This window comes from Pedococcus sp. (genome assembly GCF_036000045.1).
Lineage (GTDB): Bacteria > Actinomycetota > Actinomycetes > Actinomycetales > Dermatophilaceae > Pedococcus.
In genome coordinates this window covers 1-43,202 of sequence record NZ_DASYGF010000073.1, presented here as the reverse complement: position 1 = coordinate 43,202, position 43,202 = coordinate 1, and the positions used below count along the sequence as shown (strand labels likewise).

At 71.1% G+C, this 43,202-nt stretch carries 44 protein-coding genes and 1 tRNA gene; 38 read left to right on the top strand and 7 right to left on the bottom strand.

Annotation, left to right across the window (positions count from 1 at the left end; genetic code table 11):
- Positions 1-81: 81 nt before the first annotated feature.
- Positions 82-633: an AAA family ATPase gene (locus tag VGN50_RS11625; RefSeq protein ID WP_327444944.1), complete on the bottom strand. Its 552-nt coding sequence runs from the start codon at positions 631-633 to the stop codon at positions 82-84.
- Between the two features lie 92 nt (positions 634-725).
- On the opposite strand from VGN50_RS11625, the gene VGN50_RS11620 reads away from it, so the two are divergent.
- From VGN50_RS11620 to VGN50_RS11595, 6 genes are all read left to right on the top strand, one after another.
- Positions 726-802, top strand: a tRNA-Val gene (locus tag VGN50_RS11620).
- A gap of 18 nt (positions 803-820) precedes the next feature.
- A complete protein-coding gene (locus tag VGN50_RS11615; RefSeq protein WP_327444943.1) occupies positions 821-1,576 on the top strand; it encodes a dienelactone hydrolase family protein in 756 nt (251 codons plus the stop codon).
- 1 nt (position 1,577) lies between these two features.
- Positions 1,578-1,838: a DUF6295 family protein gene (locus VGN50_RS11610; protein WP_327444942.1), complete on the top strand. Its 261-nt coding sequence runs from the start codon at positions 1,578-1,580 to the stop codon at positions 1,836-1,838.
- Positions 1,839-1,840: 2 nt separating this feature from the next.
- The gene (locus VGN50_RS11605) at positions 1,841-2,191 is read left to right on the top strand and encodes a hypothetical protein (RefSeq protein WP_327444941.1); all 351 of its coding nucleotides are present in this window, start codon (positions 1,841-1,843) and stop codon (positions 2,189-2,191) included.
- A 9-nt stretch (positions 2,192-2,200) separates the two neighbouring features.
- Complete coding sequence (locus tag VGN50_RS11600) at positions 2,201-3,580, top strand: FAD-binding oxidoreductase (RefSeq protein WP_327444940.1); 1,380 nt, start codon at positions 2,201-2,203, stop codon at positions 3,578-3,580.
- Complete coding sequence (locus VGN50_RS11595; RefSeq protein ID WP_327444939.1) at positions 3,577-4,881, top strand: cyclopropane-fatty-acyl-phospholipid synthase family protein; 1,305 nt, start codon at positions 3,577-3,579, stop codon at positions 4,879-4,881. The genes VGN50_RS11600 and VGN50_RS11595 overlap by 4 nt, the downstream gene beginning before the upstream one ends.
- A gap of 3 nt (positions 4,882-4,884) precedes the next feature.
- Here VGN50_RS11595 and VGN50_RS11590 read toward each other — a convergent pair whose 3' ends face one another.
- Both VGN50_RS11590 and VGN50_RS11585 read right to left on the bottom strand, forming a co-directional pair.
- Positions 4,885-6,801, bottom strand: coding sequence for an acyl-CoA dehydrogenase (locus tag VGN50_RS11590; protein ID WP_327444938.1), 1,917 nt, complete (start codon positions 6,799-6,801; stop codon positions 4,885-4,887).
- On the bottom strand, positions 6,798-7,493 hold the full coding sequence (locus tag VGN50_RS11585) for a TetR/AcrR family transcriptional regulator (protein WP_327444937.1): 696 nt from the start codon (positions 7,491-7,493) through the stop codon (positions 6,798-6,800). The genes VGN50_RS11590 and VGN50_RS11585 overlap by 4 nt, the downstream gene beginning before the upstream one ends.
- A 77-nt stretch (positions 7,494-7,570) precedes the next feature.
- Between VGN50_RS11585 and VGN50_RS11580 the strand changes: the two genes are divergently transcribed.
- The 5 genes from VGN50_RS11580 to thrS all read left to right on the top strand — a co-directional run bounded on the left by VGN50_RS11580 (position 7,571) and on the right by thrS (position 14,446).
- Positions 7,571-8,884: an acetyl-CoA C-acetyltransferase gene (locus VGN50_RS11580; RefSeq protein ID WP_327444936.1), complete on the top strand. Its 1,314-nt coding sequence runs from the start codon at positions 7,571-7,573 to the stop codon at positions 8,882-8,884.
- A gap of 1 nt (position 8,885) precedes the next feature.
- Positions 8,886-10,229 (top strand): 3-oxoacyl-ACP reductase, encoded by a 1,344-nt coding sequence (locus tag VGN50_RS11575; protein ID WP_327444935.1) that lies wholly within the window; start codon positions 8,886-8,888, stop codon positions 10,227-10,229.
- A gap of 1 nt (position 10,230) precedes the next feature.
- Entirely contained in the window at positions 10,231-11,106 is an 876-nt protein-coding gene (locus VGN50_RS11570; RefSeq protein WP_327444934.1) for a MaoC family dehydratase, read from the top strand.
- Positions 11,107-11,137: 31 nt separating this feature from the next.
- A complete protein-coding gene (locus VGN50_RS11565; protein ID WP_327444932.1) occupies positions 11,138-12,379 on the top strand; it encodes an FUSC family protein in 1,242 nt (413 codons plus the stop codon).
- An 84-nt stretch (positions 12,380-12,463) separates the two neighbouring features.
- Positions 12,464-14,446, top strand: a complete 1,983-nt coding sequence (thrS, locus tag VGN50_RS11560; protein WP_327444931.1) for a threonine--tRNA ligase — start codon at positions 12,464-12,466, stop codon at positions 14,444-14,446.
- Here the strand turns inward: thrS and VGN50_RS11555 are convergent.
- Positions 14,443-14,886 (bottom strand): GNAT family N-acetyltransferase, encoded by a 444-nt coding sequence (locus tag VGN50_RS11555; RefSeq protein ID WP_327444930.1) that lies wholly within the window; start codon positions 14,884-14,886, stop codon positions 14,443-14,445. The two genes, thrS and VGN50_RS11555, sit on opposite strands and share 4 nt — an antisense overlap.
- Positions 14,887-15,015: 129 nt before the next feature.
- Here VGN50_RS11555 and VGN50_RS11550 point away from each other — a divergent pair, with 129 nt between their 5' ends.
- From VGN50_RS11550 to VGN50_RS11475, 16 genes are all read left to right on the top strand, one after another.
- Positions 15,016-15,561: an HIT domain-containing protein gene (locus VGN50_RS11550; protein WP_327444929.1), complete on the top strand. Its 546-nt coding sequence runs from the start codon at positions 15,016-15,018 to the stop codon at positions 15,559-15,561.
- Between the two features lie 33 nt (positions 15,562-15,594).
- Positions 15,595-16,206, top strand: coding sequence for a phosphatidylinositol phosphate synthase (gene pgsA / locus VGN50_RS11545; protein ID WP_327444928.1), 612 nt, complete (start codon positions 15,595-15,597; stop codon positions 16,204-16,206).
- A gap of 7 nt (positions 16,207-16,213) precedes the next feature.
- Entirely contained in the window at positions 16,214-17,113 is a 900-nt protein-coding gene (locus VGN50_RS11540; RefSeq protein WP_327444927.1) for a phosphatidylinositol mannoside acyltransferase, read from the top strand.
- Positions 17,110-18,309 carry a glycosyltransferase family 4 protein gene (locus VGN50_RS11535; RefSeq protein ID WP_327444926.1) on the top strand — a complete coding sequence of 400 codons (1,200 nt, stop codon included), beginning with the start codon at positions 17,110-17,112 and terminating at the stop codon, positions 18,307-18,309. The genes VGN50_RS11540 and VGN50_RS11535 overlap by 4 nt, the downstream gene beginning before the upstream one ends.
- Positions 18,309-18,890 carry a hypothetical protein gene (locus VGN50_RS11530; RefSeq protein WP_327444925.1) on the top strand — a complete coding sequence of 194 codons (582 nt, stop codon included), beginning with the start codon at positions 18,309-18,311 and terminating at the stop codon, positions 18,888-18,890. Before VGN50_RS11535 ends, VGN50_RS11530 begins: the two co-directional genes overlap by 1 nt.
- 80 nt (positions 18,891-18,970) lie before the next feature.
- On the top strand, positions 18,971-19,918 hold the full coding sequence (gene pdxS, locus VGN50_RS11525; RefSeq protein ID WP_327444924.1) for a pyridoxal 5'-phosphate synthase lyase subunit PdxS: 948 nt from the start codon (positions 18,971-18,973) through the stop codon (positions 19,916-19,918).
- Positions 19,915-20,538 carry a pyridoxal 5'-phosphate synthase glutaminase subunit PdxT gene (pdxT, locus tag VGN50_RS11520; protein ID WP_327444923.1) on the top strand — a complete coding sequence of 208 codons (624 nt, stop codon included), beginning with the start codon at positions 19,915-19,917 and terminating at the stop codon, positions 20,536-20,538. Before pdxS ends, pdxT begins: the two co-directional genes overlap by 4 nt.
- Positions 20,535-21,293 (top strand): YebC/PmpR family DNA-binding transcriptional regulator, encoded by a 759-nt coding sequence (locus VGN50_RS11515; protein ID WP_327444922.1) that lies wholly within the window; start codon positions 20,535-20,537, stop codon positions 21,291-21,293. The genes pdxT and VGN50_RS11515 overlap by 4 nt, the downstream gene beginning before the upstream one ends.
- Before the next feature lie 81 nt (positions 21,294-21,374).
- Positions 21,375-21,914: a crossover junction endodeoxyribonuclease RuvC gene (gene ruvC, locus VGN50_RS11510; RefSeq protein WP_327444921.1), complete on the top strand. Its 540-nt coding sequence runs from the start codon at positions 21,375-21,377 to the stop codon at positions 21,912-21,914.
- Positions 21,911-22,516: a Holliday junction branch migration protein RuvA gene (gene ruvA / locus VGN50_RS11505; RefSeq protein ID WP_327444920.1), complete on the top strand. Its 606-nt coding sequence runs from the start codon at positions 21,911-21,913 to the stop codon at positions 22,514-22,516. Before ruvC ends, ruvA begins: the two co-directional genes overlap by 4 nt.
- Positions 22,517-22,531: 15 nt before the next feature.
- Complete coding sequence (gene ruvB / locus VGN50_RS11500; protein WP_327444919.1) at positions 22,532-23,635, top strand: Holliday junction branch migration DNA helicase RuvB; 1,104 nt, start codon at positions 22,532-22,534, stop codon at positions 23,633-23,635.
- A gap of 114 nt (positions 23,636-23,749) precedes the next feature.
- Positions 23,750-24,061, top strand: coding sequence for a preprotein translocase subunit YajC (yajC, locus tag VGN50_RS11495; RefSeq protein WP_327444918.1), 312 nt, complete (start codon positions 23,750-23,752; stop codon positions 24,059-24,061).
- 12 nt (positions 24,062-24,073) lie between these two features.
- On the top strand, positions 24,074-25,909 hold the full coding sequence (gene secD, locus VGN50_RS11490) for a protein translocase subunit SecD (RefSeq protein WP_327444917.1): 1,836 nt from the start codon (positions 24,074-24,076) through the stop codon (positions 25,907-25,909).
- Positions 25,906-27,096, top strand: a complete 1,191-nt coding sequence (gene secF, locus VGN50_RS11485; protein ID WP_327444916.1) for a protein translocase subunit SecF — start codon at positions 25,906-25,908, stop codon at positions 27,094-27,096. Before secD ends, secF begins: the two co-directional genes overlap by 4 nt.
- An 11-nt stretch (positions 27,097-27,107) precedes the next feature.
- Complete coding sequence (locus VGN50_RS11480) at positions 27,108-27,638, top strand: adenine phosphoribosyltransferase (protein ID WP_327444915.1); 531 nt, start codon at positions 27,108-27,110, stop codon at positions 27,636-27,638.
- Positions 27,639-27,647: 9 nt separating this feature from the next.
- Positions 27,648-29,960, top strand: a complete 2,313-nt coding sequence (locus tag VGN50_RS11475) for a bifunctional (p)ppGpp synthetase/guanosine-3',5'-bis(diphosphate) 3'-pyrophosphohydrolase (RefSeq protein WP_327444914.1) — start codon at positions 27,648-27,650, stop codon at positions 29,958-29,960.
- A gap of 18 nt (positions 29,961-29,978) precedes the next feature.
- On the opposite strand, the gene VGN50_RS11470 is transcribed toward VGN50_RS11475, so the two are convergent.
- Positions 29,979-31,346 carry a DUF349 domain-containing protein gene (locus VGN50_RS11470; RefSeq protein ID WP_327444912.1) on the bottom strand — a complete coding sequence of 456 codons (1,368 nt, stop codon included), beginning with the start codon at positions 31,344-31,346 and terminating at the stop codon, positions 29,979-29,981.
- A gap of 3 nt (positions 31,347-31,349) precedes the next feature.
- The gene (locus VGN50_RS11465; RefSeq protein WP_327444911.1) at positions 31,350-32,183 is read right to left on the bottom strand and encodes a peptidylprolyl isomerase; all 834 of its coding nucleotides are present in this window, start codon (positions 32,181-32,183) and stop codon (positions 31,350-31,352) included.
- Positions 32,184-32,227: 44 nt separating this feature from the next.
- Between VGN50_RS11465 and VGN50_RS11460 the strand changes: the two genes are divergently transcribed.
- Genes VGN50_RS11460 through VGN50_RS11450 form a run of 3 tightly spaced genes read left to right on the top strand, consistent with a single transcriptional unit; the run spans position 32,228 to position 35,598 of the window.
- Positions 32,228-32,926 carry an MBL fold metallo-hydrolase gene (locus VGN50_RS11460; RefSeq protein WP_327444947.1) on the top strand — a complete coding sequence of 233 codons (699 nt, stop codon included), beginning with the start codon at positions 32,228-32,230 and terminating at the stop codon, positions 32,924-32,926.
- Complete coding sequence (hisS, locus tag VGN50_RS11455) at positions 32,914-34,248, top strand: histidine--tRNA ligase (RefSeq protein ID WP_327444946.1); 1,335 nt, start codon at positions 32,914-32,916, stop codon at positions 34,246-34,248. The genes VGN50_RS11460 and hisS overlap by 13 nt, the downstream gene beginning before the upstream one ends.
- Before the next feature lie 51 nt (positions 34,249-34,299).
- A complete protein-coding gene (locus tag VGN50_RS11450) occupies positions 34,300-35,598 on the top strand; it encodes a 4-alpha-glucanotransferase (protein ID WP_327444910.1) in 1,299 nt (432 codons plus the stop codon).
- On the opposite strand, the gene VGN50_RS11445 is transcribed toward VGN50_RS11450, so the two are convergent.
- A complete protein-coding gene (locus tag VGN50_RS11445; RefSeq protein WP_327444909.1) occupies positions 35,525-36,148 on the bottom strand; it encodes a hypothetical protein in 624 nt (207 codons plus the stop codon). The genes VGN50_RS11450 and VGN50_RS11445 overlap by 74 nt on opposite strands.
- Between VGN50_RS11445 and xerD the strand changes: the two genes are divergently transcribed.
- The 8 genes from xerD (at position 36,147) to VGN50_RS11405 (ending at position 43,090) form a co-directional block, all read left to right on the top strand.
- The gene (xerD, locus tag VGN50_RS11440; protein ID WP_327444908.1) at positions 36,147-37,097 is read left to right on the top strand and encodes a site-specific tyrosine recombinase XerD; all 951 of its coding nucleotides are present in this window, start codon (positions 36,147-36,149) and stop codon (positions 37,095-37,097) included. The two genes, VGN50_RS11445 and xerD, sit on opposite strands and share 2 nt — an antisense overlap.
- A 217-nt stretch (positions 37,098-37,314) precedes the next feature.
- Positions 37,315-38,130 (top strand): AAA family ATPase, encoded by an 816-nt coding sequence (locus VGN50_RS11435; RefSeq protein ID WP_327444945.1) that lies wholly within the window; start codon positions 37,315-37,317, stop codon positions 38,128-38,130.
- Positions 38,131-38,135: 5 nt separating this feature from the next.
- A complete protein-coding gene (locus VGN50_RS11430) occupies positions 38,136-39,032 on the top strand; it encodes a ScpA family protein (RefSeq protein WP_327444907.1) in 897 nt (298 codons plus the stop codon).
- Positions 39,025-39,633: an SMC-Scp complex subunit ScpB gene (gene scpB / locus VGN50_RS11425; protein WP_327444906.1), complete on the top strand. Its 609-nt coding sequence runs from the start codon at positions 39,025-39,027 to the stop codon at positions 39,631-39,633. The genes VGN50_RS11430 and scpB overlap by 8 nt, the downstream gene beginning before the upstream one ends.
- The gene (locus VGN50_RS11420; protein ID WP_327444905.1) at positions 39,630-40,490 is read left to right on the top strand and encodes a pseudouridine synthase; all 861 of its coding nucleotides are present in this window, start codon (positions 39,630-39,632) and stop codon (positions 40,488-40,490) included. The genes scpB and VGN50_RS11420 overlap by 4 nt, the downstream gene beginning before the upstream one ends.
- 37 nt (positions 40,491-40,527) lie before the next feature.
- Positions 40,528-41,610: a prephenate dehydrogenase gene (locus tag VGN50_RS11415; protein WP_327444904.1), complete on the top strand. Its 1,083-nt coding sequence runs from the start codon at positions 40,528-40,530 to the stop codon at positions 41,608-41,610.
- Between the two features lie 60 nt (positions 41,611-41,670).
- Positions 41,671-42,375 (top strand): (d)CMP kinase, encoded by a 705-nt coding sequence (gene cmk / locus VGN50_RS11410; RefSeq protein WP_327444903.1) that lies wholly within the window; start codon positions 41,671-41,673, stop codon positions 42,373-42,375.
- 16 nt (positions 42,376-42,391) lie between these two features.
- Positions 42,392-43,090, top strand: a complete 699-nt coding sequence (locus VGN50_RS11405) for a lysophospholipid acyltransferase family protein (RefSeq protein ID WP_327444902.1) — start codon at positions 42,392-42,394, stop codon at positions 43,088-43,090.
- Positions 43,091-43,202: the final 112 nt, after the last annotated feature.

Below are 43,202 nucleotides of genomic sequence, written 5' to 3'. Positions count from 1 at the left end.
GTCTGGGCCTCGGAGTTCGCCTGGGCCGCCCGGCTGCGCGACTGGGCGAGGCAGCGGCTGGTGGTCTGGAACCAGTGGTGGTCAGCGAAGCGTGGTGAGCAGGGCGCGGTAGGTCTGGTCGACCTCGCCCTCGACGCTGGTCACCATCACGGCATCCGGCCGAGCGGCCAGGACCCGTTCCAGGGCCGCGTGGTTGCCGGCCAGGAGGGCGTCGCCTCCCTCGGCGGCGACGATCGTGCGCACGTGCTCGTGCCAGGGGTCCTCGGGCTCGGACTGGCCGCGTCGGTGGAACCGCGCCACCGATGCGGCCGGGGTGTCCATCAGGACGCGCTCGACGAACAGCGCACCGGCGTCCGTCGCACACTGCTCGAACCGGACCAGCTCGTCGAGGTCGCCCAGCAGCTGTGGGAAGACGACGTCATGGCCGTTCCGCAGGTAGGCCTCGATCATCGCCAAGGCGGCGGGCCGGATCAGAGCGCCCGCACGAGCGAAGTCACGCTGCCATCCACCGATGAGCGTCCTGAGCACGTCGACATCGCAGTTGAGCACGCCTGGGTGGGCGTCGGCATACCGTCGCGCCAGAGTCGACTTGCCGATGCCCGGCGGTCCGTTGAGGTGGATGAGCCGGCTCATGACCCCCGACCCTAGGGCCGGGTCTGGTGGTGACGCCCGATTTCACGTCGCCCACCACCTCCCGCTATTCTTCGGGAGCCGTTTTCGGCACTGGACGTGTAGCTCAGTTGGTTAGAGCGTTCGCTTCACACGCGAGAGGCCAGGGGTTCGAGTCCCTTCACGTCCACCAGCACATAGCATCGCGAGTGTGACTGCCTCTGCGACCGACTCCCTGACTGCGACCACGATCCACCTGACCGGCCACGACGGCGCTGACGTCGAGGCCTATCTCGCCCGCCCACATGGCGACCAGGCCCGGGGTGGCGTGGTCGTGATCCACCATCTTCCTGGCTACGACCGGGCCACCAAGGAGATCGTCCGCCGGTTCGCCGAGCTGGGCTACGACGCGATCTGCCCCAACCTCTACTCCCGTGAGGCCCCCGGTGCCGACCCCTCGGACGCGGCCGCCACCGCGCGGGCTCAGGGCGGCATCCCGGACGAGCGGCTCGTCGCGGACGTCGCGACGGCCGCGGCATACCTGCGTGGTCTGTCCACGAGCAACGGTCGGGTCGGGGTGATCGGCTACTGCTCGGGTGGGCGCCAGTCCGTCCTGGCCGCGTGCCATCTCGACCTGGACGCGGCGGTCGACTGCTACGGCGCGTTCGTCACCGGCGAGCCGCCGGAGGGCTTCCCGCTCAAGGTGACCAACCTCGTCGACCAGCTCCCCGACCTGCGGGCCCCGCTGCTGGGCCTGTTCGGCGCCGAGGACAAGGCCCCGAGCCCGGAGCACGTCCGCGAGCTCGAGGAGATCCTGACCAGACTGGGCAAGCCCCACGAGCTCCACTCCTACGACGACGCGGGTCACGCCTTCTTCGCCGTCGACCGCCCGGCCTACCGCGTGGCGGCCGCCAACGACGGCTGGGAGCGGATCGCCGCCTTCTTCGAGCGCCACCTGGGAGCCTGACATGTGCACGTACGCCACGGTCTGCGAGCGCGTCGACGGCAGTGCCAAGGGTCCCGGAGGGGCGTGGTTCCACGTCACCGACGCGACGGTCTACTACGACCACCCTGTCCACGCGATGGCAGAGCACAGCCTCAACATCGACCTCGCCGACCCCTCTCGCGGCCCTGGCGCCAGGGTCGCGGTCGAGCTCACCCGCGAGTCGGCCGAGCGCCTGGTCGGCGCGATCACGGCGGCCCTCGCCTCGGCGCCCGACGGCGTGTGATGGTGGGCGCCCTGCGGGAGATCCACATCTACCCGGTCCACGGCGAGCCGGGCCAGCACCTCGACACCAGCGTCGTCGAGGCGGACGGGCTCGAGGGCGACCGCCGCAAGAAGGCCGCGGTCCACGTGATCGCGGCCGACGAGGCTCCCGGCACCCGAGCCAACCTCGTGGTCACCCTCACCGCGGACGAGCTCGCCGCCGGCATCGGTGGCACGCTGCGTGTGGGCGAGGTCGAGCTCACCCTCACCGGCGCGCCCAGCAGCTGCTCCGGCGTGTATGCCGCGGTGGCCCGTCCAGGGGTGCTTCGCGTGGGCGACGGGGTCGGGGTGACGCCACGTCAAGCGGGAGCATAGGGTCCAGCTGTGGTGCTGCTGCAAGAGCCGGGGAGACACGAGCGGGCTGTCGGCCGACTGGCCGAGAGCTACCGCGCCATTCCCGCTGACGCGCCGGTCCGGCTTGCCAAGAGGACGTCGAACCTGTTCCGGGCCCGGGCCGCGTCGAGCGCACCCGGTCTCGACGTCTCCGAGCTCGACGGCGTCATCTCGATCGACCTCCAGGCCCGCACCGCTGACGTCCAGGGTATGTGCACCTACGAGGACCTCGTGGCCGCCACGCTGGCGCACGGCCTCGCGCCCCTGGTCGTGCCACAGCTCAAGACCATCACCCTGGGTGGTGCCGTCACGGGTCTGGGCATCGAGTCCACGTCGTTCCGTCACGGCCTGCCGCACGAGTCCGTCCTCGAGATGGATGTGCTGACCGGCTCGGGGGAGATCGTCACCGCCACTCCGGACGGCCCCCACGCCGACCTCTTCCACGGCTTCCCCAACTCCTACGGCACCCTCGGCTACGCCACCCGGCTACGCATCGCCCTCGAGCCGGTCGAGCCTTATGTGGCGTTGCGGCACCTGCGTTTCCGCGACCTGGGCCAGCTCGTGGCCACGCTGGGCCGGGTGGTCGACGAGCGCACGCATGACGGCATCGCGGTCGACTACGTCGACGGGGTCGTGTTCTCGGGCACCGAGGCCTATCTCACGCTCGGCACCCAGACCGCCGAGCCAGGCCCGACCAGCGACTACACGGGCCAGGGCATCTTCTACCGGTCGATCCAGCACGACGGCCCCGAGCCGAGACGGGACCGGCTCACCATCAGCGACTATCTGTGGCGCTGGGACACCGACTGGTTCTGGTGCAGCCGGGCGTTCGGTGCGCAGCATCCGGTGGTCCGGCGGCTGTGGCCGGCCCGCTACCGGCGCAGCTCGTTCTACTGGAAGCTCATCGCCCTCGACCACCGCTTCGGTGTGGCGGACCGGCTCGAGGCCCGGCACGGACGCCCACCGCGCGAGCGCGTCGTCCAGGACATCGAGGTGCCGTTGGAGCGCACCGAGGAGTTCGTCAGCTGGTTCCTGCGCGAGATCCCCATCGAGCCGCTCTGGCTCTGTCCGGTCCGCAGCCGCGACCGCTGGCCGCTGTACCCGCTGCGCCCGGGCCAGACCTACGTCAACGTGGGCTTCTGGTCGAGCGTGCCGCAGGACCCCAGCGGTGACACCGGTGCCGCCAACCGTCTCGTCGAGCAGCAGGTGACGGCGCTCGACGGCCACAAGTCGCTGTACTCCGACTCGTTCTACGACCAGGACCAGTTCTGGCAGCTCTACGGCGGTGAGGACTACGCCGACCTCAAGAAGCGCTACGACCCCGATGATCGACTGCTCGATCTCTACTCCAAGGCGGTGCTACGCAAGTGACCACTCTCCGTACCAGCCGAGCCGAGGCTCCCAGCGAACGCCTGTCGATGGCACAGATCATGGACACCGTGACCGACGGCGTGCTGCCTCTGCGGTTCGTCGCCTACGACGGGTCGGCCACCGGGCCGCAGGACGCCGCATACGGGCTGAAGCTGCTCTCGCCCCGCGGGGCGAGCTATCTCGCCACCGCGCCTGGAGACCTCGGGATGGCCCGCGCGTATGTGGCCGGTGACCTCGACGTGATCGGCGTGCACCCCGGCGACCCCTACGAGCTGCTCAACGCCCTGGGCGACCTGCGGTTCAAGCTGCCGCCACCGAAGACGGCTGCTGCCGTGGCCCGTTCGCTGGGCTTCGAGCTGCTCAAGCCCCCGCCGCCGCCGCCTCAGGAGGCACGGCCGCGCTGGCGCCGGGTGGCCGAGGGCCTGCGGCACAGCAAGACGCGCGACGCGGAGGCCATCCACCACCACTACGACGTCTCCAACGCGTTCTACGAGAAGGTCCTCGGCCCCTCGATGACCTACACCTGTGCCTGCTACCCGCACGAGGGCGCCACGCTGGAGGAGGCCCAGGAGAACAAGTACCGCCTGGTGTTCGACAAGCTACGCCTCAAGGAGGGCGACCGGCTGCTCGACATCGGCTGCGGCTGGGGCGGCATGGTCCGGTATGCCGCGCGGCAGGGCGTGCGCGTCATCGGCGCCACGCTGTCGCGCGAGCAGGCTGCCTGGGCCCAGGAGGCGATCCGGCGCGAGGGACTCGAGGACCTCGCCGAGGTCCGGCACAGCGACTACCGCGACGTCGCGGAGACCGGCTTCGACGCCGTGTCCTCCATCGGGCTGACCGAGCACATCGGCGTGAAGAACTACCCGGCGTACTTCGGTTTCATCAACGACCGGCTGCGCCCTGGCGGCCTCCTGCTCAACCACTGCATCACCCGGCCGGACAACCGGCGGACCTCCACCGGCGCCTTCATCGACCGCTATGTGTTCCCCGATGGTGAGCTGACGGGGTCGGGCTCGATCATCAGCGCCATCCAGGACATCGGCCTCGAGGTCCGCCATGAGGAGAACCTCCGCGAGCACTACGCCAAGACCCTCGCCGGGTGGTGCCAGAACCTCAAGGACAACTGGGACGACTGCGTCGCCGAGGTGGGTGAGGCGACCGCCAAGGTCTGGGGCCTCTACATGGCGGGCTCACGGGTCGGCTTCGAGCGCAACGTCGTCCAGCTCCATCAGGTGCTGGCGGTGAAGCTGGACGACCGTGGTGAGGCGGGCCTGCCGCTGCGCCCCTGGTGGGAGGCCTGAGGGCTACGCCGGCTCCTCGAGCAGCTCGGTGCCCAGCCAGGCGTGCGGGATGCCGAAGGCGTCGACGAGCACCTGGGCCTGCGGGCGCAGCGTGGCACAGAGCTCGTTGACCGAGGCCGTGACCTGCTTGCTCCGCGCGGGTGTGATGCGACCGTGCTCGAGGAACCAGCCCCGGTCCTGCTCGATGCTGCTCAGCGCATAAAGGTCGCAGACGCGCTCCAGCAGCTGGGCGGCTGACGGGTCTGCACACGCCTCGATCCCGGCCACGAAAGACTCGAGGACCACCCGGTCGACATGGGCTCGGGCGGCCTCGACGACGTGGTCCTGGGCGTCGTTGAACACCTCGAAGAGGTCGGCGCCCGGCTTGCCTGCCTTGCGCAGCCGCATGGCGACGGTCTCCAGCAGGTGGCGTTCGCGGTCCTCGAACAGCTCGAGCTGCCAGCCCCGGTCGAGGGGCCCCTTCTCGCTGTCGCGGCCTGGCGCGCTGTCGATGAGCCGCTGGACGAGCCCGCGCGCCGCCGTGCGCTCGATGACCACTCCCGCGAACTGTTTGGCGCCGAACCGCACCATGCCCAGCGTGTCGAGGTCGCCGAAGCTGTCCCGGTAGTCCGTCAGGAGGCCCTTGGCGACCAGCTGGAGCAGGACCGTGTTGTCGCCCTCGAACGTGGTGAAGACGTCGGTGTCGGCCTTCAGCGCGGGTAGCCGGTTGACCGACAGGTAGCCGGCGCCGCCACAGGCCTCCCGGCAGGTCTGGATGGTCGCGGTGGCATGGGCGGTGGCGACCGCCTTGATCCCTGCGGCCCGGGCCTCGAGGAGGCGCTGCTGGTGCTCCTCGGCCTTGTCGCCGGCGAGCTGCACCTCGTGCATGAGCTCGACCAGCTCGTTCTGCGCGAGCTGCAGCGCGTAGGACTTGGCCAGCGCGGGCAGCAGCTTGCGCTGGTGCGTGCGGTAGTCGAGCAGGAGCACCTCGTCGGGTGCGCCGGGAGGGGCGAACTGGCGGCGGTGACCGGCATACGTGATGGCCAGGGTGAGGGCCGTGCGGGTGGCGGCGCCGGCACCGCCGGCCACGCTGATCCGGCCACGGACGAGGGTGCCGAGCATGGTGAAGAACCGCCGGGTCTGGTTCTCGATCGGGGAGGTGTAGGTGCCGTGCTCGTCGATGTCGCCGTACCGGTTGAGCAGGTTGGTCCTGGGGACTCGCACCTGGTCGAAGGTGAGCCGCCCGTTGTCCACGCCCGCCAGTCCGGCCTTCTGCCCGCAGTCACCGATGGTCACGCCGGGCATGGGGTTGCCGTCCTCGTCGCGGATGGGCACCAGCACGCAGTGCACACCGTGGCTCTCACCGTTCGTCACCAGCTGGGCGAAGACGGCCGCCAGGCGGCCGTCGCGCGCCGCCCCACCGATGTAGTCCTTGCGCGAGCGCACGTCGGGGGTGTTCACGACGAGCTCGTCGGTCGCCGGGTCGTACGTCGCCGTGGTGCCGAGCGACTGCACGTCGGAGCCATGACCCGTCTCGGTCATCGCGAAGCAGCCCGGCAGGCTGGCGTCGATGATGGACGGCAGGTATGCCGCGTGGTGGCGCTCGGTGCCGAGGTTGGCGACCGCGCCGCCGAACAGCCCCCAGTGCACCCCGGCCTTGACCATCAGGGACAGGTCGGCGTGCCCGAGCATCTCGAAGGCCGTCACCGACCCGCCGAGGTCGCCGTTGCCGCCGCTCTCGACGGGGAAGCCGCGGGCCGGGTGCCCCGTCTCGGCGAGGCCCTGGACCTGGTCGGCGATCCGGGCGCGGTAGTCCTCGAGGCTGAGCCACTGGCCCGGCGGTGCGAAGCGCTCCGCGTCGAGCTCGGTGCGGGTCTCGTCCCGGATGGCGGCCCAGCGCCCGTCGAGACAGGTCTGCAGTGCGGTCGTGAGGTCGGTCATGAGTCCTCCTGCGTGGATGGGCTGGCCCAGGCGACGGAGAGCCCGCCCCAGGCCAGGTCGGTGAGGTGCTGGGTCAAGGTCGTGCGGGTCGGGCGCCGGGGCCCGGGTGGCTGTGCGAGCCAGTGGTCCGCCGCGGCCCGGACCATCCCGACCACGCCGGCAGCCCACACGGGTGCGGCGCCGACGTCCCGGCCGGCGGTCGTGAGCGCTGACGCGATGAGCTGCGTCAGCTGGGCCGCGATGTGGTCGGTGACGGGAGCCGCGGGATCCCCACCTGGACGGTCCAGCAGGGGAGCCGTGACGACGAACCGGTAGACCTCCGGGTCCTTCTCGACGAGGCCGAGATAGGAGTCGATCGCCGCGGCGACGAGCTCGCGAGGTGCCCGTCGGACTGCCGCCAGATCGGTCCCGCTGGCACCCAGGGCGCGGCCGATGGTGCGCAGGATGCGGTGGTCGACGCTCTCGCACACCGCGGCATACAGGCCCTGGCGGTCCGCGAAGTGACGGTAGACCACGGTCTTGGACGTGCCGGCCGAGGAGGCGATGTCCTCCATGCCGACCCCCGCACCGTGCTCGCGGATGGCCCGCAGGGTGGCCTCGACGAGCTCGCGCCGGCGCGCGGCACGGTGCTGGTCCCACCGGGTGCTGCGGCCGTCGGTGGCGGATGAGGCCCCGCTCGTGGTCGTGCTCACAGTCCCTGACGGTAGCAGGTACTAGCCGTACCTGCTACCGTCAGTATCAGTTAACCACGACACGTCGAGGAGCACCCGTGGCACAGTCATCCAGCTCGCCCAGCACGTCCCAGCAGCCGCGCCGCGCCGCGGTCATCGGAGGCAACCGCATTCCGTTCGCCCGCGCGAACGGGCCGTACGCCAAGGCGTCCAACCAGGACATGCTCACGGCAGCGCTCGAAGGCCTCGTGGCGCGCCACGGGCTGGCGGGGGAGCAGCTCGGCGAGGTCGTCGCGGGCGCCGTGCTCAAGCACAGCCGCGACTTCAACCTCACCCGGGAGTCGGTCCTCGGCTCGAGCCTGTCGCCCACGACGCCGGCCTATGACGTCCAGCAGGCCTGTGGCACGGGCCTGGAGGCGGCCATCCTCGTCGCCAACAAGATCGCGCTCGGCCAGATCGACTCGGGCATCGCCGGCGGCACCGACACGGCCTCCGACGCGCCCATCGCCGTCAACGAGGGGCTGCGCGAGACGCTGCTGACCCTCAACCGCGCCAAGACCCCTGCCCAGCGGCTCAAGGCGCTCACCGGCCTGCGTCCAGGACAGCTGGTTCCCGAGATCCCGCGCAACGTCGAGCCGCGCACGGGCCTGTCGATGGGCGAGCACATGGCCCAGACCGCAGCCCAGTGGGGCATCACGCGCGAGGCCCAGGACGAGCTGGCCGCGGCCTCCCACCACCACCTCGCCGCGGCCTACGAGCGCGGCTTCTTCGACGACCTCCTGACGCCGTTCCTCGGGCAGACCCGCGACCAGAACCTGCGGGCCGACTCCTCCGTCGAGAAGCTCGCCAAGCTCAACCCCGTCTTCGGCAAGGGCCCCGGCGCGACGATGACGGCGGGCAACTCCACCCCGCTGACCGATGGCGCATCGGTGGTGCTGCTCGGCTCGGACGAGTGGGCCGCGTCGCACGGGCTGCCGGTGCTGGCGCACATCGTGGACGCACAGACCGCGGCGGTCGACTACGTCACCGGTCGCGAGGGCCTGCTCATGGCGCCCGCCTACGCGCTGCCGCACCTGCTGCACCGCCAGGGCATGACCCTGCAGGACTTCGACCTGGTCGAGATCCACGAGGCGTTCGCCTCGACCGTGCTGTCGACGCTCGCCGCCTGGGAGAGCGAGGACTTCTGCCGCGACCGGCTCGGCCTCGACGCCCCGATCGGCTCCCTCGACCGCAGCAGGCTCAATGTCAACGGCTCCTCGCTGGCCGCGGGCCACCCGTTCGCCGCCACCGGCGGTCGGATCGTCGCCTCGTTGGCCAAGATGCTGCACGAGAAGGGGTCCGGAGCGCGCGGTCTCATCTCCATCTGCGCGGCAGGCGGCCAGGGCGTCATGGCCATCCTCGAGGCGGCCTGACATGGCGGGCACCTACGCGGGTCTGGTCAGCAGCCCCCTCGGCAAGAAGCTCGCGGTGCAGCTCGGCCTGCCCCGCCCGGCGCAGCTGCGAAGGTATGCCGTCGGCGCGCCGCTCGTCGACGGCCCCGTTCTGGTCGGAGGCCTGGGCGAGGCGCCGGTCGGCTCGCGCGTGCGCGCCCTGCTGGCGGCCGAGGCCATCGACACCGTGGCAGAGGTGACGGCAGGGGAGCGTGTCGGCGCCGTCGTCGCCGATCTCACGGCGATCTCGACCCTCGACGAGCTGGACGTCCTGCGGACGCTCGTGGCCCCGGCGGTGAAGGGCCTCAAGCCCAGCGGGCGCGTCATCGTCGTCGGTCGCGACCATCGCACGGCTGCGAGCCCGGCGCAGGCAGCGGCCCGGCGTGCCCTCGAGGGCTTCACGAGGTCGCTGGGCAAGGAGCTGCGCGCGGGCTCGACCGCCAACCTCCTCCTCGTCGAGGAGGGTGCGGACGCCAACGCCGACGCGGCCCTGCGCTTCCTGCTCTCGGGCAGGTCCGCCTACGTCGACGCGCAGGTCGTGCGCGTCGGCCCGGGCTCACCCACGGAGCCCGCGAGCTGGGCTCGCCCGCTCGATGGCAAGGTCGCCGTGGTCACCGGGGCGGCGCGCGGCATCGGTGCTGCGATCGCCGACGTCCTCGCGCGCGACGGGGCCGCGGTCGTGTGTGTCGACATCCCCGCCGCCGGTGACGCCCTGACCCGCACCGCCAACCGGGTCGGAGGCACCGCGCTCCAGCTCGACGTGACCTCCGCCGAGGCGGGTGAGCGCATCCTCGAGCACGCGAACTCACGTCATGGTGGCCTCGACATCGTCGTCCACAACGCGGGGATCACCCGCGACAAGCTCCTCGCCAACATGGACGAGGGCCGGTGGGGCTCGGTGATCGACGTCAACCTCGGCGCGATCCTGCGGATGAACCAGACGCTGCTCGGCTCCGGCGGCCTGCGGGACGGCGGCCACGTCGTCCTGGTCTCCTCCATCGCCGGCATCGCGGGCAACCGTGGCCAGACCAACTACGCGACATCCAAGGCCGGGGTCATCGGCCTCGTCGAGGCGCTGGCCGCGGACAGTGGGCTGCGCCGTCGTGGCGTCACGGTCAACGCCGTTGCCCCAGGGTTCATCGAGACCGAGATGACGGCCAAGGTGCCGTTCGCCACGCGCGAGGTCGGCCGGCTGCTCAACTCCCTGAACCAGGGCGGCCTGCCGCTGGACGTCGCGGAGACGATCGCCTGGTTCAGCCAGGACGCCAACGCCGGCGTGTCGGGCAACGTCGTCCGCGTCTGCGGGCAGAGCCTGCTGGGGGCCTGAGGTGACCGTTCGCGCGGTCTCGGCCGCACCCTCCCTGCCCCGGCTGTTCGTCCAGGCAGCGCTCACCCAGCGCGGGCGTGGGGGCGACCTGCCGGGCTACGCGTTGCGCCGGTCCGGTGTCGAGGTCGACCGCGACCACCTCCTGTCGTACCAGCGGATCTGCCGGTTCAACGGCGGCGACGTCCTGCCGCACTCGTACCCGCATCTGCTGGGCTTCCCCCTGCAGGTCCAGCTGATGGCCGACCGGGCGTTCCCGCTCCCGTTGCCCGGTCTCGTGCACCTGGAGAACCAGATCACGGCCCAACGCCGGCTCCTGGCCGACGATGTCCTCGACCTGACGGTCAGCGCCGAGCACCTGCGCGCTCATCCCAAGGGCACCCTCGTCGACCTGGTCACTGCGGTCGAGGTCGACGGGCAGCGCGTCTGGGAGGGCCGCAGCACCTACCTCCGCCGAGGCCGTGGCGATGCGAACGCCGCGACGCCGTCCCCTGCTCCCCCCATGCCACGGGGCCAGGCCGCGGGTGTGGTGCGGCTCCCCGAGGGCCTGGGCCGGGCGTATGCCGCCGTGTCCGGCGACGTGAACCCCATCCACCTGCATCCGCTGAGTGCGCGGGCGATGGGTTTCCCCCGGGCCATCGCGCACGGCATGTGGACCTATGCCCGTGCCCTCTCGACCCTGGGCCCTGCGACCAGCGGTGCGGGCTCCTCGCACGTGTGGTTCCAGAAGCCGGTCCTGCTGCCCAGCACGGTGGAGGTGGTCGTCGGGTCCGCGACGAGCCCCCGCGAACCCACCGTCGTCGGGCTGCGCTCGGCCAAGGAGGCGGACCGCTGTCATCTCGTCCTCACCCACTCGGCGGGTAGCTCCAGCGGGGCTTGAGGTTCCTCCGTCCGATGCCTAGCGTGAGGGGGTGCCGGACGATCATCCCCAAGCGGGCCCCGCAGCCGCGGGCTCTACGTCCGCCACCCGCCCCAACGTCGTCCGCCGGGGCCTGACGACCGCTCTTCGGGCGGTTCGCGAGCGCGGACCCGAGCGCGATGCAGCGCTCCTCATGCTCAAGGCGGCGCTGGCCACCGTCATCGCCTGGCAGTTCGTCGTCCGCGTCATGCACAGCCCGTCCCCGTTCTATGCCCCGATGGCGGCCCTGCTTGTCGTCGACCGGACGATGGTGCGGTCCATCGGCGCCAGCGCCCAGCGCGTCGTCGCCGTCGTCGTCGGCATGAGCACCGCCTGGCTCGTCGGCACTCTCGTGGGCGTGCACTGGTGGAGCATGCTGCCGGTGCTCTATCTCGCGCTGCTCATCGGGCGCTGGCGGCACCTGGGCGACCATGGCATCCAGGTGCCGACCATGGTGCTGCTGTCGCTGATCACGGTGGGCGGCACCAACACACGGTTCACGTCCCTCACGATCGTCGAGACGGTCGTCGGTGGCGTGATCGGCGTCCTGACCAACGCCATCGTCTTCGCGCCGCTGCATATCCGGCGACCACGTGAACAGGTCAAGTCCCTCGCCCAGCGCGTCGGGGAGCTGCTCGAGGACATGAGCGTGGGCCTGCGCGAGGGCTGGGACGCCGACACGGCGCGGCGGTGGTACGACGCCAGCACCGAGCTGGTCGCCCTCGCCCCGGCGGTCCGGGAGGAGATCGAGACCGGAGTCGAGAGCACCCGGTTCAACCCGCGGGACAACCTGCGCCCGGTCGACGTCGACTGGGGCGGGTACGCCCAGACCGTGGAGGCCGTGCGCCGCTGCCAGTGGCAGGTCTCCGGGATCGCCCGGACGCTCGTGGACGCGGCCGACGAGAAGGAGGCGCAGCCAGCGCCGTCGCCGGAGTTCCTCGAGGTGTACGCCGGGGTCCTCGGGGACGTGGCGCAGGCGCTGGAACACTTCGGGCGCAGAGGCGAGGGCGAGCGCAACCTCGTCACGCGCCACCTCGACCACGCGAGCCGCACCATCGAGGACCTGGGGGAGAGGGTGCGGACCACGCGGCTGGAGGACCCCCGCGCCTGGACCGCCTACGGGGCGCTGCTGCTCGACGCGCGCCGGCTGGTGCGCGAGCTGGAGCTGCACAGCCGCGACGCCGTCATGCCGACGGACAGTGGCCCGATCCGGCGTCCCCGACGCCACCTCACGGACCTGGTCAACGGCAGGTAGCAGCCGACGGCCGATAGCATCGGTATGCCGCGCGCCCAGGGTGCGCGGCATACCGTCTGTCCCTCCATCCCCAGGAGCCCACCCGTGTCTGCCCAGATCACCGTGACCGTCGCCGGAGCCGAGCGATCGGTGCCGGAGTCGACGACGGCGGCCGAGCTCTTCGAGGGCGATCGCGCCGTGCTCGTCGCCCGCGTCAACGGTGAGCTGCGCGACCTCGCGCACCCCCTCGTAGACGGCGACATCGTCGAGGCCGTGACCGCCCAGGAGCAGGACGGGCTCGATGTGCTGCGGCACAGCGCCGCCCACGTCCTCGCCCAGGCCGTCCAGGAGGTCAACCCGTCGGCCCGGCTCGGCATCGGTCCTCCGGTCCGCGACGGCTTCTACTACGACTTCGACGTCGACGAGCCGTTCACTCCCGAGGACCTCAAGGCCCTCGAGAAGGTCATGCAGCGCATCGTCAACGAGGGCCAGACCTTCGTGCGGCGTGAGGTCAGCGACGAGGATGCCGCCGTCGAGCTGGCCGGTGAGCCCTACAAGATCGAGCTGATCGGGCTCAAGGGCGGCGCGGGCGACGCCGAGTCCATCGCCGAGGGCGCATCGGTCGAGGTGGGCGGTGCGCAGCTCACCATCTACGACAACGTTCGTCGCGACGGCACCCGCGCGTGGGGCGACCTGTGCCGCGGCCCGCACGTGCCGACCACCAAGGTCCTCGGCAACGCCTTCAAGCTGATGCGCAGCAGCGCCGCCTACTGGCGCGGCAGCGAGAAGAACCCGCAGCTACAGCGGGTCTACGGCACCGCGTGGCCGACCAAGGACGAGCTCAGGGCCTACCTCGACCGGCTCGCGGAGGCCGAGAAGCGCGACCACCGCAAGCTCGGGGTCGAGCTCGACCTGTTCTCGTTCCCCGACGAGCTGGGCTCGGGGCTGGCGGTGTTCCACCCCAAGGGCGGCATCATCAAGCGCGAGATGGAGGACTACGTCCGCCGCCGCCACATCGAGGAGGGGTTCCAGTACGTCGGGACGCCCCATATCACCAAGGACGGACTGTTCAAGACCTCCGGCCACCTGCCCTACTTCGCCGACACCATGTTCCCGCCCATGAAGATGGAGGGCGCCGAGTATCGCCTCAAGGCGATGAACTGCCCCATGCACAACCTCATCTTCAGGTCGCGCGGGCGCTCCTACCGCGAGCTGCCGCTGCGGCTCTTCGAGTTCGGTTCGGTCTACCGGTTCGAGAAGTCCGGCGTGGTGCACGGGCTGACCCGGGTGCGCGGTATGACCCAGGACGACTCCCACTCCTACGTCACCGCGGAGCAGGCGCCCGCCGAGATCAAGCACCTGCTCGGTTTCGTGCTGGGGCTGCTGCGTGACTTCGGGCTCGACGACTACTACCTCGAGCTGTCGACCCGGGACGACTCCAAGGACAAGTTCATCGGCAGTGACGAGCAGTGGGAGCACGCCACCAACGTCCTGCGCGAGGCGGCCGAGGAGACCGGGCTGGAGCTCGTGCCCGACCCCGGCGGCGCCGCCTACTACGGCCCCAAGATCTCCGTGCAGGCTCGTGATGCGATCGGCCGCACCTGGCAGATGTCGACCATCCAGTACGACTTCAACCAGCCGGCCCGGTTCGAGCTCGAGTACCAGGCGGCCGACGGGTCGCGCCAGCAGCCGGTCATGATCCACTCGGCGAAGTTCGGCTCCCTCGAGCGGTTCTTCGGCGTGCTCGTCGAGCACTACGCCGGGGCGTTCCCACCCTGGCTCTCGCCCGTCCAGGTCCTGGGCATCCCCGTCGCCGAGGAGTTCTCCGGTCACCTGCATGAGGTCGCAGACCTGTTGCGCCGCAAGGGGATTCGCGTCGAGATCGACGACAGCGACGACCGCTTCCCCAAGAAGATCCGCAACGCCTCCAAGGCCAAGGTGCCATTCGTCCTCATCGCGGGTGAGGAGGACCGCAGCGCGGGCGCGGTCTCGTTCCGCTACCGCGACGGGTCGCAGAAGAACGGCATACCGGTCGCCGAGGCCATCGACGAGATCATGGCGGCCGTGGAGTCGCGTGTGCAGGTCTAGGCGCGCCCCGTCCCGGGGCGCCAGGCCATCCGGAGGTCCGGGCTGGCCCGGTCCTCGTCGCGGTCGTCGGCCCACTCCACAGGGACGAAGCCCTCGCGCTCGTAGAACCGCTGGGCCTCGTCGTTCTCCTGGAAGGTCCAGAGCTGCAGGCCCGCAGGAAACCGTCGGCGGGCCAGGTCGACGAAGCGGGCGCCCAGCCCCTTCCCACGGTGTCCGGCGGCGATGTAGAGGTGTGCGATGTGGTCCGGGGGCATCAGCGCCATGAACCCCACGGGGTGGCCGCGGGCCTCGGCCATCCAGACCTCGAACTCGTCCAGCAGCACCTGACGGACGAACGGCGTGACAGCCTCCGTGGACTGCCCGGCGAGCGGTAGGTCGGGGACCGACTCGGTGCGCACTGTCGCCAGCAGCCGGGCGATGTCGTCCGCGTCCCGGCCCACCGCCCGTCTGATGGCTGGCTCCGTATCCGGAGCCACGTCGTGTGGCACGTCTGCTCACTGCCCGCCCGCGGGGGCGTCGAAACCGGCCGTGGGTGTGACGTTGTCGGCGCCGTCCTAGGATCGCTGTCCATGAGCGACTCACTCGAGCCGGACACCGACTTCGCCGGCGTGCAGGACGGCTTCGAGCGGCTCTGGACGCCGCACCGCATGGCCTATGTCACCGGAGAGCGTCCCAGCGACGACGCCGGCGAAGGCTGCCCCTTCTGCGCAGCGCCGGCCAAGGACGACGAGACCGGCCTGGTCGTCCATCGTGGGCAGCACTGCTACGTCGTGATGAACCTCTTTCCCTACAACCCCGGCCACGTGCTCGTCTGCCCCTACCGTCACGTCTCGCTCTACGTCGACCTCACCGACGAGGAGACCGTCGAGTTCACGGCTCTCACCAAGGCGGCCATCGCGGCCATCGACAAGGCATCGGCCCCGCACGGGTACAACCTCGGCATGAACCAGGGCGCGGTGGCTGGGGCCGGGGTGCAGGCGCACCTGCACCAGCACATCGTCCCCCGGTGGGGTGGCGACTCGAACTTCCTGCCGGTGATCGCCCAGACCAAAGCGCTGCCGATGCTGCTGGAGGATGTACGGTCGCGGATCGCCTCCGCGTGGCCCTCGACCTGACGGGGGTGTGGGCTCAGTAGGCTGGCGACCACCATGCTGAACAAGTACGCACGCGCCCTGTTCACCCGCATCTTCACACCGGTGGCCAGGCTCCTGCTGTCCCTCGGCGTCAGTCCCGACGTGGTCACCATCGTCGGCACCCTGGGCGTCTGCGCAGGCGCGCTGGCCTTCTATCCCCGGCACCAGTTCTTCTGGGGCACCGTCGTCATCGCCCTGTTCGTCTTCTCCGACACCGTGGACGGCGTCATGGCGCGCATGTCGGGGCGCTCGGGGCGCTGGGGCGCCTACCTGGACTCCACCCTCGATCGCGTCGGCGACTCGGCGATCTTCGGCGGCCTCGTGCTCTGGTATGCCGGGCGCGGGGGCAACCTGTTCCTCGCCGCCCTGGCCTTGAGCTGCCTGATCCTGGGCAGCGTGGTGTCCTACGCCAAGGCGCGCGCCGAGGGACTCGGCATGACGGCCAACGTCGGTATCGCCGAGCGGGCCGACCGGCTCGTCGCGGTCCTGGTCACGACCGGCCTCGTCGGCCTGGGGCTTCCCGAGGTGGTGCTGACCATCGTGTTGTCGCTGCTGTCCGTCGCCAGCCTGGTCACCGTCGTGCAGCGGATGCTCACGGTGCGCAAGCAGGCGCTGGAGGCGCTGTGAGGCGGCCGTGAGCGTCGTCGGCGACGCCCTCGCGGTCGGTGGCTACCGCCTTGGCTGGGGAGCGGTGCGCCGCCTGCCCGAGCGGGCGGCCTACGCCGCCTTCGAGCAGCTCGCCGACCTCACGGTCGCGCGAGGTGGCATGGGCGTCCAGCGGCTGCGGGCCAACTACGCACGGGTGCGACCGGAGCTGTCCGACGCCGAGCTCGACGCGCTGGTCAAAGCCGGCATGCGGTCCTACCTGCGCTACTACTGCGAGGCCTTCCGGCTGCCGGACCGGACCGCCGAGGAGCTGCGCGCATCCGTGCGCGTCGAGGGTGACGGACCCGTCCGCGAGCAGCTGCGACGAGGGCGACCGGTCCTCTGCTTCCTCGGCCACCTGGGCAACTGGGACCTCGCGGGGGCATGGGGGGCGCGTGAGCTCGGGCCCGTGGTGACCGTCGCCGAACGTCTCAAGCCCGAGGCCGTGTATGCCGACTTCCTCGCCTTCCGGGAGTCGCTCGGCATGACGATCCTGCCGCTCACCGGCGGTCCCGACGTCTTCGCCGAGCTGCGTGGCCACCTGACCTCACCGGTGGTCATGCCCCTACTGGCGGACCGCGACCTGACCGCTCGGGGGATCGAGGTCGAGCTGTGTGGTCACCGCACCTCGATGGCCGCGGGTCCCGCGGCGCTGTCCCTCGCCACGGGCGTCCAGCTCTTCCCGGTGTCCATCCACTACGAGCCCGTGCCCGGCTCGGACTGGCGGCACCGCATCGTCATCCGCTTCCACGAGCCGGTCGAGCCGCCGAGCTCGGGCACCACCCGCGCGAAGGCCACCGCCCTGACCCAGGCCTGCGCCGACGTCCTGGGCGCCGCGATCAGGGAGCACACCGAGGACTGGCACATGATGCAGCGGGTCTTCCTGTGAGGATCGGGCTGGTCTGTCCCTACTCCTTCGACATCCCCGGCGGGGTCCAGTTCCACGTCCGCGACCTCGCGGAGTACTTCCTCGCCCAGGGGCACCATGCCTCGGTGCTCGCACCGGCGGACGAGGACACCCCGCTGCCCGACTACGTGGAGTCGGTCGGCCGCGCTGTCCCAGTGCGATACAACGGCTCGGTGGCCCGGCTGAACTTCGGTCCGGTGACGGCGGCCCGGGTCGGGCGCTGGGTCGAGCGGGGGGACTTCGACGTGGTCCACCTGCACGAGCCGGTGACCCCGAGTATCTCGATCCTCGCGCTGTGGGCCGCCGAGGGGCCGGTCGTGGCGACGTTCCACACCTCTAACCTGCGCTCACGGGCCATGCAGGCGGCCTACCCGCTCCTGCGCCCCAGCCTCGAGAAGATCAGCGGGCGCATCGCCGTCTCCGAGGACGCGCGGCGCACGGTCACCACCCACCTCGGCGGCGACGCCGTCGTCATCCCCAACGGGGTCAACGTGGCGCGCTTCGCCGGTGCCCGGCCGCGCGCCGACTGGTCGGGCACCGACACGGCGCCCACGATCGCCTTCCTGGGGCGCATCGACGAGCCGCGCAAGGGGCTGCCGGTGCTGGGGGCCGCCATGGCCACGGTCCTGCAGCGCTTCCCCGGCGCCCGGGTCCTCGTGGCCGGTCCCGGAGACATCGACGCGGCGCGAGGTCGGCTGGACCCAGCGGTCGCCGCAGCCACCGAGTTCCTCGGTCTGGTCAGCGACGAGGACAAGGCGGCGCTGCTCGCCTCGGTGGACGTGTACGTCGCCCCGCACACCGGCGGTGAGAGCTTCGGGATCGTGCTGGTCGAGGCCATGAGCGCCGGTGCGCCCGTCGTGGCCAGCGACCTCGCCGCGTTCGTCCGGGTCCTCGACGGCGGGCACGCGGGTGGACGGGCCGGAGTGACCTTCGCCAACGAGGACAGCGCAGACCTGTCCCGCATCCTGGTCCGCCTGCTCGCCGATCCGGCCGAGCGGGCCAGGCTGCGTGAGGCGGGGCAGCGGCGCGCCCAGCTGTTCGACTGGTCGGTGGTCGCGGAGGACGTCATGGCCGTCTACGACACGGTGACCCACGTCGCCGACGGCCCTCGGGGAGAGTCGACGGACACCCGCTGGACGCGCCTGTTGCGCGGCAAGGTGCGAGGGAGCGAGGCCTGATGGACAGCCCCACGTGGCTCGTCGTGGCCGTCGCGGTGCTGATCGGGGCCGCGTGGTACCTGTCCTACGGCGCCGCCCGGCTCGACCGGTTGCACTCGCGGGTGGAGGGCGCGCTGTCGGCGCTCGACGCCCAGCTGGTGCGCCGCGCCGAGGCCACGCTGGAGCTCGCGAACTCCGGTGCGCTCGACCCGGCCAGCGCGCTGATGCTCGCGGCGGCGGCCTCGGAGTCGATCGAGGCGCACAACGAGCGCGCGGTCGAGCACGACCTGCTGGAGGGTCAGCACTTCGCCGGGCGCGAGGTGCTCGAGAGTGACCTCAGCCTGGCCCTCCAGGCGGCGCTCAGCCAGCCTGTGCTGGACCAGATCCGAGCCGAGCACGGGCCCGGGCTGGCGGCACTGGAGCGGGTCGAGGCCGCCGGTGTGCGGGTCCAGCTGGCCCGCCGGTTCCACAACGACGCCGTCAAGGACGTGCAGCGGGTCCGGCGCAAGCGGGCCGTGCGGTTGTTCCGCCTGGCTGGGCACGCCGACCTGCCACGGACGGTCGAGTTCGAGGATGAGCTGCCGAGCAGCCTGCGCGACTGAGGGGCCGCAGCACCAACTACGATGGAGCGCGAAGCGCGTTTCCTGCGCTGCGCCCTGAAGAGATCTGGAGTAGTCCCCCCATGTCCGCCGACGCAACTGCCTCAGCCACCGAGCCCACCGCCGGGCCCACCACCGGCACCGCCCCCACCGAGCGCGGCACCCGTCTCGTCAAGCGGGGCATGGCCGAGATGCTCAAGGGCGGCGTCATCATGGATGTCGTCAACGCCGAGCAGGCCAAGATCGCCGAGGACGCCGGCGCCGTCGCCGTCATGGCGCTCGAGCGGGTCCCCGCGGACATCCGCGCCCAGGGCGGGGTCTCCCGCATGTCCGACCCCGACATGATCGACGGGATCATCGAGGCTGTGTCCATCCCGGTCATGGCCAAGGCGCGCATCGGTCACTTCGTTGAGGCCCAGGTGCTGCAGTCGCTGGGCGTGGACTACATCGACGAGTCCGAGGTGCTCACCCCGGCCGACTACGCCAACCACATCGACAAGTGGGCCTTCACGGTGCCCTTCGTCTGTGGTGCGACCAACCTCGGTGAGGCACTGCGCCGCATCACCGAGGGCGCGGCCATGATCCGGTCCAAGGGCGAGGCCGGCACCGGTGACGTCTCCAACGCGACGACCCACATGCGCCAGATCCGCCAGCAGATCCGCCGCCTCCAGAACCTCCCCGAGGACGAGCTCTACGTGGCCGCCAAGGAGCTCCAGGCCCCCTACGAGCTCGTCAAGGAGGTCGCCGAGGCCGGCAAGCTGCCCGTCGTGCTGTTCACCGCGGGCGGCATCGCTACGCCCGCCGACGCCGCGATGATGATGCAGCTCGGCGCCGAGGGCGTCTTCGTCGGGTCCGGCATCTTCAAGTCCGGCAACCCCGCCCAGCGCGCCGAGGCCATCGTCAAGGCGACGACCTTCTTCGACGACCCCGACGTCATCGCCAAGGTCTCCCGCGGTCTGGGCGAGGCCATGGTGGGCATCAACGTCGACGAGATCCCCGAGCCCCACCGCCTGGCCGAGCGCGGCTGGTGAGCGGGGCGACGACGTCGCCTGCGCGTCCGACCATCGGCGTCCTGGCTGTCCAGGGCGATGTCCGTGAGCACCTGGCTGCCCTGGGCGAGGCGGGCGCCCGGGCGGTCACCGTCCGCCGGCCCTCCGAGCTCGAGGCCGTCGATGCGCTGGTGATCCCCGGCGGCGAGTCCACCACCATGGACAAGCTCGTGCGCGCTTTCGAGCTCTACGAGCCGCTGCGCAAGCGCATCGCCGACGGTATGCCGGCCTACGGCTCGTGTGCCGGGATGATCATGCTCGCCGACCGCATCGCCGACGCCCGGCCGGACCAGCAGACGCTGGGCGGGATCGACATGACCGTGCGCCGCAACGCGTTCGGACGTCAGGTGGACTCGTTCGAGGAGGACATCCACTTCACCGGGCTGGCCTCCACCGTGCGAGCCGTCTTCATCCGCGCCCCCTGGGTCGAGGAGACCGGGGATGGCGTCGAGGTCCTGGCTCGAGTGGAGGAGGGGCCGGCCGCCGGTAGGATCGTCGCCGTTCGGCAGGGGGCGCTGCTGGCCACCTCGTTCCACCCGGAGGTGAGCGGTGACCATCGGGTCCACGCTGAGTTCGTCGAGATCGTGAGGACACATCAATGAGCGGCCATTCCAAATGGGCGACCACCAAGCACAAGAAGGCAGCGATCGATGCCAAGCGCGGCAAGCTGTTCGCCAAGCTGATCAAGAACATCGAGGTCGCGGCCCGTCAGGGCGGTGGTGACCCCACCGGCAACCCCACGCTCTACGACGCCATCCAGAAGGCCAAGAAGTCCTCGGTCCCCAACAACAACATCGACAACGCGGTCAAGCGCGGGTCCGGGGCCACGGCAGGCGGCTCGGACTGGGAGACGATCACGTACGAGGGGTATGCCCCCGGCGGGGTCGCCATCCTCATCGAGTGCCTGACGGACAACCGCAACCGCGCGGCCGCCGAGGTGCGCACCGCCCTGACCCGCAACGGCGGCCAGCTCGCCGACCCGGGCTCGGTGTCGTACGTCTTCGACCGCAAGGGCGTGGTCGTGGTGCCCAAGGGCGACAAGACCGAGGACGACATCCTCGAGATCGTGCTCGAGGCCGGTGCCGACGAGGTGAACGACCTGGGCGAGTCCTTCGAGATCATCTCCGAGGCGACCGACTTCGTCGCCGTCCGCAAGGCCATCCAGGACGCCGGCATCGACTACGACTCCGCCGAGGCGTCGTGGGTGCCCAACCTCCAGGTCCCGCTCGACACCGACGGCGCCCGCAAGATGATCCGCGTCATCGAGGCGCTCGAGGACTCCGACGACGTCCAGGACGTCTTCGCCAACGGCGACATCAGCGACGAGGTGCTCGCGGAGCTCGACGCCGAGGAGTGAGCGCGTGTTGGTGCCGTCTCGGGCTCCGCTCACTGTGTAGCGTCTGACCCGAACACCTGTTCGGATCGAAGGAGGCTCGGCGTGCGCGTTCTCGGGGTTGACCCGGGGCTGACCCGGTGCGGCGTCGGCGTGGTGGAGGGCGGCCGTGGCCGCTCCGTCTCACTGGTGGCCGTCGGTGTCGTGCGCACGCCGCGCGAGCACCCGACGGCTCAGCGGCTGCTGTACCTGCAGGACGAGCTCGATATCTGGCTCGACCGGTTCGAGCCCGACGCGGTGGCGGTCGAGCAGGTGTTCGCCGACGTCAACGTCGCGAGCGTGATGACGACCATGCAGGCCTCTGCCGTCCCCCTGCTGGCCGCGGCCCGACGCGGCCTGCCGGTCACGCTGCATACGCCCACGTCGGTCAAGGCAGCGGTGACCGGCTCCGGGCGGGCCGACAAGGCCCAGGTGACCGCGATGGTCACCCGGATCCTGCGGATGACGGCGGCGCCCCGACCCGCCGACGCCGCGGACGCGCTCGCCCTGGCCATCTGTGACCTCTGGCAGGGTTCCGGCTCGAACCGGCTGGCCCTGGCCGCCGCCAGCGAGCGGGCCCGGCTGCGCGCTGCGGTGGCCCGGTGATCGCCTCGGTGCGGGGGACGGTCCGCTCGATAGGCCTGGACCGCGTCGTCGTCGAGGTCGGGGGAGTGGGCATGCTGGTCCACACGACCGCAGCCACGGCGGCGTCCGTGCGGCACGGTCAGGAGGCCGCGCTCTCGACGACGCTGGTCGTCCGTGAGGACTCGCTGACCCTCTACGGCTTCGCCTCCGACGACGAGCGCGACATCTTCGAGCAGGTCCAGACCGTCTCGGGTGTGGGCCCGAGACTCGCCCTGGCCATGTTGTCGGTCCTGGTGCCCGACCGGCTGCGGGCGGCGATCAGCGGGTCCGACATCGCGGCGCTGACCACGGTGCCCGGCATCGGCAAGAAGGGCGCGGAGCGCATGGTCCTCGAGCTCCGCGACAAGATCGGCGCGCTGCCCGGCGCCGGCGGCGTCGCTGCCGCCACCACGGCCTCCCCGACGGTCGCCTGGCGTGACCAGGTGGCCGAGGCGCTCGTGGGCCTGGGCTGGTCTGCCAAGCAGTCCGAGGACGCCGTGGCACGCGTGGCCGAGCACGCCGACCCCGACGCCAGCGTGTCCGACCTGCTTCGCGCGGCGCTGCGCGAGCTCGGTCCCCGGTGAGGCAGGCTGTCCTCCATGGCTGACGGGTTCTCCTCCGAGATCTACGAGGACCAGTCCCTCGACGCGACCGCTCGCATCGTCGACGCAGGCAGCGAGGCCGACGACCGCACGGTCGAGGCGGCTCTGCGGCCACGACGGCTCAGCGAGCTGTCGGGGCAGCACCGCGTGCGGGACCAGCTCTCGCTGGTCATCGAGGCGGCCAAACGTCGCGGCACGCCGCCCGACCACGTGCTCTTCTCCGGGCCACCAGGGCTCGGCAAGACCACCCTGGCGATGATCGTGGCGGCAGAGCTGGAGCGCCCCATCCGCATCACCAGCGGGCCCGCGATCCAGCACGCCGGCGACCTGGCGGCCGTGCTGTCCTCGCTGATGGAGGGCGAGGTGCTGTTCCTCGACGAGATCCACCGGATGTCGCGCTCGGCCGAGGAGATGCTCTACCTCGCCATGGAGGACTTCCGCGTCGACGTGATCGTCGGCAAGGGACCGGGGGCGACCGCCATCCCGCTCGAGCTGCCGCCGTTCACGGTCGTCGGAGCGACCACCCGCGCCGGTCTGCTGCCGGCGCCGCTGCGCGACCGGTTCGGGTTCACCGGCCATCTCGACTTCTACGCCACCGAGGACCTCGTCACCATCCTGGAGCGGTCCGCCCGGCTGCTGGGGGTGCGTGCCGACAGCGCCGGCATCGGCGAGATCGCGGGCCGGTCCAGGGGCACGCCCCGGATCGCCAACCGGCTCCTGCGCCGGGTGCGCGACTGGGCGCAGGTGCACGGCCAGGACATCGTCGACGAGGAGGCCGCCCACGCGGCGCTGGCCCTGTTCGATGTCGACGACCGCGGCCTGGACCGCCTCGACCGCGCAGTCCTCGACGCCCTGTGTCGCCGCTTCGCCGGCGGCCCGGTCGGCCTGTCCACCCTCGCGGTGGCGGTCGGCGAGGAGGCTGACACCGTCGAGACGGTGGCCGAGCCCTTCCTGGTGCGCGAGGGGCTGGTCGCTCGTACCCCTCGTGGCCGCATGGCCACCCATCTCGCCTGGGCTCACCTCGGCCTCGCCCCGCCGCACGGCGTCGAGGGCCAGGCTCCGCTGCCGATCGAGGGCGACCTGGGGCGCTTCGGCGCCTGAGACGGAACGCCACGCCGACGGGGCGCGTTGGTCGGTATGCCGTGTGTCACCTACACTCGGGCGGTCGCCCAGACTGGTGGCCACCCATCCAACTCGCCCGTGAAGGACTCTTTCATGTCAAGTGGCGGCTCCTCAGCCGGCCTGCTGTTCTTCCTGTTGCCGGTGCTGCTGATCGGCTTCATGGTGCTCAGCCAGCGGCGTCGCCAGCGCGACGTGCGGTCCCTGCAAGGGGGTCTTGCCGTCGGCGACGAGGTCTGCACCACCTCCGGCCTGTTCGGCAGCGTCACCAGTCTTGACGACTCCGTCGTCACCCTCGAGATCGCTCCAGGGGTCACCGTCCGCTTCGACCGGCGCGCGATCGGCTCCAAGGTGAGCCCCACCGCCCCCGCGGCCGACGCGCCCAGCGCGCCCGAGAGCACCGAGTAGAGGTCACCACCTGTGGCAATCAACCCGCACCACCGCACACCGCTGCGCGTCCTGGCCGCACTCGCCGCCATCATCCTGGGCCTCTACGGCCTGCTGTTCGCGGCCACCACCTGGGGGACCGCCCAGTGGAAGCCCAAGCTGGGGCTCGACCTCGAGGGCGGCACGCAGATCGTGCTGCAGCCCGTGCTCGTCGGCAACAGCAGCGTCTCGCAGGACCAGCTGAACCAGGCGCGCGACATCATCGTCCAGCGCGTCGACGCCAACGGCATCGCGGGCGCAGAGGTCACCACCCGCAACGGCCAGGACATCGTGGTCAGCATGCCGGGCATCCCCGACCGCGCCACCGAGGACGCGATCCGCAAGTCCTCCCAGATGCGCTTCCGCCCGGTCATCGAGGCTGCTCCCGGCACCACCGCGCCGACGCCCACGGCCACACCCACCGGCACGTCCACGGGCCCGCTCGCGCCCCCGCCCACCGGCACGGGGACCTCCACGCCCACCGCCAAGGCCACGCCGGCGACCACCACGAAGGCCGGGTCCGCCCTGCCCGGCGCGTTCGTCCGTGCGACGACGGCGCCCGGTCCGACGGCGACCTCCACGACGACCCCCAAGACGACCTCCACGGCGACCCCCGGGGCCAAGGCCACCGCGACTTCGAGCCCGAGTGCCACCCAGGGCACGGCCAAGCCCGCGAACGCCAGCGACCCGGCCTGGGTCACGCCCGCCATTGCGGCACAGTTCCAGGCGCTCGACTGCGTCAAGGACGCCAGCGCCCTCGACAAGCTCGTCGACGACCCGGCCAAGCCGCTGGTCACGTGCAACGACACCGGCACCGAGAAGTACGTCCTCGGGCCGGTCGAGGTCCGTGGTGACCAGATCAGCGACGCACAGGCCGGCTACGTGCCGCTGTCCAACGGCCAGCCGTCGACCCAGGTCGAGATCCGGCTGTCCTTCAACAGCAGCGGCACCGACGCCTTCGGGAAGGTGACGACCCGTCTGGTCAGCCTTCCGGACCCCCGTAACCGGTTCGCCGTCACGCTCGACTCCAGGGTTCTGACCGCGCCTGTCGCGCAGGCCGCCATTCTCACGGGGCAGGCCAGCATCACCGGCAACTTCACGATCGCCAGCGCCCGTGACCTCGCCAACCAGCTCAAGTTCGGTGCGCTGCCTATGTCGTTCTCGCTGCAGACCCGTGACCAGATCAGCCCCACGCTGGGTAGCGAGCAGCTCCGGATGGGCCTGATCGCCGGCCTCATCGGCTTCCTCCTGGTGTTCCTCTACTCCCTGGCCCAGTACCGCGCCCTCGGCCTGGTGACCGTCCTGTCCATCGTGATCGCCGCCTCCCTGACCTACGTGTCGATCGCGTTGCTCGGGTGGTCCCACAACTTCCGGCTCGATATGGCGGGCGTGACGGGTCTGATCGTCGCGATCGGTGTCACGGCAGACTCGTTCATCGTCTACTTCGAACGCATCCGCGACGAGGTGCGTGAGGGCCGGCCGCTGCGCGCCGCGGTCGACACGGGGTGGCGTCGCGCGCGACGCACCATCCTGGCCGCGGACGGCGTCAACTTCCTGGCGGCGATGATCCTCTACCTGCTGGCGTCCTCGAACGTGCGCGGCTTCGCGTTCACGCTCGGGCTGACCACGCTCATCGACCTCCTCGTCGTCGTCATGTTCACCCACCCGCTGGTGGGCCTGCTGGCCACGACGAAGTTCTTCGGTGGTGGCCATCGCTGGTCGGGGCTCGACCGTGAGCGGCTCGGCGCCAAGGCCGTCCGGTATGCCGGCCGCGGCCGGATCGCCGTCGGCCGACCTACGCCCGTCGCGAACGAGGGGAGCGTGCTGTGATCAACTTCGCGGCATTCGGCAACGACCTCTACACCGGCAAGCGGTCGATCGACTTCGTCGGGCGGCACCGTCGCTGGTATGCCCTCTCCGGGCTCTTCATCCTGCTCGCTGCCCTCGGCCTGACCCTGCACGGGCTCAACCTCAGCCTGGAGTTCAGGGGCGGGTCAGAGTTCCGGGTCTCGGGCGTCAGCACCTCCTCCGACTACGAGGCACGGGCCAAGGCCGCGGTCAACACCGTCAGCTCCGCCGGCGCTGCCGAGGTGACGCGGGTCGGCAGCGGCACCGTGCGCGTGCAGACCGAGAAGCTCGACGACGCACAGTCCGAGCAGGTCCGCACCGCGCTGGCCTCGGCGTTCAAGACGGACGCCCGGAACATCTCGGCGTCCTTCGTGGGTCCTTCATGGGGTGCGTCGGTCAGCCAGCAGGCTCTGAAGGCGCTGGCTGTCTTCCTCGCGCTGGTGTCGCTGGTCATGGCTATCTACTTCCGCACCTGGAAGATGGCCGTTGCGGGCTTGGTGGCCCTGCTGCACGACCTGTTCATCACTGTCGGCGTCTATGCGCTGGCCGGGTTCGAGGTCTCGCCGGCGACGATGATCGGCTTCCTGACGATCCTGGGCTACTCGCTCTATGACACCGTCGTGGTGTTCGACAAGGTCCGCGAGAACACCACCGAGGCGCTGGGCAACGGCCGGATGAGCTACGCCCAGGCCGCCAACCTCGCTGTGAACCAGACGCTCGTGCGCTCGATCAACACCACGATCGTCGCGCTGCTGCCGATCGGCTCCATCCTCGCGATCGGCTTCCTGTTCCTCGGCCCCGGCACGCTGCTCGACCTGGCGCTGGCCCTGTTCGTCGGCATCGCCGTCGGCGCCTACTCCTCGATCTTCATCGCGACACCCCTTCTGGTGCACCTGCGCTCCAAGGAGCTGCCCGTCGTCGACCTCGCCAAGAAGGCCCAGCGGTACCAGGCTCGCCACGGTGGGGTCGTGTCCTCCTCCGACGCGGCTCCGGTGCCGCACGGCGAGGCGGACGAGGACGCGCAGGTCGACGACGCGCTGCCCGCGCCGGTGGGGCGTGACGAGGTAGGGGTGGCTCCGCGAGCGGCCGGTGGTGTCCGCGAGACCCACAAGTACGCGCAGACCGGTCCCCGCAACCAGCCTCGCCGTCCGCCGAAGTCGCGGCGCTGAGCGAGCCTGCGATGACTGCCTCTCTCGCCGAGCTCGTCGACGCCCGGCTGCGCGATGTCAAGGACTTCCCGAGCCCGGGGATCGTGTTCAAGGACGTCACCCCGGTGCTGGCCGACGCAGAGGTCTTCTCGGCCGTCGTCCGCGACATGGCAGACCGCCGGCGCGGGACCGTCGATGTCGTGGTCGGCATCGAGGCCCGTGGCTTCATCTTCGGGGCCGCGCTGGCGCACGAGCTGGGCCTCGGCTTCGTCCCCGTCCGCAAGGCCGGCAAGCTGCCCGGCGCCACCCACGGGCTGACCTACGAGCTTGAGTACGGCACCGCCACGATCGAGATCCACGAGGACGCCTTCGTGGCCGGCGCCCGGGTGCTCCTCGTCGACGATGTCCTGGCCACCGGCGGCACCGCGGAGGCCGCCTGCCGGCTGCTCGAGCAGGCCGGAGCCGAGGTCGTGGCCTTCGAGACCCTCGTCGAGCTGGCCTTCCTGGCGGGGCGTGAGCGTCTGGCCCGGTATGACGTCCACGCCACCGTGGTGGTCACGTAGGCTTCGTTCATGAGTGAGGACTTCGTCATCACCGGGCCGGTCAGCGGCGCGTCCTCCTCCAGCCGTGTCCGCGCTCGGCTCGCCCGCTTCGGCGGTCGCGCGGGACTGGCCAACCCGGTCCTCGAGCCGTTGCTCCAGAGCGTCCGGGCGACCCACCCCAAGGCCGACCTGACCGTCATCGAGCGGGCCTACGTGGTGGCCGAGGAGGCCCACCGGGGCCAGGTCCGCAAGTCCGGCGACGCCTACATCACCCACCCTCTGGCCGTGACCACGATCCTGGCCGAGCTGGGCATGACCCCCGCCACTCTGGCGGCGGCGCTCCTGCACGACACGGTCGAGGACACGTCATACAGCCTGGCGCGGTTGGAGAAGGACTTCGGCCACGAGGTCGCGATGCTCGTCGACGGCGTCACGAAGCTCGACAAGGTGACCTACGGCGACGCCGCCCAGGCCGAGACCGTCCGCAAGATGGTCGTGGCCATGGCCCGCGACATCCGCGTGCTGGTCATCAAGCTGGCCGACCGGCTGCACAACGCGCGCACCTGGCGCTACGTCTCGGTCGAGTCGGCCCAGCGCAAGGCCCGCGAGACGCTCGAGATCTATGCGCCGCTGGCCCACCGGCTCGGCATGAACACCATCAAGTGGGAGCTCGAGGACCTGTCGTTCGCGACGCTGTACCCCAAGGTCTACGACGAGATCGTGCGACTCGTCGCCGAGCGTGCCCCAGCCCGTGAGGAGTTCCTGTCCGGGGTCCGCGAGCAGGTCAGCGACGACCTGCGGGCCGCCAAGATCAAGGCCACGGTCACCGGACGCCCCAAGCACTACTACTCCGTCTACCAGAAGATGATCGTGCGCGGTCGCGACTTCGAGGACATCTACGACCTCGTCGCGGTGCGGGTACTGGTCGACTCGGTACGCGACTGCTACGCGGCCCTGGGTGCGCTGCACGCCCGCTGGAACCCCTTGCCCGGGCGGTTCAAGGACTACATCGCGATGCCCAAGTTCAACATGTACCAGTCGCTGCACACCACGGTCATCGGGCCCGAGGGCAAGCCGGTCGAGATCCAGATCCGCACCCACACCATGCACCGCCGGGCCGAGTACGGCGTCGCGGCCCACTGGAAGTACAAGGAGGACGCCACCGCGGCTCCGGCGTCCGCGGGCGAGGGCGAGACCGGCCCGATCAACGACATGGCCTGGCTGCGACAGCTGCTGGACTGGCAGAAGGAGACATCCGACCCGGGTGAGTTCCTCGACGCCCTTCGGTTCGAGATCAACGCCCGCGAGGTCTACGTCTTCACCCCCAAGGGGGAGGTGGTGGCCCTCCCCGCGGGCTCGACTCCCGTGGACTTCGCGTATGCCGTGCACACCGAGGTCGGTCACCACTGCATCGGTGGGCGGGTCAACGGCCGCCTCGTGCCACTGGAGTCGGTGCTGGAGAACGGCGACGTCGTCGAGGTGCTCACGTCCAAGGCCGACGGAGCGGGCCCGTCGCGTGACTGGCTGACCTTCGTCAAGTCGCCGCGCGCCCGCAACAAGATCAAGCAGTGGTTCTCCAAGGAGCGCCGCGACGAGATGATCGAGTCCGGCAAGGAGGCGATCGCCAAGGCGATGCGCAAGGAGGGCCTGCCCCTCCAGCGCCTCATGTCGGTGGAGACCCTGACGGGGCTGGCCTCCGAGCTGCGCTACCAGGACATCGACGCCCTCTATGCCGCGGTGGGGGAGGGCCACGTGTCGGCCCAGCACGTGGTCGGACGGCTGGTGGCCTCGCTCGGTGGCGAGGAGGGCGCCTCGGAGGACCTGGCCGAGGCGACCATCCCGAGTGGCCGCACCATGCGCCGCCGCTCGGGCGACCCCGGCGTGGTCGTCGTGGGCACCGCGGACGTCTGGGTCAAGCTCGCGCGGTGCTGCACCCCGGTGCCTGGCGACCCGATCATGGGCTTCATCACCCGCGGCAACGGGGTATCCGTGCACCGAACCGACTGCACCAACGCCGAGTCGCTGCTGTCCCAGCCCGACCGGCTGATCGAGGTCGAGTGGGCGCCCTCAGCGGCCAGCGTCTTCCTCGTCCAGCTGCAGGTCGAGGCGCTCGACCGCAACCGGCTGCTCTCGGACGTGACCCGGGTGCTGTCCGACCAGCACGTCAACATCCTGTCCGCGTCGGTGCAGACCTCACGCGACCGAGTGGCGGTCAGCAAGTTCACCTTCGAGATGGGTGACCCCAGCCACCTGGACCACGTGATCAAGGCCGTGCGCAAGATCGACGGCGTGTTCGACGTCTACCGCATCACCGGCACCAAGGCGACCGCCGCGAAGGCCTAGCCGCGCCTGCGCTGGGGCTCAGCCGCCGAACTCGTCGAGGTTGCCCCGAGCCTGGGCCAGCCACTGCTCCTGGGCCGCCAGCTTGGCCTCGGCGTCCTTGAGCCGGCGCTCGTTGCCGCCGGCCCTCGCCTTGTCGACGTCGACGCGCAGCGCGGCCACCGAGGCCTCGAGCTGGTCGACCATGCTCTGGGCGCGGGCGGCCACTTCGGGGTTGGTCTGGTGCCAGCGCTGGTCGTCGGCGTCGCGAACGGCCTGCTCGATGCGGCGCATGGCCTTCTCGACCCGCTCGACGTCGCCGCGCGGCACCTTGCCAGCGGCATCCCACTTGTCCTGGATGGTCCGCAGGGCGGCCTTGGCGGCCTCGAGATCGGTGACGGGCAGGATCGCCTGGGCTTGGGCCAGCAGCTCCTCCTTGACGGCCAGGTTGGCGCGGAACTCCTCGTCCTCCTGGGCCGACACGGCGTCCTTGGCGGCAAAGAAGGAGTCCTGGGCCGCCTTGAAACGCTCCCACAGGGCATCGTCGTCGGCGCGGGAGGCCCGGCCGGCCTGGCGCCAGCGGTCCATGAGCCGCTTGAAGGCCCCGGCGCTGGGGCCCCAGTCGGTGCTCGTGGCCAGCGCCTCGGCCTCGGTCACGAGCGCCTGCTTGGCGGCCTTGGCCTCGGCCTGGCTGCCCTCGAGCTGGGCGAAGTGCACGCGGCGGGCCTTGTCGAAGCTGTTGCGGGCCGAGGAGAACCGCTGCCACAGCGAGGCCTCGACGTCGCGCTCGAGCCGGACTCCGCCCCGCTGATGCTGCTTCCACTCGTCGAGCAGCGCCCGCATACGCGCTCCGCTGGTCTTCCACTGGACCTTGCTCTCCGGCTGGGCGGCGATCGCCTCGGCTTCGGAGACGATCCGCTCGCGCTCGGCGGTCGCGGCGGCGCGGGCCGCGTGGCGCTCGGCGGTCTCGGTCTGCTTGCGTGCCGACGTGGCCGAGTCGATCTCGGCCAGCTTGGCGTCCAGTGCCGCCAGGTCGCCGACGACGTGCGCCTCGGCGCAGTGCTGGCGCAGCTTGGCCAGCGCCTCGGTCGCGTCCTTGCTCGACAGGTCCGTCGTCGTGACCCGCTGGTGCAGCAGGTCGGCGGAGGCATAGAGCTCGTCGTACTTGCGCGCGAAGTAGTGCAGGGCCTCCTCGGGCGTGGCGCCGGGGTAGGCGCCGACCTCTCGTTCGCCGTCGGGCGTGCGCACGAACACCGTGCCGTCCTCGGCCACACGGCCGAAGGTCTCGGCGGGAGGTCCTGGCGGCGGCGTCGGGGCGGCCGTGGGCTGGGGATGGGCGACCTTGCGAACCGCCGCGGGGGTGGGCCTGGGGATCGGCGTTGGCTTGGGTGCGGAGTTCTGCTCAGTCACGGGTCAGGCCTTCTTCTCGGTCACAGCAACCGAAAGGATGCTGATGGGTGCGTTCGGGGCTCCGTCACCGGTGCCACCGCTCGCGCCTGCTGCGGCGATCCTGTCGACAATATCCATTCCGCCGGTCACCGTGCCGAAGATGGAGTAGCCGCCACCGTCAGTCGGGAGGGTCGAGTCCTTGTAGACGATGAAGAACTGGTCGCCGTTGCTGTGGGGATCGCTCGTGCGCGCCATGGCCAGGGTGCCCGTGGGGTACTTCCCGTCCTTGGGGGCGTTCTCGATGCCGTAGGAGTAACCCGGGCCGGTGCCCCGGCCGCCCAGTGGGTCACCGCACTGCAGCACGAAGATCCCTGCAGTGGTGAGCCGGTGACACGGGCTTGCCGCGAAGTAGCCGGACCTCGCGAGCGCGAGGAACGAGGCGACGGTCTGGGGAGCCTTGGCGCCGTCGAGCGCCAGGGTGATGCGCCCGCAGTTCGTCGTGACCACCGCGGTGAAGTGCTTGCCGGCCGCGGTCCTCTTGTCGGGCAGCTTGCTGGTCTTGATGGTGGTGGGGCGCGGCGGTGGCGTGGCGCAGCCCTCGAGCGTCGTGGGGCCCGTGCTGGCGCTCGGCGAGGGCTTGGCACCAGAGGCCGGTGCGCTGCTGGCGGCGACGGCCGGTGTGCTGTGGCTGTTGAGGGCAGACGTGAGGAAGACCAGCCCGAGCACGACCACCAGCACTGCGGCGACCACGATGCCCACCTGGCGGTTCCGCGCGGCGATCCGCGCCCGTTCGGCCGCGCGGGCCTCGAGCTTCTGATGGCGGCGGCGGGCCTTGGCCCGCTCCTGTTCCCTCGTCACGCGCGCCAGTCTAGGCAGGAGTCGTCATGGCTAGGCTTCGGGCCGTGCTCACCATCGCCTTTCCGGCTGCTGCCTTCGACACCAACTGCTACGTCATCGCCCCTGCCGCGGGCGAGGAGTGCCTGGTCGTGGACCCGGGGATCGGGGTCGAGGACACCGTGGCGGCGGTCCTCCGCGAGCACCGGCTCCGGCCGGCGGCGGTGCTGCTCACCCACGGCCACCTCGACCATGTGTATGCCGTGGCGCCGGTGTGCGGCGGCGGCACCGCGGCCTATATCCACGCGGAGGACCGCTACCGGCTCGAGGACCCCCTGGCGATCGTCAACCCCGGGATGCTCGCGATGCTGGAGCAGCAGTTCGGGCGCAAAGCGACCTGGCGCGCGCCCGAGCGGGTGGTCGAGCTGGCCGGGCGCGACGCGCTGGAGCTGGCCGGACTGCAGGTCTCGGTGATGCATGCTCCCGGACACACCGAGGGGTCGGTGATGTTCGGCCTCCCGCAGGTGCCCGATGGCGTCACCGGGGTCGAGGTGTCCAGCACCGTCCTGAGCGGCGATGTGCTCTTCGCCGGGTCTATCGGGCGGACCGACCTGCCCGGTGGCGACCACGCAGCGATGCAGCGGTCACTGCGCGATGTCGTGCTACCGCTACCCGACACGACCCTGGTGCTGCCCGGGCACGGTCCCGCCACGACGATGGACCGGGAGCGGGCCACGAACCCCTATTTGCAAGGATTGGGCGCGTGAAGATCTCGCCGATCAGCGGCTTTCCCGAGTACCTCCCGGCCGAGCGCATCGTGGAGCAGCACTTCCTCGACGTGATCCGCGAGACCTTCGAGCTGCACGGGTTCCCCTCGATCGAGACGCGCGCCGTGGAGCCCGTGGAGCGGCTGCTGGGCAAGGGCGGCGATGCCGACAAGGAGATCTACGCGGTGTCGCGGCTCGCGGCCGAGGACAGCGCCGCGGATGCCGAGCTGGGGCTGCACTTCGACCTGACGGTGCCGTTCGCCCGCTATGTGCTCGAGAACGCCGGCCACCTGCCCTTCCCCTTCCGTCGGCACCAGATCCAGAAGGTCTGGCGTGGCGAGCGCCCCCAGGAGGGCCGCTACCGCGAGTTCACCCAGGCCGACATCGACGTGGTCGATGTCGGTGCGCTGGCCCCGCACTTCGAGGCGGAGATGCCGCTGGTGGTGGCCGAGGTGTTCCGCCGGCTGCCGATCGGTCCGATGGTCATCCAGGTCAACAACCGCAAGATCCCCGAGGGCTTCTATCTCGGGCTGGGCATCGAGGACGTCACCGGCACCCTGCGCATCGTCGACAAGCTCGACAAGATCGGCCCCGCCAAGGTGGCGGACGCCCTGGTCGACGCGGGTTGCACCGAGGAGCAGGCCGCCCGGTGCCTCGCCCTGGCCGAGATCCGCTCCGAGGACCTGTCGTTCGTCGAGCGCGTCCGCGCCCTCGGCGTCGAGCACCCCATCCTCGACGAGGGGCTGGAGGCGCTCGGCGCCGTCATCCAGGCCGGCCTCGACAACGCGCCGGGGGCGATGGTCGCCGACCTCAAGATCGCCCGCGGCCTGGACTACTACACCGGCACCGTCTACGAGACCCAGCTCGTGGGCTACGAGTCGTGGGGCTCCTTCTGCTCCGGGGGCCGCTACGACTCGCTGGCCAGCGACGGCAGGACGACCTATCCGGGCGTCGGGATCTCCATCGGGGTGTCGCGCCTACTGGGACTGCTGCTCGGCAAGGGGCTCCTGAAGGCCAGCCGCTCGACCCCTGCCTGCGTCCTGGTGGCGGTCAACGACGAGGCCAGCCGCCGGAGCTCCACGCGCGTCGCCACGGCGCTGCGTGGCCGCGGCATACCGTGCGAGGTGGCTCCTGCGGCGGCCAAGTTCGGCAAGCAGATCCGGTATGCCGAGCGGCGGGGGATCCCGTACGTCTGGTTCCCGGGCGGCGGGGGTTCCGGTGACCAGGTCAAGGACATCCGCTCCGGCGACCAGGTGGACGCCGACGGGTCGACGTGGTCTCCTCCCGCTGAGGACCTTGCTCCTCAGATCGTGCGCGCTTGAGGGCCTGAGCTCTCGCGCGCCCGACCGCGCCGCCGCGTAGGGTTTCGCACCATGAGCACCCAGGCCACCGGCTCACCGGTCACGGCGCGTCGGGCCAGCGGCGTCCAGCTGCACGTGACCTCGCTGCCCGGGGGTCGTCTGGGCGCTCCGGCCCGCGAGTTCGTGGACTGGCTCGCCGAGGCCGGGCAGTCTGTGTGGCAGGTGCTGCCGGTGACCATCCCCGACCGGCATGGTTCGCCCTACAAGTCGCCCTCGGCCTTCGCTGCGTCGCCCGGTCTCCTGGAGCACCCCGACGCAGAGGTCAGCCCGGATGAGCTCGAGGACTTTGCCGAACGCCAGGCCTACTGGGCCGGCTCGTGGACGGCGTTCGGCGGTGACCTCGCGGACCAGGTGCGGTTCGAGCGCGAGTGGACCGCTCTGCGGGACTACGGCCGGGCGCGTGGCATCAGGCTGATGGGCGACGTCCCCATCTACGTCGCGCCCGACGGCGCCGACGAGCGGGCGTGGCCCGAGTTCTTCCGCAGCGACGCGGTCGCCGGTGTCCCACCGGACGCGTATGCCGCCGAGGGCCAGCTCTGGGGCAACCCCCTCTATCGCTGGGACGCGCTCGCGGCTGACGGGTACCGCTGGTGGACCGAGCGGCTACGGCGGACCTTCGACCTGTTCGACCTCGTGCGCGTCGACCACTTCCGAGGGTTCTCCGCGTTCTGGGCCGTCCCGGCGGAGGCTGAGACGGCCCTGGAGGGGCGCTGGGAGCCGGGCCCCGGCCGGTCCGTGTTCGACGCGGCCGCAGCAGAGCTCGGGCCGTTACCCGTCCTGGCCGAGGACCTCGGAGACATCGACGAGCCGGTGAACGAGCTACGCCGGGCCCTGGGCTTCCCGGGGATGGCAGTGCTCCAGTTCGCCTTCGACCCGGGCTACGAGGTCAACACCCACGACCCCGACCACCACGAGGTCAACCAGGTCGTCTACACGGGCACCCACGACAACGACACCGTGTGCGGGTGGTGGGCCGACCTGCCCGAGCACCGCCGCGAGCGGGCGCGGGCAGAGTGCGCCTCGCGCGGCATCGCCGTCGACATCGACCAGGAGCCGTCCTGGGCTTTGATCGAGCTGGCTTTCGCCGCGCCGTGCGGGCTGGCCATGACCCAGGCCCAGGACGTCCTGTCGCTGGGCTCGGAGGGCCGTATGAACGCCCCGGGCACCGAGGGCGGGTGGCGGTGGCAGCTCGAGCCGGGGGCGCTGACCACCGACCTCGCTCAGCGGCTCCGGGCGGTCACTGCGCTGAACGGCCGCCACCCGGGGGACGCAGACCGCAGTCCCTCAGCTCGAGCAGTGCCAGGGACCTGATCGTCGGCTCGTCACCGCGTCGCCAGGCGCCGGTCGGGTCGTCGGACACCCTCGCCAGCACCTGCAGCGGCTGGTTGGACATGGCGCGCAGTGCGAAGAGGTCGAGGTCGGCCGCGGAGTCGACGAACCGCTGGGCCGCCGTGGCCCGACGCACGAAGCGGCCACGGAGCAGCAGCCACACCCCCCCGACGACAAGGATCGGCACCAGGGCGGTGACCCAGCCCAGCAGGAGCGCCAGCCGGGTCACCGCGCCCACGAGGTCGGTGCCGGCCTGCTGGATCGTGGTCCCGGCCGCGGCGGCCCGGTGGAAGGGCGCTGAGATCGAGTCGCCCACGAGGGGGACGTCGTGAACGGCGTTGCCGGCACTGTCCAGCTGCTGGCGGAACCCCGAGCCGGCGCTCTGCAGCCGTCGACCGGGTGCGGCCAGGTCCATGGTCTGGTCGTGGACCAGCCGCCCCGCCCACGCCCAGACGCAGACCCAGGTGAGCATGGCCACGTCGGCCAGGATCTGCATCGTGCGCCGGGCCGGCAGGTCCGCATACAGCTTCATGCCGCCTAGACTCCCATTCGTGCCTCCCTCCAGCGCGGTCGAGCGCGCGGTCCGCGGCTGGCTGAACCACCTCGAGGTCGAGCGCGGGGTCAGCACCAACACCCTCAGCTCCTACCGGCGCGACCTCGCTCGCTACGCGGCATACCTCGAGGGGCGGGGGGTCGACGAGCCGGCTGAGGTGACCGAGGCGCACGTGAGCGACTTCCTGGCCACCCTGCGCGAGGGCAGCCCCGACCACCCCCCGCTGGCCGCGTCGTCGGCAGCCCGCACGCTCGTGGCCGTGCGCGGCTTCCACCGGTTCCTCGCGCTCGAAGGGGACGCTCCGACGGATCCGGCGGCCGCCGTGAGCCCTCCGCGGGCGCCCGCCAGGCTGCCCAAGGCCATCGGCATCGAGGAGGTGGAGCGGCTTCTCGCCGCAGCCGGCGTGGGAGACACCCCGGCGTCGCTGCGCGACCGGGCCCTGCTGGAGGTGCTCTACGGCGTGGGCGCGCGCATCTCGGAGGCCGTCGGCCTGGACATCGACGACATCGACGCCCAGGAGGGGGTCGTGCGGCTGTTCGGCAAGGGCAGCAAGGAGCGCCTCGTGCCGCTGGGCTCGTATGCCGCGCAGGCCCTTGACGCGTACCTCGTGCGGGGGAGGCCGGTGCTTGCCGCGAAGGGCAAGGGCACTGCCGCGGTGTTCCTCAACCAGCGGGGGAGCCGGCTGTCACGTCAGTCGGCCTGGGCGGTCATGCGCACGGCCGCCGAACGGGCCAACCTCGACGGACACCTGTCCCCGCACACCCTGCGGCACTCCTTCGCCACGCACCTGCTCGACGGGGGCGCCGACGTCCGGGTCGTCCAGGAGCTGCTGGGCCACGCGTCGGTGACCACGACCCAGATCTATACGCTCGTCACGGTGCAGCGGCTCCGCGAGGTCTATGCACAGAGCCATCCCAGGGCCCGCTGAGAAACCCGCTGATAGGGTCGTGCCGATCAGCGCGAGGCTGACCGACGAACGCAATCTCACCGGGAGTGAAACGCCTGTGGACCCTGAGGTGACCACGACGCAGATCCAGCCGTCGCACGAGACCTCCGCCCTCCAGCCTTCCGGTGCAGCGTCCTCGGCGAGGCTGCCCGGCATCGAGGCCGTCGAGGTGGGCCAGCTCGGCCCCACAGGGCGGCCCATGCCCAACTTCCCCGAGCCCCCTGCGCTCGCGAGCCACGGGCCGGCCCGGATCATCGCGATGTGCAACCAGAAGGGCGGCGTCGGCAAGACGACGACGACGATCAACCTGGGCGCTGCGCTGGCCGAGGTGGGCCGACGCGTGCTGCTGGTGGACTTCGACCCGCAGGGCGCGCTGTCCGTGGGGCTGGGCGTGCGGGCGAACGAGCTCGACGTGACGGTCTACACGCTGCTGGTCGAGCGCGGGCACGACGTCCGCGACGTCATCCAGAGCACGGCCACCGAGAACCTCGACGTGATCCCCGCCAACATCGACCTGTCCGCGGCCGAGGTGCAGCTCGTGGGCGAGGTCGCCCGCGAGCAGATCCTGGCGCGAGTCCTGCGCCCCGTCATGGACGAGTACGACGTCATCCTGGTCGACTGCCAACCCTCGCTGGGGCTGCTCACGGTCAACGCGCTGACCGCGGCTCACGGTGTGGTCATCCCGCTGGAGTGTGAGTTCTTCGCGATGCGCGGTGTGGCCCTGCTCGTCGAGACGATCGACAAGATCACCGACCGGCTCAACCCCCGCCTGCAGGTCGACGGCATCCTCGCCACGATGTTCGACTCCCGCACCCTGCACAGCAAGGAGGTCGTGCGCAGCGTCGTCGACCACTTCGGTGAGCGGGTCTTCCACACCGTCATCAGCCGCACGGTGAAGTTCCCCGACGCGACCCTGGCGGCCGAGCCGATCACGACCTACGCCCCGGCGCACGCGTCGGCCGCGGCATACCGACAGCTCGCCCGCGAGCTCATCGCCCGCGGCGGTGCGGCCTGACCTCGGTGGCCGACGAGGCCGTGAGGGCCGAGCCAGCTGCGATCACGCCGGGAGGCGTCATCACCCGGCGTGGCGGGTCGACGCCGTTCGAGGTGCACCTCGACGTGTTCTCGGGGCCGTTCGACCTGCTGCTCGGGCTCATCAGCAAGCACAAGCTCGACATCACCGAGATCGCCCTGGCCAAGGTGACCGACGAGTTCATCGCCCACATCAAGGCCGCTCGCGCCGCCGAGACCGAGTGGGACCTGTCCCAGGCCTCGGAGTTCCTGTTGATCGCCGCGACGCTCCTCGACCTCAAGGCTTCTCGCCTGCTCCCGCAGAGTGGCCCGCAGGACGAGGAGGACCTGGCGCTGATCGAGGCCCGGGACCTGCTCTTCGCCCGGCTGCTGCAGTACCGCGCCTTCAAGGACATCGCCTTCACCTTCGCCGAGCGGATGGAGACCGCGGGCCGCATGACACCGCGCCAGGCCGGGCTTGAGCCCCAGTTCGCCGCGCTGCTCCCCGAGCTGGTCATGGGCATCACCCCCGAGCAGCTGGCCATGATCGCCGCGCGCGCGATGACTCCCAAGGTCGCCCCCACGGTGGGCCTGGAGCACCTCCACGCGCCGCAGGTGAGCGTCCGCGAGCAGGCGGGAGTCATCGCGGCCCGGCTCCGCAGCGAACGCACCTGCTCCTTCCGCGCGCTGGTCGCCGACGCCGACTCGACACTGGTCATCGTGGCGCGCTTCCTCGCCCTCCTCGAGCTGTTCCGCGAGGCCGCGATCGCGTTCGAGCAGGCCGAGGCGCTCGGCGAGCTGACGGTCCGCTGGACCGGGACCGACGACGGGGCGGTCGAGGTCAGTGACGAGTTCGACGAGACCGAGAACGAGGGCGAGGCAGTGGAGGACAACGCGGATGAGTGAGATGGACACGGTCGAGCAGGAGCAGATCGCCTTAGACGTCAACGACTTCCCCGGGGGCGCCCGTAGCGCCATCGAGGCGGTCCTGATGGTGGTCGACCAGCCGATCACCGAGATCGCCCTCGCCTCGGCCCTTGAGCTGCCCGTGGACGACGTGCGGGCCCACCTCGAGGACCTCGAGCGCGAGTATGCCGCCCAGCAGCGCGGCTTCACCCTGCGTTCGGTGGCCGGCGGGTGGAGGGTCTACAGCCGGTCCGACTACGCCCCCGTCGTCGAGAAGTTCCTGCTGGACGGCCAGCAGGCCAAGCTGACGCAGGCATCCCTGGAGACGCTGGCGGTGATCGCCTACCGGCAGCCCATCTCGCGCTCTCGGGTCAGCGCGGTGCGTGGCGTCAACGTCGACGGTGTCGTGCGCACGCTGCTCAACCGCGGCCTCATCGAGGAGCTCGGTGCCGAGGGCGACAGTGGTGCCGTTCTCTACGGCACCACCGACTACTTCCTCCAGAGACTCGGCCTCGGGACCCTTGACGAGCTTCCCGCACTGGCCCCCTACCTTCCCGAAGTCGACGTGCTCGACGAGATCGCAGAACAAGGACGCGCATGACACCCCCACGCAGCAGAAGCGGTTCCGGCTCGGGCACGGGCCGACCCCAGCGCGCCGGCTCGGGCACGACCAAGCGCAGCCAGCCCACGCGCGTGCCCAAGGAGCGGGTCGAGCCGACCGTCGATGTCCACGACCCCGACGGCATCCGCCTCCAGAAGCTGCTGGCGGCGGCCGGCGTCGGGTCGCGGCGGGTGTGCGAGAACCTCATCGCCGACGGCCGGGTGGAGGTCGACGGCCACATCGTCACCGAGCTCGGCGTGCGCATCCGCACCGACCAGACGGTCCATGTCGACGGTGTGCGCGTCCAGCTCGACGAGAGCCGCGTCTACTTCGCGTTCAACAAGCCGCTCAACGTCGTCACCACGATGAACGACGAGCTGGGCCGGATCAACATCGGCGACTACGTCGGTGACCGTCACGAGCGGCTGTTCCACGTGGGCCGCCTGGACGCCGACACCGAGGGCCTGCTGATCCTGACCAACGACGGTGACCTCGCGCACCGCCTGCAGCACCCGCAGTACGGCGTCGCCAAGACCTACCTCGCCCAGATCCGGGGCCCGGTCCCGCGCGACATCGGCAAGCGTCTGCGCGAGGGCATCGAGCTGGACGACGGACCCGCCTCGGTGGACTCGTTCCGCATCGTCGACTCCCAGCCGGGCAAGGCGCTCGTCGAGGTGATCCTGCACGAGGGCCGAAAGCACATCGTGCGCCGCCTCCTCGATGCCGTGGGCCACCCGGTGCTCTCTCTGGTGCGCACGCAGGTCGGCCCGATCCATCTCGGTGACACCAAGCCGGGCAAGCTGCGCAAGCTCAGCAAGGACGAGGTCGGCAAGCTCTACTCGGCCGCCGGACTCTGAGTGCCCGAGCGCGGGCCTGCTCGGTAGCCTTCGCGTCGTGACCTCACGTGTGCGCATCGTCGGGACCGGCCTGATCGGCACGAGTCTCGGCATCGCCCTGACCCGGGCCGGCTACGCGGTGACGCTGAGCGATCCTTCGCCGACGGCGGTGGCGCTCGCGCGTGACCTCGGTGCCGGTGTCGTGGCCGGGTCGGACGACGAGGCGCCGGAGGTCGTGGTCGTCGCCGCGCCACCCGACGTGGCCGGGACCGTCGTCGCCGCCGAGCTGGCGGCATGGCCGTCGGCCGTCGTCACCGATGTCGCCTCGGTCAAGGTGGCCGTACTCGAGGACGTCCGCTCCCGAGGCGCCGACCTGACCCGGTATGCCGGCTCCCACCCCATGGCCGGTCGAGAACGGTCCGGGGCGGTCGCCGCGCGAGGTGACCTGTTCGACGGGCGCGCCTGGGTGGTGGTGCCGCACGCGACGTCGTCGCAGGCCGCCGTGAAGGCCGTCCACGAGCTGGCCCAGGCTGCCGGTGGCACCGTCTCGACGATGAGCCCGGAGGAGCACGACGCGGCGGTCGCTGTGGTCTCGCATGTGCCGCAGCTGGCATCCTCGCTGGTCGCCAGCCGCCTACGCGAGCTCACCGACCCGGCCGTTGCGCTCGCCGGGCAGGGCATCCGCGATGTCACCCGGATCGCGGCCAGCGACCCGCAGCTATGGACCCAGATCCTCGGCGGGAACGCCGCGGCCGTGCGCGACGTATTGCTGCACGTGCAGACCGAGCTCGCCGAGATCCTGGGCGCCCTCGACACCTTGGCCGACGGTGACGGTGTCGGCGCCCGCGAGGTGCTGGCCCGGGTCGTGGCCCACGGCAACGCCGGCCACGCACGGATCCCGGGCAAGCACGGGGCGGCGCCGACGGCATACAGCGTGGTCGTCGTGCTGGTCCCCGACCGGCCGGGCGAGCTGGCCCGGCTGCTGCACGACGTGGGGGACGCCGGGGTCAACCTGGAGGACCTGCACCTCGAGCACGGGATGGGGCAGCCGTTCGGGCTGGCCGAGGTGTCCGTGCTGCCCGCGGTGGCCGAGCGGCTCGCCGGCGAGCTGACCGCACGAGGCTGGCGGCTGCACGGCTGAGTGCCGCGCTGACATGGACGTTTCGCCGGGCGTCGGACCCAGCCAATAGGCTCAGTCCTCATGAGCAGCAAGCACCTGGTCATCGCCGTCGACGGGCCCTCCGGCTCCGGCAAGTCCAGCGTGTCCCGGGCGGTGGCCCAGGCGCTGGGCGTCGGGTTCCTCGACACGGGTGCGATGTACCGGGCGGTCACGTGGTGGTGCCTTGAGCACGGGATCGACCTGGCCGACCGTCAGCGGGTCGCCGAGGTGGCGCGTGACCTGCGGCTCGAGATGGGCACCGACCCGTCGCATCCGAGCGTGCGGGTGGGCGGTCGAGAGATCGAGGACGACATCCGCACGACCCAGGTCAGTGAGGTGGTCTCCAAGGTGGCCACCAACACCCTGGTCCGGCCCATCCTGCAAGACCTGCAACGTGAGCTGGTGCGGCGGATCGCCAGCGAGACCGGGGGAGTGGTGGCCGAGGGGCGCGACATCACCACCGTGGTGGCTCCCGACGCAGACGTGCGCGTCCTGTTGACCGCCAGCGTGGAGGCGCGGCTGAGGCGACGTTCCACCGAGCTGCACGGCGAGGCCGGCGCAGCCGCCGTCGAGGCGACCCGAGACCAGATCGTCCGGCGCGACGCCGACGACTCGACGGTGTCCCAGTTCACCGAGGCTGCGCCCGGGGTGCACCTGGTCGACACCTCCGAGCTCGACTTCGGGCAGAGCGTGGAGGCACTGCTTGGGGTCGTGCGGGCGCAGGCGCCCGACAAGGTGCCCGCGTGAGCGACGGGATCTTCGCGTGAGCGGGTCAGTGCCCGTGCCTGCGCTCTGGCGCGTCCGGGTCAACATGGTCGTGGGGCGCGTGCTGTTCGGGGCCTTCTATCGCGTCGCGGTGGTGGGCCGAGAGCGCGTCCCAGCCTCGGGGCCGGTCCTGTTCGTGGGCAACCACGTGGGGGTGCTTGACGGTCCGATGCTGCCGGCGCTCGCGCCGCGGCCCACCTGCGTGCTGGTCAAGCGCGAGCTGTTCCGGGGGCTCTTGGGCTGGTTCCTGCGGTTCATCGGGCACATCCCCGTGACCCGAGGCTCCGGTGACCGGGCCGCGCTGTCCGCCGCGGTGGCGATCCTGCACGCCGGGGGAGCGGTGGGCATGTTCCCCGAGGGCACCCGTGGCCGCGGCAACGTCGCCGCCGTGCACCAGGGGGCGGCGTGGCTGGCGCAGCAGGGCGGCGCCCAGGTCGTGCCTGTCGCTTTCCTGGGCACCCGAGCCAGCGGTGCCTCGACGGGATCGCTGCCGCCGCTGCGCAGCCGCATGGTCGTCGAGTTCGGCAACCCGGTCGACCTGGCCGTCGACGCGGGCCTCACCGGCCGCCAGCGGCTCGTCGCGGCCACTGCCGCGCTGCGTGAGGGCCTCGCCTCGCACGTCCGCGAGTCCCAGCAGCGACACGGCGTGCTGCTCCCCGAGGACGACGGCGCGCGGGGGCTCGACCCTCGCCTCTGAGCGCGGGGCAACAGGCCCGTACTGCGGGGCCCCCGAAGTGCGCGACAATATGAGGCGGCCGCGCGCCATACCCCGTCGTGCATCCGGCCTCTCGACCAACGCAAGGAACCCC

Excerpts from the sequence above, each read along its gene's own strand:
- VGN50_RS11625 (WP_327444944.1), bottom strand. The coding sequence starts at position 633 with ATGAGCCGGCTCATCCACCTCAACGGACCGCCGGGCATCGGCAAGTCG.
- VGN50_RS11610 (WP_327444942.1), top strand. The coding sequence starts at position 1,578 with ATGTGCACGTACGCCACGGTCTGCGAGCGCGTCGACGGCAGTGCCAAG.
- VGN50_RS11590 (WP_327444938.1), bottom strand. The coding sequence starts at position 6,801 with ATGACCGACCTCACGACCGCACTGCAGACCTGTCTCGACGGGCGCTGG.
- VGN50_RS11575 (WP_327444935.1), top strand. The coding sequence starts at position 8,886 with ATGGCGGGCACCTACGCGGGTCTGGTCAGCAGCCCCCTCGGCAAGAAG.
- VGN50_RS11550 (WP_327444929.1), top strand. The coding sequence starts at position 15,016 with ATGAGCGACTCACTCGAGCCGGACACCGACTTCGCCGGCGTGCAGGAC.
- pgsA (WP_327444928.1), top strand. The coding sequence starts at position 15,595 with ATGCTGAACAAGTACGCACGCGCCCTGTTCACCCGCATCTTCACACCG.
- VGN50_RS11530 (WP_327444925.1), top strand. The coding sequence starts at position 18,309 with ATGGACAGCCCCACGTGGCTCGTCGTGGCCGTCGCGGTGCTGATCGGG.
- pdxS (WP_327444924.1), top strand. The coding sequence starts at position 18,971 with ATGTCCGCCGACGCAACTGCCTCAGCCACCGAGCCCACCGCCGGGCCC.
- VGN50_RS11515 (WP_327444922.1), top strand. The coding sequence starts at position 20,535 with ATGAGCGGCCATTCCAAATGGGCGACCACCAAGCACAAGAAGGCAGCG.
- ruvB (WP_327444919.1), top strand. The coding sequence starts at position 22,532 with ATGGCTGACGGGTTCTCCTCCGAGATCTACGAGGACCAGTCCCTCGAC.
- yajC (WP_327444918.1), top strand. The coding sequence starts at position 23,750 with ATGTCAAGTGGCGGCTCCTCAGCCGGCCTGCTGTTCTTCCTGTTGCCG.
- VGN50_RS11480 (WP_327444915.1), top strand. The coding sequence starts at position 27,108 with ATGACTGCCTCTCTCGCCGAGCTCGTCGACGCCCGGCTGCGCGATGTC.
- VGN50_RS11475 (WP_327444914.1), top strand. The coding sequence starts at position 27,648 with ATGAGTGAGGACTTCGTCATCACCGGGCCGGTCAGCGGCGCGTCCTCC.
- VGN50_RS11450 (WP_327444910.1), top strand. The coding sequence starts at position 34,300 with ATGAGCACCCAGGCCACCGGCTCACCGGTCACGGCGCGTCGGGCCAGC.
- xerD (WP_327444908.1), top strand. The coding sequence starts at position 36,147 with ATGCCGCCTAGACTCCCATTCGTGCCTCCCTCCAGCGCGGTCGAGCGC.
- VGN50_RS11445 (WP_327444909.1), bottom strand. The coding sequence starts at position 36,148 with ATGAAGCTGTATGCGGACCTGCCGGCCCGGCGCACGATGCAGATCCTG.
- VGN50_RS11435 (WP_327444945.1), top strand. The coding sequence starts at position 37,315 with ATGCCCAACTTCCCCGAGCCCCCTGCGCTCGCGAGCCACGGGCCGGCC.
- scpB (WP_327444906.1), top strand. The coding sequence starts at position 39,025 with ATGAGTGAGATGGACACGGTCGAGCAGGAGCAGATCGCCTTAGACGTC.
- VGN50_RS11420 (WP_327444905.1), top strand. The coding sequence starts at position 39,630 with ATGACACCCCCACGCAGCAGAAGCGGTTCCGGCTCGGGCACGGGCCGA.
- cmk (WP_327444903.1), top strand. The coding sequence starts at position 41,671 with ATGAGCAGCAAGCACCTGGTCATCGCCGTCGACGGGCCCTCCGGCTCC.